General features: G+C 72.8%; 54 protein-coding genes, 1 tRNA gene, 1 pseudogene and 1 riboswitch (1 of these 57 running past the window's edge). Of the genes and pseudogenes, 24 read left to right on the top strand and 32 right to left on the bottom strand.

The window, feature by feature from the left end; genetic code table 11:
• The first annotated feature begins 61 nt into the window (after positions 1-61).
• The 6 genes from pdhA (at position 62) to V6U89_RS08380 (ending at position 9,553) form a co-directional block, all read left to right on the top strand.
• Positions 62-1,240 carry a pyruvate dehydrogenase (acetyl-transferring) E1 component subunit alpha gene (pdhA, locus tag V6U89_RS08405; RefSeq protein ID WP_334570137.1) on the top strand — a complete coding sequence of 393 codons (1,179 nt, stop codon included), beginning with the start codon at positions 62-64 and terminating at the stop codon, positions 1,238-1,240.
• Positions 1,240-2,229 carry an alpha-ketoacid dehydrogenase subunit beta gene (locus V6U89_RS08400; protein ID WP_334570136.1) on the top strand — a complete coding sequence of 330 codons (990 nt, stop codon included), beginning with the start codon at positions 1,240-1,242 and terminating at the stop codon, positions 2,227-2,229. The genes pdhA and V6U89_RS08400 overlap by 1 nt, the downstream gene beginning before the upstream one ends.
• Positions 2,230-2,234: 5 nt before the next feature.
• Positions 2,235-3,728, top strand: a complete 1,494-nt coding sequence (locus V6U89_RS08395) for a dihydrolipoamide acetyltransferase family protein (protein ID WP_334570154.1) — start codon at positions 2,235-2,237, stop codon at positions 3,726-3,728.
• Between the two features lie 218 nt (positions 3,729-3,946).
• Positions 3,947-4,084 carry a hypothetical protein gene (locus tag V6U89_RS08390; protein ID WP_172894132.1) on the top strand — a complete coding sequence of 46 codons (138 nt, stop codon included), beginning with the start codon at positions 3,947-3,949 and terminating at the stop codon, positions 4,082-4,084.
• A 349-nt stretch (positions 4,085-4,433) separates the two neighbouring features.
• Entirely contained in the window at positions 4,434-7,601 is a 3,168-nt protein-coding gene (locus V6U89_RS08385) for an LppU/SCO3897 family protein (protein ID WP_334570134.1), read from the top strand.
• A 119-nt stretch (positions 7,602-7,720) separates the two neighbouring features.
• Entirely contained in the window at positions 7,721-9,553 is a 1,833-nt protein-coding gene (locus V6U89_RS08380; protein ID WP_334570132.1) for an NHL domain-containing thioredoxin family protein, read from the top strand.
• Positions 9,554-9,572: 19 nt separating this feature from the next.
• Here V6U89_RS08380 and V6U89_RS08375 read toward each other — a convergent pair whose 3' ends face one another.
• From V6U89_RS08375 to V6U89_RS08365, 3 genes are read right to left on the bottom strand one after another with little or no spacing between them, the layout of a single operon-like run.
• On the bottom strand, positions 9,573-10,322 hold the full coding sequence (locus V6U89_RS08375; RefSeq protein WP_334570131.1) for a LamB/YcsF family protein: 750 nt from the start codon (positions 10,320-10,322) through the stop codon (positions 9,573-9,575).
• Positions 10,306-11,262 (bottom strand): biotin-dependent carboxyltransferase family protein, encoded by a 957-nt coding sequence (locus V6U89_RS08370; RefSeq protein WP_442933888.1) that lies wholly within the window; start codon positions 11,260-11,262, stop codon positions 10,306-10,308. Before V6U89_RS08370 ends, V6U89_RS08375 begins: the two co-directional genes overlap by 17 nt.
• Complete coding sequence (locus V6U89_RS08365; RefSeq protein ID WP_334570128.1) at positions 11,160-11,771, bottom strand: 5-oxoprolinase subunit B family protein; 612 nt, start codon at positions 11,769-11,771, stop codon at positions 11,160-11,162. Before V6U89_RS08365 ends, V6U89_RS08370 begins: the two co-directional genes overlap by 103 nt.
• Before the next feature lie 109 nt (positions 11,772-11,880).
• Here V6U89_RS08365 and trhA point away from each other — a divergent pair, with 109 nt between their 5' ends.
• Entirely contained in the window at positions 11,881-12,558 is a 678-nt protein-coding gene (trhA, locus tag V6U89_RS08360; RefSeq protein WP_334570127.1) for a PAQR family membrane homeostasis protein TrhA, read from the top strand.
• Positions 12,559-12,637: 79 nt separating this feature from the next.
• On the opposite strand, the gene V6U89_RS08355 is transcribed toward trhA, so the two are convergent.
• Positions 12,638-12,928 (bottom strand): DUF6458 family protein, encoded by a 291-nt coding sequence (locus V6U89_RS08355; protein WP_334570126.1) that lies wholly within the window; start codon positions 12,926-12,928, stop codon positions 12,638-12,640.
• 116 nt (positions 12,929-13,044) lie between these two features.
• Between V6U89_RS08355 and V6U89_RS08350 the strand changes: the two genes are divergently transcribed.
• Positions 13,045-13,584 carry a SixA phosphatase family protein gene (locus tag V6U89_RS08350; RefSeq protein ID WP_334570125.1) on the top strand — a complete coding sequence of 180 codons (540 nt, stop codon included), beginning with the start codon at positions 13,045-13,047 and terminating at the stop codon, positions 13,582-13,584.
• Between the two features lie 64 nt (positions 13,585-13,648).
• On the opposite strand, the gene V6U89_RS08345 is transcribed toward V6U89_RS08350, so the two are convergent.
• From V6U89_RS08345 to V6U89_RS08330, 4 genes and pseudogenes are all read right to left on the bottom strand, one after another.
• The gene (locus V6U89_RS08345; protein WP_088959553.1) at positions 13,649-13,918 is read right to left on the bottom strand and encodes a DUF6458 family protein; all 270 of its coding nucleotides are present in this window, start codon (positions 13,916-13,918) and stop codon (positions 13,649-13,651) included.
• 257 nt (positions 13,919-14,175) lie between these two features.
• Positions 14,176-15,882 (bottom strand): annotated as a pseudogene (locus V6U89_RS08340) (acyl-CoA dehydrogenase); the annotation flags it as partial.
• A 160-nt stretch (positions 15,883-16,042) separates the two neighbouring features.
• The gene (locus V6U89_RS08335) at positions 16,043-17,170 is read right to left on the bottom strand and encodes a PP2C family protein-serine/threonine phosphatase (protein WP_334570123.1); all 1,128 of its coding nucleotides are present in this window, start codon (positions 17,168-17,170) and stop codon (positions 16,043-16,045) included.
• A gap of 88 nt (positions 17,171-17,258) precedes the next feature.
• On the bottom strand, positions 17,259-17,891 hold the full coding sequence (locus tag V6U89_RS08330) for a septal ring lytic transglycosylase RlpA family protein (RefSeq protein ID WP_334570122.1): 633 nt from the start codon (positions 17,889-17,891) through the stop codon (positions 17,259-17,261).
• A 186-nt stretch (positions 17,892-18,077) separates the two neighbouring features.
• Here V6U89_RS08330 and V6U89_RS08325 point away from each other — a divergent pair, with 186 nt between their 5' ends.
• The 3 genes from V6U89_RS08325 to V6U89_RS08315 all read left to right on the top strand — a co-directional run bounded on the left by V6U89_RS08325 (position 18,078) and on the right by V6U89_RS08315 (position 20,196).
• The gene (locus V6U89_RS08325; RefSeq protein WP_334570121.1) at positions 18,078-18,629 is read left to right on the top strand and encodes a phosphoribosyltransferase; all 552 of its coding nucleotides are present in this window, start codon (positions 18,078-18,080) and stop codon (positions 18,627-18,629) included.
• A 33-nt stretch (positions 18,630-18,662) separates the two neighbouring features.
• A complete protein-coding gene (locus V6U89_RS08320; protein WP_334570120.1) occupies positions 18,663-19,694 on the top strand; it encodes a hypothetical protein in 1,032 nt (343 codons plus the stop codon).
• A 70-nt stretch (positions 19,695-19,764) separates the two neighbouring features.
• The gene (locus V6U89_RS08315; protein ID WP_334570119.1) at positions 19,765-20,196 is read left to right on the top strand and encodes an ASCH domain-containing protein; all 432 of its coding nucleotides are present in this window, start codon (positions 19,765-19,767) and stop codon (positions 20,194-20,196) included.
• A 199-nt stretch (positions 20,197-20,395) separates the two neighbouring features.
• Here V6U89_RS08315 and V6U89_RS08310 read toward each other — a convergent pair whose 3' ends face one another.
• Positions 20,396-21,277, bottom strand: a complete 882-nt coding sequence (locus V6U89_RS08310; RefSeq protein ID WP_334570117.1) for an LLM class flavin-dependent oxidoreductase — start codon at positions 21,275-21,277, stop codon at positions 20,396-20,398.
• Between the two features lie 93 nt (positions 21,278-21,370).
• Here V6U89_RS08310 and V6U89_RS08305 point away from each other — a divergent pair, with 93 nt between their 5' ends.
• Both V6U89_RS08305 and V6U89_RS08300 read left to right on the top strand, forming a co-directional pair.
• Positions 21,371-21,691: a PadR family transcriptional regulator gene (locus tag V6U89_RS08305; protein WP_179806071.1), complete on the top strand. Its 321-nt coding sequence runs from the start codon at positions 21,371-21,373 to the stop codon at positions 21,689-21,691.
• A gap of 89 nt (positions 21,692-21,780) precedes the next feature.
• Positions 21,781-22,884: a hypothetical protein gene (locus V6U89_RS08300; RefSeq protein WP_334570116.1), complete on the top strand. Its 1,104-nt coding sequence runs from the start codon at positions 21,781-21,783 to the stop codon at positions 22,882-22,884.
• Positions 22,885-22,892: 8 nt separating this feature from the next.
• Here V6U89_RS08300 and V6U89_RS08295 read toward each other — a convergent pair whose 3' ends face one another.
• On the bottom strand, positions 22,893-23,477 hold the full coding sequence (locus tag V6U89_RS08295) for an NUDIX hydrolase (RefSeq protein ID WP_334570115.1): 585 nt from the start codon (positions 23,475-23,477) through the stop codon (positions 22,893-22,895).
• Positions 23,474-24,361, bottom strand: a complete 888-nt coding sequence (locus V6U89_RS08290) for a LysR family transcriptional regulator (protein ID WP_334570114.1) — start codon at positions 24,359-24,361, stop codon at positions 23,474-23,476. The genes V6U89_RS08295 and V6U89_RS08290 overlap by 4 nt, the downstream gene beginning before the upstream one ends.
• Before the next feature lie 119 nt (positions 24,362-24,480).
• On the opposite strand from V6U89_RS08290, the gene V6U89_RS08285 reads away from it, so the two are divergent.
• Positions 24,481-24,843: a DUF1801 domain-containing protein gene (locus V6U89_RS08285; RefSeq protein WP_334570113.1), complete on the top strand. Its 363-nt coding sequence runs from the start codon at positions 24,481-24,483 to the stop codon at positions 24,841-24,843.
• The gene (locus V6U89_RS08280; RefSeq protein ID WP_334570112.1) at positions 24,840-25,226 is read left to right on the top strand and encodes a VOC family protein; all 387 of its coding nucleotides are present in this window, start codon (positions 24,840-24,842) and stop codon (positions 25,224-25,226) included. The genes V6U89_RS08285 and V6U89_RS08280 overlap by 4 nt, the downstream gene beginning before the upstream one ends.
• 20 nt (positions 25,227-25,246) lie before the next feature.
• Here the strand turns inward: V6U89_RS08280 and V6U89_RS08275 are convergent, their stop codons facing one another.
• Positions 25,247-25,627 (bottom strand): VOC family protein, encoded by a 381-nt coding sequence (locus V6U89_RS08275; protein ID WP_334570152.1) that lies wholly within the window; start codon positions 25,625-25,627, stop codon positions 25,247-25,249.
• A gap of 20 nt (positions 25,628-25,647) precedes the next feature.
• Positions 25,648-26,097 carry a VOC family protein gene (locus V6U89_RS08270; RefSeq protein ID WP_334570111.1) on the bottom strand — a complete coding sequence of 150 codons (450 nt, stop codon included), beginning with the start codon at positions 26,095-26,097 and terminating at the stop codon, positions 25,648-25,650.
• A gap of 25 nt (positions 26,098-26,122) precedes the next feature.
• Between V6U89_RS08270 and V6U89_RS08265 the strand changes: the two genes are divergently transcribed.
• Positions 26,123-26,899, top strand: a complete 777-nt coding sequence (locus tag V6U89_RS08265) for a nucleotidyltransferase domain-containing protein (RefSeq protein WP_334570110.1) — start codon at positions 26,123-26,125, stop codon at positions 26,897-26,899.
• A 44-nt stretch (positions 26,900-26,943) separates the two neighbouring features.
• On the opposite strand, the gene V6U89_RS08260 is transcribed toward V6U89_RS08265, so the two are convergent.
• From V6U89_RS08260 to V6U89_RS08250, 3 genes are all read right to left on the bottom strand, one after another.
• Positions 26,944-27,984: an FUSC family protein gene (locus tag V6U89_RS08260; RefSeq protein ID WP_334570109.1), complete on the bottom strand. Its 1,041-nt coding sequence runs from the start codon at positions 27,982-27,984 to the stop codon at positions 26,944-26,946.
• A 248-nt stretch (positions 27,985-28,232) separates the two neighbouring features.
• Positions 28,233-29,249 (bottom strand): CU044_5270 family protein, encoded by a 1,017-nt coding sequence (locus V6U89_RS08255; RefSeq protein WP_334570108.1) that lies wholly within the window; start codon positions 29,247-29,249, stop codon positions 28,233-28,235.
• Positions 29,249-29,803, bottom strand: a complete 555-nt coding sequence (locus V6U89_RS08250; protein WP_334570107.1) for an RNA polymerase sigma factor — start codon at positions 29,801-29,803, stop codon at positions 29,249-29,251. The genes V6U89_RS08255 and V6U89_RS08250 overlap by 1 nt, the downstream gene beginning before the upstream one ends.
• A gap of 328 nt (positions 29,804-30,131) precedes the next feature.
• On the opposite strand from V6U89_RS08250, the gene V6U89_RS08245 reads away from it, so the two are divergent.
• The gene (locus V6U89_RS08245; RefSeq protein ID WP_334570106.1) at positions 30,132-30,518 is read left to right on the top strand and encodes a dihydrofolate reductase family protein; all 387 of its coding nucleotides are present in this window, start codon (positions 30,132-30,134) and stop codon (positions 30,516-30,518) included.
• 351 nt (positions 30,519-30,869) lie between these two features.
• On the top strand, positions 30,870-31,238 hold the full coding sequence (locus V6U89_RS08240; RefSeq protein ID WP_334570104.1) for a GNAT family N-acetyltransferase: 369 nt from the start codon (positions 30,870-30,872) through the stop codon (positions 31,236-31,238).
• Between the two features lie 15 nt (positions 31,239-31,253).
• Here V6U89_RS08240 and V6U89_RS08235 read toward each other — a convergent pair whose 3' ends face one another.
• Both V6U89_RS08235 and V6U89_RS08230 read right to left on the bottom strand, forming a co-directional pair.
• Positions 31,254-31,688, bottom strand: a complete 435-nt coding sequence (locus tag V6U89_RS08235) for a VOC family protein (RefSeq protein WP_334570103.1) — start codon at positions 31,686-31,688, stop codon at positions 31,254-31,256.
• A 246-nt stretch (positions 31,689-31,934) separates the two neighbouring features.
• Positions 31,935-32,008 (bottom strand) — tRNA-Gly (locus tag V6U89_RS08230).
• Positions 32,009-32,245: 237 nt separating this feature from the next.
• Between V6U89_RS08230 and V6U89_RS08225 the strand changes: the two genes are divergently transcribed.
• Positions 32,246-33,232 carry a zinc metalloprotease gene (locus V6U89_RS08225; protein ID WP_238451619.1) on the top strand — a complete coding sequence of 329 codons (987 nt, stop codon included), beginning with the start codon at positions 32,246-32,248 and terminating at the stop codon, positions 33,230-33,232.
• A gap of 65 nt (positions 33,233-33,297) precedes the next feature.
• On the opposite strand, the gene V6U89_RS08220 is transcribed toward V6U89_RS08225, so the two are convergent.
• Positions 33,298-33,864, bottom strand: a complete 567-nt coding sequence (locus tag V6U89_RS08220) for a pyridoxamine 5'-phosphate oxidase family protein (RefSeq protein ID WP_334570102.1) — start codon at positions 33,862-33,864, stop codon at positions 33,298-33,300.
• A gap of 78 nt (positions 33,865-33,942) precedes the next feature.
• Between V6U89_RS08220 and dcd the strand changes: the two genes are divergently transcribed.
• A complete protein-coding gene (dcd, locus tag V6U89_RS08215; protein WP_334570100.1) occupies positions 33,943-34,521 on the top strand; it encodes a dCTP deaminase in 579 nt (192 codons plus the stop codon).
• A 42-nt stretch (positions 34,522-34,563) separates the two neighbouring features.
• On the opposite strand, the gene V6U89_RS08210 is transcribed toward dcd, so the two are convergent.
• From V6U89_RS08210 to V6U89_RS08185, 6 genes are all read right to left on the bottom strand, one after another.
• Positions 34,564-35,604, bottom strand: a complete 1,041-nt coding sequence (locus tag V6U89_RS08210; protein ID WP_334570099.1) for a C40 family peptidase — start codon at positions 35,602-35,604, stop codon at positions 34,564-34,566.
• Positions 35,605-35,616: 12 nt separating this feature from the next.
• Positions 35,617-35,753: riboswitch (cyclic di-AMP (ydaO/yuaA leader) on the bottom strand.
• 148 nt (positions 35,754-35,901) lie between these two features.
• Positions 35,902-36,918, bottom strand: a complete 1,017-nt coding sequence (locus V6U89_RS08205) for an NlpC/P60 family protein (protein WP_442933887.1) — start codon at positions 36,916-36,918, stop codon at positions 35,902-35,904.
• 163 nt (positions 36,919-37,081) lie between these two features.
• Positions 37,082-38,086, bottom strand: coding sequence for a hemolysin family protein (locus V6U89_RS08200; protein WP_334570095.1), 1,005 nt, complete (start codon positions 38,084-38,086; stop codon positions 37,082-37,084).
• Complete coding sequence (locus tag V6U89_RS08195; protein ID WP_334570151.1) at positions 38,079-39,386, bottom strand: hemolysin family protein; 1,308 nt, start codon at positions 39,384-39,386, stop codon at positions 38,079-38,081. Before V6U89_RS08195 ends, V6U89_RS08200 begins: the two co-directional genes overlap by 8 nt.
• A 169-nt stretch (positions 39,387-39,555) precedes the next feature.
• Positions 39,556-41,754 (bottom strand): (Fe-S)-binding protein, encoded by a 2,199-nt coding sequence (locus tag V6U89_RS08190; protein WP_334570094.1) that lies wholly within the window; start codon positions 41,752-41,754, stop codon positions 39,556-39,558.
• A gap of 285 nt (positions 41,755-42,039) precedes the next feature.
• Positions 42,040-42,303, bottom strand: a complete 264-nt coding sequence (locus V6U89_RS08185; RefSeq protein ID WP_334570093.1) for a cell division protein CrgA — start codon at positions 42,301-42,303, stop codon at positions 42,040-42,042.
• Positions 42,304-42,533: 230 nt separating this feature from the next.
• Between V6U89_RS08185 and V6U89_RS08180 the strand changes: the two genes are divergently transcribed.
• The 4 genes from V6U89_RS08180 to V6U89_RS08165 are packed head-to-tail and all read left to right on the top strand — an operon-like array spanning position 42,534 to position 46,144.
• Entirely contained in the window at positions 42,534-43,340 is an 807-nt protein-coding gene (locus tag V6U89_RS08180; protein WP_210777637.1) for a DUF881 domain-containing protein, read from the top strand.
• The gene (locus tag V6U89_RS08175) at positions 43,337-45,199 is read left to right on the top strand and encodes a class E sortase (protein WP_334570089.1); all 1,863 of its coding nucleotides are present in this window, start codon (positions 43,337-43,339) and stop codon (positions 45,197-45,199) included. The genes V6U89_RS08180 and V6U89_RS08175 overlap by 4 nt, the downstream gene beginning before the upstream one ends.
• Before the next feature lie 5 nt (positions 45,200-45,204).
• The gene (locus V6U89_RS08170) at positions 45,205-45,489 is read left to right on the top strand and encodes a hypothetical protein (protein ID WP_334570087.1); all 285 of its coding nucleotides are present in this window, start codon (positions 45,205-45,207) and stop codon (positions 45,487-45,489) included.
• A gap of 4 nt (positions 45,490-45,493) precedes the next feature.
• Positions 45,494-46,144 (top strand): aminodeoxychorismate/anthranilate synthase component II, encoded by a 651-nt coding sequence (locus V6U89_RS08165; RefSeq protein ID WP_334570085.1) that lies wholly within the window; start codon positions 45,494-45,496, stop codon positions 46,142-46,144.
• A 76-nt stretch (positions 46,145-46,220) separates the two neighbouring features.
• On the opposite strand, the gene pknB is transcribed toward V6U89_RS08165, so the two are convergent.
• The 7 genes in view from pknB to V6U89_RS08130 are tightly spaced (at most 31 nt apart) and all read right to left on the bottom strand, a layout consistent with a single transcriptional unit that may run on beyond the window.
• Entirely contained in the window at positions 46,221-48,017 is a 1,797-nt protein-coding gene (gene pknB, locus V6U89_RS08160) for a Stk1 family PASTA domain-containing Ser/Thr kinase (protein ID WP_334570083.1), read from the bottom strand.
• The gene (locus V6U89_RS08155; protein ID WP_334570081.1) at positions 48,014-49,441 is read right to left on the bottom strand and encodes a protein kinase domain-containing protein; all 1,428 of its coding nucleotides are present in this window, start codon (positions 49,439-49,441) and stop codon (positions 48,014-48,016) included. Before V6U89_RS08155 ends, pknB begins: the two co-directional genes overlap by 4 nt.
• Before the next feature lies 1 nt (position 49,442).
• Positions 49,443-50,948, bottom strand: a complete 1,506-nt coding sequence (locus V6U89_RS08150) for a peptidoglycan D,D-transpeptidase FtsI family protein (RefSeq protein WP_334570079.1) — start codon at positions 50,946-50,948, stop codon at positions 49,443-49,445.
• Complete coding sequence (locus V6U89_RS08145) at positions 50,945-52,435, bottom strand: FtsW/RodA/SpoVE family cell cycle protein (protein WP_334570077.1); 1,491 nt, start codon at positions 52,433-52,435, stop codon at positions 50,945-50,947. The genes V6U89_RS08150 and V6U89_RS08145 overlap by 4 nt, the downstream gene beginning before the upstream one ends.
• A 31-nt stretch (positions 52,436-52,466) precedes the next feature.
• A complete protein-coding gene (locus V6U89_RS08140; RefSeq protein ID WP_334570074.1) occupies positions 52,467-53,882 on the bottom strand; it encodes a PP2C family protein-serine/threonine phosphatase in 1,416 nt (471 codons plus the stop codon).
• Positions 53,879-54,364: an FHA domain-containing protein FhaB/FipA gene (locus V6U89_RS08135; RefSeq protein ID WP_074315675.1), complete on the bottom strand. Its 486-nt coding sequence runs from the start codon at positions 54,362-54,364 to the stop codon at positions 53,879-53,881. Before V6U89_RS08135 ends, V6U89_RS08140 begins: the two co-directional genes overlap by 4 nt.
• A gap of 6 nt (positions 54,365-54,370) precedes the next feature.
• On the bottom strand, positions 54,371-54,873 hold the 3' portion of the coding sequence (locus V6U89_RS08130; RefSeq protein WP_088959603.1) for an FhaA domain-containing protein. The gene runs 292 nt beyond the window's last position; 503 of the gene's 795 nt are visible here — the last part of the coding sequence; its start codon lies off the right edge, out of view — the gene reads right to left on this strand; the stop codon is at positions 54,371-54,373.

The raw sequence follows: 54,873 nt of genomic DNA, 5'->3' as shown, positions 1-54,873 counted from the left end.
CGTACGAGTTGCGCGGACGGGTCACCCCCGGCGCCGACGCAGACACGACAGGGAGAGACGGATGGCAAAGGGCGACCCCGGGGTCACCAGCCGCGGCCGGCGGGCCGCACCCCGGTCCAAGCGCACCGCTGCGGCGGGCGAGCCGGAACTCGTACAGCTGCTCACCCCCACCGGTGAGCGGATCGACAGCGCGATCGGCCCGGACGGGACCGAGTACCGCGTCGACTTCACCGACGAGGAGTACCGCGGGCTCTACCGCGACCTCGTGCTGGTCCGCAAGCTCGACGCCGAGGCCACCGCGCTGCAGCGCCAGGGCGAGCTGGGCCTCTGGGCCAGCCTGCTCGGCCAGGAGGCCGCTCAGGTCGGTTCGGGGCGCGCGCTGCGTACCCAGGACATGGCCTTCCCGACCTACCGGGAGCACGGCGTCCTCTACTGCCGGGGCATCGACCCGATCATGCCGCTCGGCCTGTTCCGCGGCGTCGACCAGGGCGGCTGGGACCCGAACGAGTTCAAGTTCAACATGTACACGATCGTGATCGGGGCGCAGACCCTGCACGCGACCGGGTACGCCATGGGTGTCGCCATGGACGGCAAGACCGGCACCGACGACGGCGAGGCGGTGATCGCCTACTTCGGCGACGGCGCCACCAGCCAGGGCGACGTCAACGAGGCGTTCGTCTGGGCCAGCGTCTTCAACGCGCCGCTGGTCTTCTTCTGCCAGAACAACCAGTACGCCATCTCCGAGCCGCTGGAGCGGCAGACCCGCGTCCCGCTCTACCAGCGCGCGGGTGGCTTCGGCTTCCCCGGCGTCCGGGTGGACGGCAACGACGTGCTCGCCTCGTACGCGGTGACCCGGCACGCGCTGGACAACGCCCGGCTCGGCCAGGGCCCCAGCCTGATCGAGGCGTACACCTACCGGATGGGGGCGCACACCACCTCCGACGACCCGACCCGCTACCGGATCGCCAGCGAGGTCGAGGCCTGGCAGGCCAAGGACCCGATCGCCCGGATGAAGGCGTTCCTGACCAACCAGCAGATCGCCGACGCGGACTTCTTCGCCTCGATCGACGAGCAGGCCCGCACCGAATCGGTGCACCTGCGCGAGCGGGTGCTCGCCATGCCCAACCCCGAGCCGGTGTCGATGTTCGACCACGTCTACCCCACCGGGTCCCCCGAGCTCGACGAGCAGCGGGCGCAGTTCAGCAAGTACATGGAGTCGTTCGAGGGGAGCGCCCACTGATGGCCACGGAGACGCTCACCCTCGGCAAGGCGCTCAACACCGGTCTGCGCAGGGCCCTGGAGAACGACCCGAAGGTCGTCATCATGGGCGAGGACGTCGGCAAGCTCGGCGGCGTCTTCCGGATCACCGACGGGCTCCAGAAGGACTTCGGCGACCAGCGGGTGATCGACACCCCGCTGGCCGAGTCCGGCATCATCGGCACCGCGGTCGGCCTCGCCATCCGCGGCTTCCGCCCGGTCTGCGAGATCCAGTTCGACGGCTTCGTCTACCCCGCGTACGACCAGATCGTGTCGCAGGTGGCGAAGATGCACTACCGCTCGCAGGGCAAGGTCCGGATCCCGATGGTCATCCGGATCCCCTACGGCGGCGGCATCGGCGCGGTCGAGCACCACTCCGAGTCGCCCGAGGCGTACTTCGCGCACACCGCCGGTCTGAAGGTCGTCACCTGCGCCAACCCGCAGGACGCGTACTCGATGATCCAGCAGGCGATCGCCTCGGACGACCCGATCGTCTTCCTGGAGCCCAAGCGGCGCTACTGGGAGAAGGGCCCGGTCGACCTGGACGCCCCGCTCGCCGACGCGTACCCGCTGCACTCCGCCCGGGTGGCGCGGGCCGGCACCGACGCCACCGTGCTGGCGTACGGCCCGATGGTGCGGACCTGCCTGGACGCGGCCACCGCCGCCGCCGAGGACGGCCGGCAGCTGGAGGTCATCGACCTGCGCACGCTCTCCCCGCTGGACCTGACCGCCGCGTACGAGTCGGTCCGGCGCACCGGCCGCTGCGTGGTCGTGCACGAGGCCCCGGGCAACCTGGGCCTCGGCTCGGAGATCGCCGCCCGGATCACCGAGGAGTGCTTCTACTCCCTGGAGTCCCCCGTGCTGCGCGTCACCGGCTTCGACACCCCCTACCCGGCCAGCCGGGTGGAGGAGGAGTACCTGCCCGACCTCGACCGGGTGCTCGACGCCGTCGACCGCACCTTCGGCTGGTGAGCGGCATGTCACGGATCAAGGAGTTCAACCTCCCCGACCTGGGCGAGGGCCTGACCGAGGGCGAGATCCTCGCCTGGCTGGTCAAGGTGGGCGACGTCATCGAGCTGAACCAGCCGATCGTCGAGGTGGAGACGGCCAAGGCGGCCGTCGAGATCCCGGCGAAGTGGGCCGGCCAGGTGCGGGCGATCTTCCACCCGGAGGGCACCACGGTCGAGGTCGGCACGCCGATCATCGCGATCGACACCGACCCGGGCGCCGGGCCGATCGAGGAGTCGACGACCGGTGCGCCGGCCTCCGCGCTGCCCACCCCGTCGGCGGCCTCGCTGGCCGCCGTCGAGGTGGCCCCGACCGAGGGCGCGGTCGAGCCGGGCCTGATCGGCGGTCCCGCCCCGGGTGGGCGTACCGCCGTGCTGGTCGGCTACGGCCCGCGCACCACGGCGGCCAAGCGCCGCCCGCGCAAGGGCGGGGTGCCGGCCCAGGCGTCGGCCGCTCCGGTCCAGGCCGCACCGGCTCCGGTGCCGCCCGCTCCGGCCGCACCCGCTCCGGTCGCTCCGGCCGCGCCGGTGTCGCCGGCGCCGGCCGTGAACGGCAACGGGCGGGCCGGCGGGCTGGTGCTGGCCAAGCCGCCGGTGCGCAAGCTGGCCAAGGACCTCGGCGTCGACCTCGCCACGCTGACCGGCTCGGGCCCGCTGGGCTCGATCACCCGGGAGGACGTACAGCGGGCGGCGAGCGGGACCCCGGCGGCGGCCGAGCCGCTGACGGTGGCGGCCCCGGCCACGGCGGCCGCGAGCTTCGGCGCGGACCGCGAGCAGCGCGTCCCGGTCAAGGGGGTACGCAAGCTCACCGCCGAGAACATGTCCCGCTCGGCGTTCACCGCCCCGCACGTGACGGAGTTCCTCACCGTCGACGTGACGCGGGCGATGAAGGCGCTGGACCGGCTGCGCGAGCGGCGGGAGTGGCGCGACGTGCGGGTCTCGCCGCTGCTGCTGGTCGCCAAGGCGGTGCTGCTGGCAGTCAAGCGGTACCCGATGGTCAACTCGACCTGGGCCGGCGACGAGATCGTGGTCAAGGACTACGTCAACCTGGGCATCGCGGCGGCCACCGAGCGCGGCCTGATCGTGCCGAACATCAAGGACGCCGGCCGGCTGTCGCTGCGCGAGCTGGCGGACGCGATGACCGACCTGGTGCAGACGGCCAAGGCGGGGAAGACCTCGCCGGCCGACATGTCGGGCGGCACGCTGACGATCACCAACGTGGGGGTCTTCGGCGTGGACACCGGTACGCCGATCCTGCCCCCGGGCGAGTCGGCGATCCTGGCCTTCGGCGCGGTCCGCGAGATGCCCTGGGTGCACAAGGGCAAGGTGAAGCCGCGCCAGGTCACCACGCTGGGCCTGTCGTTCGACCACCGGATCATCGACGGTGAGCTCGGCTCGAAGTTCCTCCGCGACATCGGGGACTTCCTGGCCGACCCCGAGGCGGCGCTGCTCGCCTGGACCTGACCGTCCACGACACCAGCAACGGCCGGTGTGCCCAGGGTGAACGCCCGGCACACCGGCCGTTGCCATTGCACGAAGAAAAGTTCGGCAATCGCCTCTGTGGCCTACGAATCGTAGGCAGGTGTCCCACCTCACCTAACAATCGATGGAAGTTGGCGGCGTCTTGCGCTTAAATAGAGACATCAAGGGGCTGACAACCGAATAGCCGGAGGAGAGACACCATGAGCATGATCGAGCGCATCCGCACCCGCCGCGACGCCACCCGCCGCGCCCGCGCGATCGAGCACGCGCTTCGTTCCGCCAACTCGCCCGCGGTGCGTGAGGAGATCCTCGCGATCGCCCAGCGCCACATGAGCTGACGCGGCACAGACTTTCCTCACCTCCTCCAGATCGATGACCCGCCCGGGGCACCCGGGCGGGTCATCGGCGTTCCCGGGGCGCTGAGACCGGGATTCCACCTCGACCGGACGCCCGGTACGGTGGGGCACGGTCGCCACCCGCCGACCCGGGACACCGATCGAGCCGGATGAGAGCCGATCGCCACGGCCCGGCGACGCGGAGTGACGGCCCGGTGCTCCCCGGACGCCCCGCGCGGTCACCGGATACGGTGCGGGGAGCCCGCACGGCCGATCCGCCGGCGACACCGGCGGCCCGCCGCCCGGTCCCGGACGGCATCGGCGGCCGACATGTGATGGAGGAGGCGCACCCATGACGTCCGAGGGCCAGCACCGCCCCGGCCAGGAGCCGGACCAGGTGCCGCCGGGCGCCGGTGGACCGGCGCCGTACGGCGACCGGCAGACGCAGCAGGACAACGGGTACGGCGACTCCGCCGCCCCGGACCTGGGCTGGGCGCCACCACCACCGGCCGGTCGACCGGATCAGGCCGCACCGACCTGGGCCGCCGCGCAGGACCAGCCCCCGGCCTGGGGCGCCGCGCAGGACCAGCCCCCGGCGTGGGGCGCCGCGCAGGTGCCGCAGCAGGGCGAGCCGGCGCAGCCCGGCCAGTGGGCCGCGCCCCAGCCCGCCTGGGCCGCCCAGCCCGATCAGCCCGCCGCCGCCTGGGCCGCCGCCTCCGTGCCCGGCCAGCCCGCCGGACCGGGCGAGCCGGCACAGCCCGCCTGGGCGCAGCCCGAGCAGGCCGCCCCGGCGTGGTCGCAGCCCGACTCCGGCGCCCGTGGCGCCGCCCGGGTGCCGCAGCCGAACGACGCCTGGCCCGCCTCCGCCGACCCGGCCGCCGGCGGCGGCTGGAACGCCGGCGCCGGGCAGCAGGACCAGGCCGCCAACGGCTGGGCCGCCGCGCCGCCGCACGACGAGTCGGCCCGCTCCGGCGGCTGGAACACCCCGGCCCACGACGACCCGGCCCGCTCCGGCGGCTGGAACGCCGGTACGCCGGGCCAGGACCAGGACGCTGCGGGCAACGGCGGCTGGAACGCCGGCGGGGCCGCGTCCCACGAGACGTCCACTTCGGGCGGTCGGCACGTCGGCGCCGGGCAGCACGAGCAGTCCACCGGCTGGAGCGGCGCAGCCGCGCCGCAGGAGCAGGCCGACGGCTGGGGTGGCGAGACCCAGCCGCCGCAGGACGACGCCGCCCGCTCCGGCGGGTGGAACGCGCCGTCCACCCAGGACGATGCGCCCCGCTCCGCCGGCCGCGCCTCCGTACCCGTGCCGCAGCAGCAGCAGCCGGAACAGGCCGTGCCCGCGTGGGCGCAGCCCGACACCGGCGTGCGCGGCGCCGCGCAGGTGCCGCAGCACGACAACCCGGCGGCCGACGGACGGTCCACCGAGGACGACCCGGCCCGCTCCGGCGGGTGGAACACCGCCCGCCCGCCGCAGGACGACCCGGCCCGCTCGGGCGGGTGGAACACCGGCGGCCAGGACGACGCCGCCCGCTCCGGCGGCTGGAACACCGCCGCCCCGGACAACGCCGCCGGTGCCGGCGGGTGGAACAACGCGCCCCAGGCGGACGAGCGGTCGCCGCAGGCGTGGGACGCCGCCGGCGCCCCGGCGCCGGCCCACTGGGAGGCCCGCGTGGAGCAGCAGGCCGCCGACGGTTGGGGCGGGGCCGCTCCGGCCCACGAGGAGCAGCGGCCTGGCGCCGACTGGCCCGCCGCGGAGGAGCCGGCCCGTGGTGCCGGTTCCTGGGGCGCGGCCGCCGTGCCCGGGCAGGACGACCGACCCGAGTCGGCCGGCTGGACGCCCCCGGAGCAGCCCGCCCGGGCGACCGCGTCCGTCGCGGTCCCCGGCGGCCCGCCGGCCTGGGGGGCGGACGCCGACAATTTGCCGCAGCGGGCCGGTGCCGACCGTCCGGCGGTGCCGGACGCCGAGCCGTGGGCGGCCGAGGAGGTCTGGGGCCGCGCCGAGGCCCCGCCCGCGCAGCGACCGGCCGGCGACGCCTGGGAGCCCCAGCGCGCCGACGAGGCCCCGATCTACCAGCCGGCGCCGGCACCCGGCATCTCGCCGGCCAACGCGGTGCCCCTGCCGCCGCAGGAGCAGCGGGTGCCGGGCGCCAGCCTGGCCGCCGCGCCGCCGGCCGACTACGTCCCGCCGGCCCAGTTCGGTCAGGCCGCCGACCAGTCCGCCGTCGAGCCGGCCGGGCGTGCGGACGCGCCGTCGGCGTACGAGCCGGAAGGGTCGGGCTGGGGTCCCGCCGAGGAGCCGCAGTCCCCGGCCGGGCCGGTGGTGCCCGGGCCGCGTACCTCGCCGGAGGCCGACGGTGCCGGTCGCGCCGCCGTGCCGGTCGCCGACGAGTCCGCCGCCGGGCGGGCGTCGGCGAGCGCGTCGGTGCCGCTGGCCAGCCGGGTGATGCCCCCGACCGACCAGGCCCTGCGGCCGGGCGCCACGGGTGCCCCGCAGCCCCGGGTGTACGGCCGGCCGGCCCGCCCGGAGTCGGTGGACGAGCCGGTCGAGGAGTACGACGGCCAGCAGGCCGAGCACCACTCCCCGCCCCGCTTCGGCGACCAGCAGCCGTTCGACGGCCAGCAGTCCTTCAACGGCCAGCAGCGGTACGAGGACCAGCAGCGGTACGAGGACCAGGATCGGCGGCGCTTCGACGAGCCGGAGCGGCCGTCCGGTCCGCCCGGCTTCGGCCCCGAGGCTCCCTCGTCCGCGCCGCCCACCTCGCCCGCCGCGCCGCCGGCGTTCCCGGGCGCCATCCCGGCCTTCGCGGACCCGGCCAGCAACAACCGGCCGATGAACGGGACTCGACCGCACGGCCCCGCCGACCGTCCGGCCGAGCCGTTCGGCGCCGGCCCGGCCGGCGGCGGTCCGGCCGCCGGTGCGGTCCCCGGTTACGGCCACCCGGCCCACGATCCGTCCCACGGTGGCGGCACCGCGCCGTTCCCGCAGGCGGGGGCGCAGTTCCCGCCGGCCGGGCCGCAGTTCCCGCCCGCGGGTCAGCAGTTCCCGCCCCCGGGTCAGCAGTTCGCGCCCGCCGGTCAGCCCTTCGGGCCGGGCAACCAGCCCGGGCCGGGTGCCTGGCACCAGGACCCGGAGCCCGAGCAGGGACGCTTCGACGCGTTCAAGCCGGACGCGGAGCCGAAGGTCGAGCAGCCGGCGCCGAAGGTCCGCAACGGCCGGGTGCTGGCCATGGTGCTGATCGCGGCGGTGCTGATCCTGGCCATCCCGCTCGGCCTGCTCAGCCTGCTTGGCAAGATCGGCAGCGAGGAGGAGCCCGCCACGTTCAACCCGGCAGTCGGCTCCTGCGTCAAGCAGTCCGGCAACGGCGCGAGCGCGGCGAACTGCGGCGAGCCGAACGCGTTCACCGTGGTCTCCAAGGTCGACGCGAAGGAGAAGTGCGCCGACCCGGCCCAGCCGCACGTGGTGCTGCCGGGCAGCGGCACCGACCGGGTGCTCTGCCTCAAGCCGGCCAGCAAGTAGCCCGTCCCGACGGCGGGGCCACGGCGATCCGTGGCCCCGCCGTCGTATCCGCTGTGGCGTGATCGACCACGCGCGGGGTCACGCCGTGTCGGCGGCCCGGCATCCGGCAGACTGAAGTCATGAGCGCACGCGTACGGGCTCCAGAGCTGCACGGTCGGGGCTGGCTGAACACCGGCGGGCGGGAGCTGAAGCTCGCCGACCTGCGCGGCCGGATCCTCCTGTTGGATTTCTGGACCTTCTGCTGTATCAACTGCCTGCACGTGCTCGACGAGCTGCGCCCGCTGGAGGAGAAGTACGCCGACGTGCTCGTCGTGATCGGCGTGCACTCGCCGAAGTTCGAGCACGAGAAGGACCCGGACGCGCTGGCCGCCGCCGTCGAGCGGTACGGGGTGCACCACCCGGTGCTGGACGACCCCGAGCTGGACATGTGGGACCAGTACGCGGCGAAGGCCTGGCCCACCCTGGCCGTGGTCGACCCCGAGGGGTACGTGGTGGCCACCATGGCCGGCGAGGGCCACGCCGAGGGGCTGACCCGACTGGTCGACGACCTGGTCGCCACCCACACGGCGAAGGGCACCCTGCACCGGGGCGACGGCCCGTACGTCCCGCCGGCGGAGCCGGAGACCACCCTGCGCTTCCCCGGCAAGGCGATGGTGCTCGACGGCGGCAACCTGCTGGTCTCGGACTCGGCCCGGCACTCCCTGGCCGAGCTGGCCCCCGACGGTGAGAGCCTGGTCCGGCGGATCGGCTCCGGCGAGCGGGGCCGGGCCGACGGGCCGGCCGACGTGGCCGGCTTCGCCGAGCCGCAGGGGCTCTGCCTGCTCCCCGCGCACGTCGCCGAGGTGGCCGGCTACGACCTGGTGGTCGCGGACACCGTCAACCACCTGCTGCGCGGCGTACGGCTGGCGACCGGCGAGGTGGTGACCGTCGCCGGCACCGGCCGGCAGTGGCGTTCCTCGGTCGACGACCACGCGCACGACGCGCTCTCGGTCGACCTCTCCTCCCCCTGGGACCTGGCCTGGTACGACGACAAGGTCGTCATCGCGATGGCCGGCATCCACCAGCTCTGGTGGTTCGACCCGATCCGCCGCACCGCCGGCATGTACGCCGGCACCACGGTGGAGGCGCTGCGGGACGGTCCGCTGCCGGACGTGTGGATGGCGCAGCCCTCCGGGCTCTCCGTCTCGGCCGACGGCACCCGGCTCTGGGTGGCCGACAGCGAGACCAGCGCGATCCGCTACGTCGAGAACGGCGTTATGGCCACTGCCGTGGGGCAGGGCCTCTTCGACTTCGGCCACGTGGACGGCCCGGCCGACCAGGCGCTGTTGCAGCACCCGCTCGGGGTGTGCGCGCTGCCGGACGGCTCGGTGCTGATCGCCGACACCTACAACGGCGCGGTGCGCCGCTTCGACCCGGCGACCGACCAGGTCGCCACGGTGGCCGACGGCCTGGCCGAGCCGAGCGACCTGGTGCTCACCGCCGACGGTGACGTGCTGGTGGTCGAGTCGTCCGCGCACCGGCTGACCCGACTGGCGCCGGGCGTGCTCACGGCGGCCGGGGCGAGCACGGTGAACGGCCCCCGGCACCAGGTGGAGCGCAAGCCGACCGACGTGGCGGCCGGCGAGCTGACCCTCGACGTGATCTTCACGCCCGCGCCCGGGCAGAAGCTGGACGAGACGTACGGCCCGTCGACCCGGGTGGTGGTCTCCGCCTCCCCGCCGGAGCTGCTGGTCGAGGGGGCGGGCACCAGCACCGACCTGTCCCGTCGGTTGGTGATCGACGGGTCGGTGGCCGGCGGGGTGCTCCAGGTGACCGCCCAGGCGGCCACCTGCGACAAGGACGTCGAGCACGCCGCCTGCCACCTGACCCGGCAGGACTGGGGCGTACCGGTGCGGGTGGTCGACGGCGGCGCGACCCGGCTGCCGCTGGTGCTGCGCGGCCTGGACGCCTGAGCGTCGACGCCCCCAGCCCTCAGACGAACGGCTTCGGGGTGACGCCCGCGTCGAGCAGCGCGGCCCGCACCAGGGCCGCCGAGGCGACCGCGCCCGGGGTGTCACCGTGCAGGCAGATCGAGCCGACCGCGCACGGGATGACGGTGCCGTCGACCGCGACGACGGTGCGCTCGGTGGCCATCCGTACGGCCCGGGCGGCCACCTCCTCCGGGTCGGTGACCAGCGCGCCGAGCGCGGTGCGCGGCACCAGCGCGCCGTTGGGCAGGTAGCCCCGGTCGGCGAAGCCCTCGGCGACCACCCGCAGGCCCGCCCCGACGGCGAGCTGGGCGAGCTTCGAGCCGGGGGCGCAGAGGATCGGCAACTGGTCGTCGTACCCGCTGACGGCGGCGACCAGGGCGGCGGCCTGCGACTCGTCGACGGCCGCCGCGTGGTAGAGCGCGCCGTGCGGCTTGAGGTAGCGGACCCGGGTGCGGAACAGCCGGCAGAACGCGTCCAGGGCGCCGAGCTGGTAGGTGACCTCGTCGCGCAGCTCGGTGAAGGCGTACTCGATGCGCCGGCGGCCGAAGCCGGCGAGGTCGCGGTAGCCGACCTGGGCGCCGATGGCCACGCCGCGATCGGCCGCCGCGGCGCAGACCCGCCGCATGGTCGACGGGTCACCGCCGTGGAAGCCGCAGGCGACGTTGGCCGAGGTGACCAGATCCAGCAGCGCGTCGTCGTCACCGAGCCGCCAGATGCCGAATCCCTCACCGAGGTCAGCGTTGAGGTCCATGGAACCTCACCGTAGTCCCTGGCCGGGCCTGCGCGAGTGCGGTCACGTCGTCCACCACGCCGATGACGGGGTACCCGCCGGTGGTGGGGTGGTCGGCCAGGAAGACCAGTGGCTGGCCGTCGGCCGGCACCTGCACCGCGCCGAGCACGATCCCCTCGCTGGGCAGTTCACCGGCCACCGCGCGGGGCAGCGGCGCGCCGGTCAGTCGCGCGCCGACCCGGTCGCCCACCGGACTGACCGTGTACGGGGTGTCGAGCAGCCGGGCGAGCGCGTCCGGGGTGAACCAGTCGGCCCGCGGCCCGGGGCGCAGGGTCAGCCGCAGCTCGCCGGTCGGGGGCCGGCCGACGGTCACGTCCACCGGTGGCGGCGGCCCGGGCCACGGGCCGAGCGGGAGGCGGTCGCCGTCGCGTACCGGGGGTGGGCCGAGGCCGGAGAGGGTGTCGGTGGCGCGGCTGCCGAGCACCGGCTCGACCGCGATCCCGCCGCTGACCGCGAGCCAGTTGCGCAGCCCGTCGCGGGCCGGCCCGATCCGCAGCACCGCGCCGGCCGGCACCGCGAGCGCCCGGCCCACGTCGCCCGGGCGCGGGCCGACCCGGACGTCGGCGTCGGCCCCGGTCACCGCGACCGTGACGGCGCGGGTCGGCCGCAGCTCACAGCCGGTCAGGGTGATCTCCAGGCCGGCGGTGGAGACCGGGTTCCCCACCAGGCGGTTGGCCAGCGCCAGCGCCGCCGGGTCGAGCGCCCCCGACCGGGGTACGCCGAGATGCGCGTACCCGGGACGGCCGAGGTCCTGGACGGTGGTGAGCGGGCCGGCCCGGCGTACCTCGATCACGTCGATCACGCGGCCACCAGCCGGACCCGGGTGCCCGGGGTGAGCCGGGCCGGCGGGTCGGCGTGCACGTCGAACAGGGTCAGCTCGGTGCGGCCGACCAGCAGCCACCCGCCCGGCGAGGCGGTCGGGTAGATCCCGGCGTACGGCCCGGCGAGCGCCACCGACCCGGCCGGCACCCGGGTACGCGGGCTGGGCAGCCGGGGCACCGCCCACTCCGACGGCAGCCCGGTCAGGTACGCGAACCCGGGCGCGAAGCCGCAGAACGCCACCCGGAACGCGGTCTCCCGCAGTCGTCGCACCACCTCGGGCACGGTCACGCCCCAGTGCCGGGCGACGACGGGCAGGTCCTCCCCGTCGTACCGGGTGGGAACCTCGACCTGGGCGGCGGCGGCCGGGGTGGCGACCGGCCGTGGGGTCCACCCGGCGATCCGCGCGGCGAGGGCCGCCGGGTCCGGTACGCCGTCGAGCAGGACGGTCGCCGCGGCCGGGACGATCTCGACGGCGGTCAGCTCACCGGCGGCGCGGCGGCGCCACAGCTCGGCGCGCCACGCCTCCACCTGGCCGGGGTCGTCGCAGTCGAGCAGGAGCGCGTGTCGGCCGACGGGTCGGATCCGCATCCCGCCATCCTCCCGGATCGATCCGACGACCACAGGCCCGCGCCCGCGCGACGCGGCGGTGACCAGACGCACTACCCGCAGGTAACCTACGGTGCCGTAACCTGTATCCGTGACCACCTCCGCACCGCTCCGGCTCAAGCCGGTCGACATCGGGAAGCCCCGGATGCGCGGCTGGCTGCACACGTACGCCTTCTTCGTCGCGCTCGTCTGCGGCATCGTCCTGTGCGCGATAGCGGCCACCCGCCCGGGCTGGGCACCCCTGCTCAGCTGCCTGATCTACAGCCTCACCGTCTGCGGGCTCTTCGGCACCAGCGCCCTCTACCACCGACGGGTGTGGTCGGAGCGCGGCTACCAGATCATGCGCCGGCTGGACCATTCGATGATCTTCGTGTTCATCGCCGGCACCTACACGCCGTTCTGCGCGCTGCTGCTCGACCGCCGGATGGCCACCATCATGCTCAGCGTGGTCTGGGGCGGTGCGCTGGCCGGCGTGGCGCTGAAGCTGATCTGGCCGCACGCGCCCCGCTGGGTGTCCGCGCCGCTCTACCTGGCGCTCGGCTGGGTCTCGGTGGCGATGCTGCCGCAGATCCTGCACGAGGGCGGGGTGACCGCGCTGGTCCTGCTCGCCGTCGGCGGCGCGATCTACAGCGTCGGCGCGGTCTTCTACGCCCTGCGCCGGCCCAACCCGTGGCCCACCGTCTTCGGCCACCACGAGTTCTTCCACGCCTGCACCCTGCTCGCGGCGCTCTGCCACCACATCGCCATCTACTTCGCGCTCTTCGCCTGAGCCCGGACGCCCGCCCGCCCGGCCGGACATGGTGCGGGGCCCCGCACCGTTGCGGGGCCCCGACGTCTGCGCGAGTGGATCAGGCCGGGTAACCGGGGCGGCGCACCTCGCGGTACTCCTCCCGCACCACCCGGTCGTCCTGCACCGGCACGACCCGGTCGGCCACCACGCGGTCCTCGCGCACCGGCGTGGCCACCACCGTGCGGCGGCGGGAGTTCCAGAAGTAGAGGGTGGTGAGCAGCCCGGCGACGCCGGCGAGCATCAGCACCCAGCCGACGACGTTCAGGTTGAGCCATCCCAGGTTCGCGTCAATGGCGAACGCGAAGATCGCGCCCAGCGCGATGAGGAAGATGCTGGCACCGATGCCCATGATGTCGCCTCCTTGGCATGTCCATTGGCGTATCCGACCGCCGCGGCCATCGGTGAGCGTGCGGCACACATCGACATACCCAGGCGCCCTGATCGCCAATCAGGCAAGCTGGGCGCATGACGGACGCCCACGCCGAGGAACGGACCCTGGTGCTGCTCCGGCACGCCAAGGCCGAACTACCCGCCGGGGACGCCCCGGACGTCGACCGCCGCCTGACCGCACGCGGGCACGCCGACTCGGCCGCCGCCGGAGCCTGGCTCGCCCGGCACGGCCTGCTGCCCGAGGTGGTGCTCTGTTCGCCGTCCCGGCGTACCCGGCAGACCTGGCACGACGTGGCGATGGGCATGACGGGGTCCCCGCCGGAAGGGGGACCGGCGGGGTCGTCACCCGTGGTGCGCTACGAGCCGACCGCGTACGAGGCGCAGCCGCAGGAGCTGCTCGACCTGGTCCGGGCGGCCGAGCCGACGGCCCGGACCGTCCTGCTGATCGCCCACAATCCCGGCATCTCGCTGCTCTCCGCGCTGCTCGACCCGGAACGGGCGGATCCCGAGGGGCTGCGGACCACCGACCTGGTGGTGCACCGGGCGGCGACGCCCTGGGCGGACCTGGCACCGGGCGGCGCGGCGATCGTGAACCGCCACACCGCCCGCGGCTGAGCCGACAGGTCTTCTCGGACCGCACCTCCGGGGCAGGCAGCGCGTGGAGCAGCGTGGGCGGCGGTCAGCTCGGTGGCGCGGTGGGCGGCGGCGGGTCGGGCGGCGGCGGCATCATCGCGGTCGGATGGGAGAGGCGGTTCTCCTCCACGATCAGCGTGCGTGCCCGCTTGCGCCGGTCCTGCCAGAACCAGAGCGTGGTGAGCAGTACGGCCAGCCCGGCCAGGATGAACACCCAGCCGACCGCGCGGAGGTCGATCCACCAGACGTTGGCCCGGATGGCGAAGGCCATGATCGCGCCCAGCGCGATGAGAAAGATTCCGCTACCAATGCCCATGTGCGCTGCACTCCCCCGTGCGGTGGCCCTTGGGCGTGCCCCTGACGTGGTCCGCGACGGTTACCCGTCAACCGGCCCGCCTACCAACCCCACCCCCGCCAATCCCACCCCCCGCCACCCCCTGAGCGCACTTTCAGAGAAAGCGTGGCTATCCGAGGCGGAATAGCCACTCCTTCTCCGAAAATGCACGGGTGGTGGGGATGGGGTTGGTGGGCCGCTGTGACTTCGGGGGGTGGCGTGACGACGGCGGCGGAGACCTCGCCGGCCAGGGCGCGCAGGGCCACGTCCGCCTGCTTCTGCAGCAGCCAGCCGACGACCAGGTCGCCGATGGCCAGCAGGAAGCGGCGGCTGCTCAGGCCGACCTTGTAGAGGCTGCGGGTGTCGCCGCCCTGCGCCTCGCCGAGCCAGCCGGTCATCACGCCGAGCATGGTCTGGATCTCGGCGAGCGCCTTGCCCAGCGCCTGCCGCTCCTCCTTGAGCTGACCGTTGCCGCCCTCGGTGGCGATGAACTCCTGGATCTCGCCGGCGACCGCCATCAGGGCCTTGCCGTTGTCCCGGACGATCTTCCGGAAGATCAGGTCGAGGCTCTGGATCGCGGTGGTGCCCTCGTACAGGGTGTCGATCTTGGCGTCGCGGACGTACTGCTCCAGCGGGTAGTCCTGGAGGAAGCCGGAGCCACCGAAGGTCTGCAGCGACTCGTGACCCAGCAGCTCGTACGCGCGCTCCGAGCCGACGCCCTTGACCAGCGGCAGGAGCAGGTCGTTGACCCGCTTGGCCAGCTTGATGGCCTTCTCGTCGCCGGCCGCCTCGGCGATGGCGACCTTGTCCTGCCAGCTGGCGGTGTAGCAGACCAGCGCGCGCAGGCCCTCGGCGTACGACTTCTGCAGCAGCAGCGAGCGGCGCACGTCCGGGTGGTGGGTGATGGTCACCCGCGGGGCGGTCTTGTCGGCCTGCTGGATCAGGTCGGCGCCCTGCACCCGGTTCTTGGCGTACTCCAGGGCGTTCAGGTAGCCGGTGGAGAGGGTGGCGATCGCCTTGGTGCCGACCATCATCCGGGCGTACTCGATGATCATGAACATCTGCCGGATGCCGTCGTGCTTCTCGCCCAGCAGCCAACCCTTCGCCGGCACGCCGTGCTCGCCGAAGGTCACCTCGCAGGTGTTGGAGACCTTCAGGCCCATCTTGTGCTCGACGTTGGTGGCGAAGACGCCGTTGCGCTCGCCCAGCTCGCCGGTGGCCTCGTCGAAGTGGTACTTCGGCACCACGAAGAGGGACAGGCCCTTGGTGCCCGGGCCGCCGACGCCCTCGACGCCGACGGGACGGGCCAGCACGTAGTGGACGATGTTGTCGCTCAGGTCGTGCTCACCCGAGGTGATGAAGCGCTTGACGCCCTCGATGTGCCAGGAGCCGTCGGGCTGCTGGATCGCGCGGGTCCGACCGGCGCCCACGTCCGAGCCGGCGTCCGGCTCGGTGAGCACCATGGTGGAGCCCCACTGCTTGTCGATGAAGAGCCGCGCCCACTTCTTCTGCTGCTCGGTGCCCTCGACGTGCAGCACGTGCGCGAAGGACGGACCGGAGGCGTACATCCAGATCGGGGCGTTGGAGCCGAGCACCAGCTCGGCGAGGGACCACCAGAGGGCGCGCGGGGCGTTGGTGCCGCCCAGGGCCTCCGGCAGGTCCAGCCGCCAGAACTCGGAGTCCATGAACGCCTGGTACGACTTCTTGAACGACTCCGGCAGCGGCGCGGTGTGCGTGGCCGGGTCGAAGCGCGGCGGGTTGCGGTCGCTGTCCGTGTAGCTGGCCGCGAGGTCCTCGCGGGCCAGGCGGTCGACCTCGGAGAGGAAGCTGCGGGCGGTGTCGACGTCCAGGTCCGAGTACGGCTCCTGGCCGAACGTCCGGTCCGCCCCGAAGACCTCGAACAGGTTGAACTCGAGGTCCCGAAGGTTGCTCTTGTAGTGGGTCATGCTCGCTGGCCCCGCTTCCGGACAGGTTACCGATCAGTAACCCCGACTGTATTACTCACCGGTAGCTGCGACAAGCCAATGGGGGAAGTGACGGCGATTACACACCTGCGGTTCAGCTCTCGTTCGGGCGTACGGCAGGACGGCGCGGGGGCGGGCAGGCTCACGCCTCCGCCGCGCCGACCTCCCAGCTCGGCACGGGTACGGTCGCCCCGGTGCGCGGGCCGGTGTACTCCATCAGGACCAGGGCGATGTCGTCGTCCAGCCGCCCGTGCACCCACTCCACGAGCGCGGTCTCCAGCGAGGCGAGACCGTCGCCGACCGTGCCGTGCCCGAGCAGCCGCCAGGCCCGGTCGGCGGTGGGGAAGAACTCACCGTCGCGCCGGGCCTCACCGAGCCCGTCGGTGAAGAGCAGCAGCCGGTCGCCGGGTTCCAGGCGTTCCACCCGGGGGCGCACCACCGGCATGAACCCCAGCGGCGGGGCGGGCGCCGGCGGCTCGAGCGGGATCACCGCGCCCCGGCGCAGCAGCAGCGGTGACGGGTGGCCGCAGTTGACGATGGTCAGCGTGCCGCCCCGCTCCTCCACCACGGCCGCCGTGACGAAGTCCTCGTCGCCCACGTTGCGGGCCACCGCCCGGTCCAGGTCGGCCACCACCGCGCGCAGGTCGGGCCGCTCGTACGCGACGTGCCGGTACGAGCCCAGCACGATGCTCGCCAGCCGGACCGCGTCCAGCCCCTTGCCCCGGACGTCCCCGATGATCATGCGGACGCCGTACGGGGTGTCGATGGCCTCGTAGAGGTCGCCGCCGATCTCGGCGGTGGCCGTCGAGGAGATGTACCGGGCGGCCACCGCGAGGGTGCCCACCTGCGGACCGAGCGGCCGCAGCACCGCCTGCTGGGCGACCGACGCCAGCTTCGACAACTCGGCGATCTGCTCGCCCTGCCGCTGCCGCAGCGCCGCCACCGCCGCCGCGATCCCGCTGGCGAAGGCGATCCCCGCGAGGTCGACGGCGGTGACCAGCGACGGGGTGGGTTCGGTCAGCACGAAGCTGGCCCCGAGCACCGCGGCGACCAGGCCGATCCCGAGCACCACCCGCCAGGAGGCGAACGCGGCGGCCAGGATGGGGGCGGCCATCATCAGCGCCACGTAGTGCGCCGCCCGGCCGTCGGCCAGCTCCACCGCCGAGATGATCGTGAGCAGGCCGAGGGCCGCGCCGACGCCGGCGCGGGATCCGGGACTCAGCGGGCCGCGGCCCGACTGGAAGGCATGCGTGCGTACGAGGGACAGCATGCCTGATGGACGTGGACCGGTGAATGAACCTGACCCCTCGATTGAGGGTGTTCCAACCGGCCGGACGGTCACGGCGAGCCGATCGCCGTCAGCCGAGGACCTCGTACTTCACCGTCAGCTCACCCAGGCTCACCGAAGCGATGCTCTCGAACGCGGCGCGGGACAGGTCGAGGCAGCGCCCCTCGATGAACGGGCCACGGTCGTTGATGCGGACGGTCACCGACTTGCCACTGTCCGGGTTGGTGACCCGGACCCGGGTGTTGAAGGGCAGCGTCTTGTGCGCGGCGGTCAGCGCGTCCGGGTTGAAGGTCTCGCCGTTGGCCGTCATCTGGCCCTCGTCGTAGAAGGACGCGCCGCACGAGCCGCTGTCCACCACGGTGCTCTTCGGGGCGGCCTTCTTCGTCGTCGCGCTCGGCTTCGGCGTGGCGGTGCGGGTCCTGGCCCGGGAGGCCGCCTGGGCGGACCGGGTGGCCTTCGGGCTGGCCGTGACGGTCGGCGACGGGCTGGCGGTGGGGGACCCGGTGACGCTCGGCGACACGGTGGCGCTGGGGCTGGCCGCGGCCGGCACGCTGTCGGCGACGACGGGGGCTGCCGCCTCGCCCGAGGTCAGCTGCACGGCGCCGACGGTGCCGCCGACGGCGAGCACGACACCCACGGCAGCGGTGGCGGCGATGCCGGCCGGCGAGGAGAACATGCGGGTACGGGAGTGCCTACCAGCCACCGGACCGGTCCTTTCGTCAGCTGAACAAACCGGGTCGGACCGTAACGAGAGAAGCACTTCCGACGTCAACGTGATCATGGTGGTATGCCCGGAATTGCAGGGATACGTGTAGCCGATCATCCGACGTCGCGGGGGCCGGACGGGCCAGCGCCGCGCGACGTGGCAGCGATGGGTGAGGATGGACGGATGGCCGATGAGCTGCGCCGGCGTCTGGTCGAGCTGTTCCGCTGGGTCGATCCGGGGCCGGGCAGCAGCCACCTGGTCAGCGACATCTCCGGCTGGTGGCGTGACCCGCAGGTGCTGGCCGGGCTCGGGCCGGCCCTGGCCGCACCGTTCCGGGACGCCCGGCCGACCGTGGTGGTGGCCCCGGCCGTCACCGGGCTGATGCTCGGCCCGCTGACCGCCACCGCCTTCGGGGTGGGCTTCGTGCCGGCCCACAAGCCGGGCGACGGGCGACTGCCGGCCGGGCCGCTGACCTGGTCCCGAAGCGACCCCGACTTCCGGGGCCGCCAGGTCGACCTGGCCGTGGTGGATCGGCGGCTCGGCCCGGACGACCGGGTGCTGGCGGTGGACGACTGGGTCGCCACCGGGGCGCAGCTGCGGGCGATCCGGGAGATCTGCGCCGTCCGGGGCGCCACCTGGCTCGGCGCCTCGGCCGTGGTGCGGGACTGCCCGCCCGAGGTGAGCCGCGAACTCCGCCTGCACGGGCTGCTCGACGCCGCCCAGCTGTCCGCTTGACCTGAAGCGCGCTTCAGGTCCGACGATCGGCCCATGGACCACGGCATCCTGGACGAGGCGTACCGACGGCTGCACCGCACCGGCCCCGAGTTCGAGGGCTGGCTCTCCAACCACGGACCGATGGCGGTCGAGGCGCTGGTCCGGCACGGCCACGACCGGAGCGTGCACCGCTGGCTGGACGACTACCTGCGCCGGCTCGACGACCTGCCGCGCGGCCAGCGGCCGATCGAGGACTGGCGGGGGGCCCTCGGTGACCCGAAACGCGCCGGCGACTGGCTCGCCCACTTCGACCGGGAACTGCGCGAGCGCCCCTGGCGCGAGGTGCTGGGCACCTGGTGGCCACGGCTGCTTCCGGGCATCGCGGCCGGCGCGACCCACGGCGTCATCCGGGTCGGCCACGCCGTCCGGGCACTGCGCGAGGGCGGCTCCAGCCCGGACCGGGTGGCCGAACTCGGCCAGGCCCTCGGCTACTGGGCGGCCCGCTGGCAGCCGGTGCCGGGCCTGCGCCTCGATGCGGGGTCCCGCCCCGACGGCCCGGACGTGGCCACCGCGCTGGCCTCGGTGCCCCGGATCGACGATCGCACCGGCGGCATCCGGCAACGGCTGGCGCGACTGTCGGGCGTACCCGGGTGGGACGGGGCGGTGGCGGCGCCGCGCCCGGCGCGGACGCCCGCCGACGCGGAGCGGGGGCTGGTCGCGCTGGTGCACCGGGCCGCGCTGGACTACCTGCGGTACGGCCACGAGAACCCGGTGATGCTGGTGCACGCGGTGACCGCACCCACGGCGGTGCTGCGGACCCTGCCGGCGCTCGATCCAGCGCTCTGGGCGCCGAGCCTCACCGCGGCGTGGTCGGCCACGGCGGCGGTGACCGCGGTGTACGCCCCTCCGCGCGGCACGGCGGTTCCGGCCGTCACGCCCGGCACCCCGGCGGAGGTCTTCGCCCGGGCCGCCCGGCACGGCGACGCGCACGTGGTCAAGCTGGCCGACGCCGTGCTCGACGCGCACGCGGCGACCGGCGACGAGCGGGTGCTCGCCGCCGCCGGCTACGCCGGCCAGCTGATCTGAACGGCCCTCACGGGAGCCGCCGGCGCCGATTCCCCACGGCGGGAAATCGGCGCTCGGTAACGTCGGCAGGATGTGGCCTCGGATCGGTGGACTGCGCACGCTCGCCCTCGGCACCCCGGGGCGGATGCGGACCAACCTCAACACCCTCGTGCTGGCCGGGGTGAAGACGGCGACCGCCGCCCTGCTCACCGAGTACGCCGAGGAGGGCGAGGAGCTGGAGCACGCCGGCGAACGGCTCGTCCTGGTGGACGACGCCGACGCCCTCGCCGGGATCGTCGAGGTCACCGGCGTCGAGGTGGTCCGCTTCGCCGACGTCCCGTGGAACTTCGCCCGCGCCGAGGGCGAGGGCGACCGCTCGATCGAGGAGTGGCGGGCGGGGCACGCCGCCTACTGGGCGCACGTCGGCACCCCGGTCACCGACGACACCGAGATCGCCTGCCTGCGCTTCCGGCTGGTCTCCGGCGGCGACGGCGGCGTCGCCACCGGAGACCTCAGCACCTGAGGTACGCGCCGACCAGCCCCTCAGCCGGCGGGCACCGGTGCGCGCCCCCATTGCTCCGGCTTCCAGCCGAGGGTCGGGGCGCCGACACCGCTGCGCGTCCTTTGCTCTGCTGCCCTGACGGCAACAGGAACAGCCAGTCACTGCTGCCTCCGCGGCAGCAGAGCAAAGGAGGCGAGGGGGTGCCCCTGGGCCGCCGGGGTCAGGCGGTGCGCAGCTCGGGTAGCAGGCGGGTGGCGACGTCCACCAGGACGGCCTCGTCGCCGGCGTACCAGCTGCTGGCCCGGGGCCAGTGCGTGATGACGTCGGTGAAGCCGAGCGCCGCGGCTCGGGCCACTTGCTCGGCGAAGAAGTCGGCGTTGCCCAGCGAGAAGGCCGGCGCCGAGTCCAGCGACAGGTAGCGGTCCACGGTGGCCGGGTCCCGACCGGCGGCGTCCAGCGTCTGGTCCAGTCGGGCGCAGAGCTGCCCCACCCCGTCCCACCAGCTCGTCAGGTCGTCGGCGCCGGTGCCGGTGGTGACCCAGCCCTGCCCGAAGCGGGCCACCAGCCGCATCGACCGGGGACCGTTCGCGGCCACCACGAACGGCACCCGGGGCTGCTGCACACAGCCCGGGTTGTTGCGGGCGTCCACCGCGGCGAACCAGTCGCCCCGCCAGGTGACGCCGTCCTCCCGCAGCACCAGGTCGAGCAGCTCGGTGAACTCGCCGAAGCGGTCCACCCGCTGCCGGGGCGGCAGGGTCTCGCCGCCCAGTACCGCCGAGTCGAACCCGATGCCGCCCGCCCCGAGCCCGAGCAGCACCCGGCCGGCGGACACGTCGTCGAGGGCGGTGACCTGCCGGGCGAAGGCCGCCGGGTGCCGGAAGTTCGGCGAGGCGACCAGGGTGCCGAGCCGGATCCGGGAGGTCACCGTCGCGGCGGCGGTCAGGGTGGCCATGGAGTCGAACCAGGGGCCGTCGACCAGGTCGCGCCAGCCCAGGTGGTCGTACGTCCAGGCGTGGTCGAAGCCCCACTCGTCCGCCTGGCGCCAGCGGCGCTGCGACTCCGACCAGCGCTGGTCGGGAAGGATCACGATGCCAATCCGCATGATCGCCAGGGTACGGCCCGACCCGGTCCGGGCCACCCGACACGGGTCTGTTCATACATCGATCATCTGTATATGATCCGGCGCATGGCGGCGATGCGTGAACCGACCTTCCTGATCCTCACCGCGCTCGCCGGCGGTCCCCGGCACGGCTACGGCATCGTCCAGGACGTCGCCGTCCTCTCCGAGCAGCGGGTGACCCTGCTCCCCGGCACCCTCTACACCGCGCTGGACCGGCTCACCGCCGAGGGCCTGGTGGAGCCCGACCGGGAGGAGACCGTGGACGGTCGGCGGCGCCGCTACTTCCGGCTCACCTCGGAGGGGCACGCCGCCCTCGGGGCCGAGGCCGGCCGGCTGCGGCAGCTCGCCACCGCCGCCGAGGCCCGGCTGCGCGCGTTCCGCCCCGGCACCGCCTGAAGCGCCACTCAACATCTCCATCTCCCGCCGGCCGGCGGGACCGCACCCCGCACCACCCGAGGCGAGACCGAGCCCCCGGAGGGAAGGCCATGGCATCGACCGGCGAAACGCTCGCGCGCCGCTACCGCCGCCTGCTGCGCTGCTATCCGCGCGCCTACCGCCGGGAGCGCGGCGACGAGCTGGTCGCCCTGCTGCTCGACACCGCACCGCCCGGACGGACCAGGCCCCGGCTGCGGGAGGCCGTCGACCTGATCCGGAACGGGATGCGCTGCCGGCTCGGCAGACCGGCCAGCAGCACGGTCGTCGCCTGGGCGGCGCTGGCCGCGGTCGTCTGCGGGCTCTTCAGCGCGGCACTGTCCGCCCGGGTCGCCTGGGAGACCGCCCGACCGCTGCCGGGCCGCGCCGAGACCGGTGCGGTCTTCCGGACCGTGCTGCCCGACCGCGAACCGGACGAGATCACCACCCCGTCGACGTTCTTCGGGTACTACACCCAGCCGCTGACCCTGCAGGCGCTGGACAACGTGCTCCTCGGCGACGGCGGGGAGTACCAGCAGACCGCCACCGGCGCGTGGGTCGCCGGCCCGCCGCCCGCCCCGGCCGAGCAGACGGTGGCGGTCGCCCAGCGTCGGCTCCGGGAAGCCGGCTGGCACCTCGGCCAGGTGACGGCGGAGACCTTCGACAACTGCACCGACAAGCTCTGTTCCTCCGTCGCGCCGGTCACCTGGACCACCGTCAGCGCCCGCCGGGGCGACACCCTCCTCACCGTCACGGTCAACTCGCGGCCGGAGCCCGAGTCCCCGTACCTGTCGATCGACCTGCGCCGCACCACGCCGCCGCTGGTCCTCCCGGCCGCGATCGGCGGCGGGCTGCTCGGCGCGTTGGCCGGCTGGCTGGTCTTCGGCTGGGCCAGCCGGCGCACGGAGGCCCCGCACCCGGCCGGGGCGGTGGTGAAGGTCCTCCTCGGGGTGACGCTGCTGCTGTGGTGGCTGCCGACCCTGTTCGCCGTGCCGTCGGTGGCCAGCCACCACGGCGCGGAACCGCACCCCCAGTGGCACCCGCTCTGGGAGTGGCTGGGCCAACCGACCTTCTCGCTGTTCTTCCTGGTCGGATCGGTGAGTGCGCTGCTCGCGATCGCCCTCGCGACCCTGCCCCGGCGGGACGCCGACCGGGTGCAGATCCTGGCCGGCGGCTGAGTCTCCGATCAGCCCGCCAGCTTGGTCATCATCCGGGGCAGGTGCGGGTCGAGGGTGGCCCGGTCCGCCGCGGCCACCTCGGCGGGCGTCCACCACCGGACGGCACGGAACTCCCCCGGGTCCGGCGTGACCGGCTGGTCCCGACGACCCGCCAGCACGTACCAGAGGCTCACGTCGACGTGCCGGTCCTCGGGCGGGCCGACCGTAGGCGTGACGGTGAGGAAGAGTGGGCGTTCACCGGGCTCCGGTGGGAAGACCGCCGGCACGCCCAGTTCCTCGACCACCTCCCGGCGTACGGTCTGCGCCGGATGTTCGCCGGGCTCCACGTGGCCGCCGGTGGGCAGCCACCGCCCCGCGTTGCGGTGGTCGACCAGCAGGACGCCGCCGTCGGTGGCGTCGCGCAGCAGGAAGTACGCGACGAGGTGCGGCGACGGGGTGCGGGGCTTCGCCCGCCGGAAGACGTCGTCGGTCGCCGCCAGCCAGTCGAGGCACTGCGCCCGGTGCGCCGCCTCCAGCTCGTCGAGGGGCGCGATCGACTCGACCAGCGCCCGGATCTCGTCCAGCACCCGCATGCCGGGCATCCTGCCGGTCACCCTCGGCGCACGGTGTCCGTCGCGGCGCGGACGAACTCGCGTACCCGCTCGGTGGTGTTGGTCTCCCGCCAGACCGGGCCCCGCCGGATGGGCGGCGCGTCGTGGAGCGGCACGTAGGCGACGTCCGGGCGCGGGTAGTACCGCCGGGTGTGCTCGCCGACCGGCAGCACGCCCCGGCCCATCGCGACCAGCGAGAGCATCTCCGAGAAGGTGTTGCCGACCGGTCCGGTCGGCACCGGACGCCCGGACGGCGTGCGGTCCGGGGTGCGGTCGCGTTTGAACTCCGCCGAGGTCGCCGCCGGGTACTGCACCACCGGGTGGTCCGCGAGGACCTCCAGGGAAACCGACTCCGCGCCGGCCAGCGGATGCCCGGCCGCCACCGCCAGCACCCGGCCCTCCGACAGCAGCGCCGGGCCGTTGGCCATGCCGTCGAACGGGTACGCGGCGATGAGCACGTCGATCGAGCCGTCCACCAGGCTGGACCGGGAGTTCGCCAGCTGGGCCTCGTGGACGTGCACCTCGCAGTCGGGGTGCCGCTCGCGGAACAGGTTGACCGCGCGGAGCAGCACCGGCGCGGTCCACTCGCCGAGGAAGGCGACCCGCAGCTCGCCGGTGACGCCGCGCCCGGCCTCGACGGCCCGCCGTACGGCGTCCTCCAGCCCGGCGACCAACGGTCGCAGGTCGTCGGCGAGCCGGTGGCCGATCGGGGTGAGGCGGACGACCCGGCTGGTGCGCTCGAAGAGCGGTGCGCCGATCCGCCGTTCCAGCTTCTTCACCACATGGCTGATCCGCCCGGTGGTGACCCGCAACCGCTCCGCGGTCCGCCCGAAGTGCAGCTCCTCGGCGAGGGTCAGGAAGGTCTCGACCTCGTGCCGCTCCAGCAACCCGGGCTCCCGTCGTTGAATCCGGTTCAACGATCGTAGTCCGATCGCCGCTTGGTCGCGTTCCCCGCTCCGACCAGGCTGGTGGCCAGCAGAGAAGTCGCTACGCCGAGGAGTGCGCAATGAGTACGACCACCGTCACCGAATACCTCGCCGGGCTCGACGAGCCACTGCGGGAGATCGCCGCGCGGCTGCGGCCGGTCATCGAGGCGGCGCTGCCCGGCGCCGCCGGCGTCGTCTGGCACGGGCACCCGGTCTGGGGTCGCGGGGACCGGCCGGGACGGGACCCGGTCTGCCTGGTCAAGGCGTACCCGTCGTACCTGACCTTCGGACTCTGGCACGGCCAGCAGGTCGACGACCCGTCCGGCCGGCTGCTGCCGGGCGCCCGGTCGATGGCGTCGGTGAAGCTGCGGGCCGCCGACGAGGTCGACCCGGCCCTGTTCGGCGACTGGCTGTGCCAGGCGTACGCGCGGGAGGCGGCGTGACCACCGTACGGGTGACCGGCTTCGACCATCTGGTGCTCACCGTCGCCGACGTCGAGCGCGCGCTGGCGTTCTACTGCGGACCGCTCGGCCTGGCCCCGGTACGCGTCGACGAGTGGCGGGCCGGCAAGGTGCCCTTCCCCTCGGTGCGCGTCGACGCCGGGACGATCATCGACCTGGTCCACGGTCGGCGGGGCTCGGCGAACGTCGACCACTTCTGCCTGGTGGTCGCGCCGCTCGACTGGCACGAGGTGATCGCCGCCGGTGCTTTCGACGTGGTGGAGGGGCCGGTGGGCCGGTTCGGCGCCCGCGGCTCGGCCACCTCGCTGTACGTCCGCGATCCGGACGGCAACGTCGTCGAGCTGCGCTGGTACCCGCGCGATTGATCAACGCCGGTGGCCTCGCCTCAGCGGTGCTGGACGATCTGGATCGGGTTGCCGTCCGGGTTGGCGGTCCAGGCGATCAGGAGGCGGTCGAGCCAGGGGCGCGGCGCGGCGAGGGCGGGCGCGCCGTCGGCGGTGAGCCGGGCCCAGGCGGCGGCCGTGTCGTCGGTCCAGAGGATCACGGCGACCCGCTGCCCGTCGGGCACCGGATCGAGGCCATGGTCGTCCCGGGTGGACCTGACCGATGCGATACCGATCCGGTAGCCGTCGAGGGTCAGGTCGACGTGGATCGGCTCGCCGTCGGTCGGCACCCGAAAGGTCTCGGTGAAGCCCAGCCGCGTGTAGAACGCCACGGCGCGCGGGACGTCGGCGCTGAAGAGGACGACCTGCGGGGTGCGGAACATGGACACCTGCCCTCCTGCGACTAGCCGACGAAGATGCAGAACGGGTGACCGGCCGGATCGGCGTAGACGCGGAGCGGCTCGTCGGGGTCGTCGCTGCGGTCGTACAGCAGCCGACCGCCGAGGCGCAGGACGCGCTCGTGCTGCACCCGCAACTCCTCGACCGACGCCACGGTCAGGTCGAGGTGCAGCTGCTGCGGCACCCGGTGCTCCGGCCAGGTCGTCTCCGGCAGCTGGTCGATCTGCTGGAAGGCCAACTGGGGACCGCCGTCGGGGTTCCTCAGCACGAGCCAGTCGCGACCGCGCTCATCCACCTCCCCCGCTTCCGGCGGCTCGTCACCAGGCCGGTAGACGAGGCCCAACAGCGAGCGGTAGAACTCCGCGAGGGACCTGGCGTCAGTGCAGTCGAGCACCACCGAACACAGCCTGGGCACGCTTTCCGGGCCGACCATGTCGATCACCTCCGCCGCCATTCTGCCGGTTGCTACGGTCACTCACGTGGTCGAGGAGCTGACGCGCAGATATCTCCGAGCGGTCGATCAGGCACTCCCCGGCTACGTGCGACACCTCTACGTCGTCGGGTCCGCCGCACTCGGTGCCTGGCAGCCCGGCGCCAGCGACGTCGACACGGTGATCATGACATCGCGTCCGGCGACCGCCGAGGACCTCGCCCGGCTCGCGAGGATCCACGCCGACCTGCCCCGGTCACCCCATTTCGACGGGGTCTATCTCGAGCCCACGCTGGCGCGGTCCTGGCCGACCGACCGGCGGTCCGTACCGTTCGTGGTCAACGGCGAGTTCACCACCGGCCGGCCCTGCGGCGAGCTCACCCCGGTGCTGTGGCTGACCTTGCAGCGGTACGGCATCCCGGTCCGCGGCCCGGCCGTCGCTGAGCTGGGGGTACGGGTCGATCCCGAGCAGTTGCGCCGCTACAACCTCGACAACCTGCGGGACTACTGGCAGGCGGCGGCGGCGACCTTCCCGTCCGCGCTGGCCGACGTGGCCCCCGACGCGGTCATGGACGCCGAGACGGTGAGCTGGTTCCTCCTCGGACCCACGCGGTTGCACCACACGCTGGCCAACGGGGACATCATCTCGAAGGCCGCAGCCGGCGATTACCTGGCGCGGTTGTTCCCCGAGTACGCCGATCTCGCGCACCGAGCGGTCCGCTGGCGTGCGGGCGAGGCGGAACAGTTCACCGCCGCAGACCTCACCGCCGCCGGCGACAGTGTCAACGCGGTGGCCGACGACGCCTGGCGTCGCTTCGGGCCCTGATCCGCCTCCGCCGTGCGCAGAGTGCCGCCCCGAGGCGTCTCGTCTCAACCGTGCCTTCTCAGACCCGCCTGCTCGTTGGCCCCGGCCTCGGGCAGCCCGGACGCCTGCAGCAGCTCGCTGACGGCGACGCGCAGCTGTGCCACGACGGCGTTCCCGGAGAACTCCAGACCTTCGGCGTACGCCTCGTCGGCTTCCTCGATCGCCTGCCGTGCTCGGGCCCGCGTCGGCTCCGGCTCCCGTCCGGCGAGGAAGTCACGATGCAGCAGCCTGAGCGCCTCGCCGAGGTGCTCGATCGCGGCTGGAAGGCTGGCCGGCACCGACTCGCCTTCGCGGATGGTCGCCACGATCCACCGCATCATCTCGCGGCCGCTGGTGTAGACGTTGTCGAAGTGTTCGACAGCGTACTGATACCGGCGGATCACGCCCAACCGTCGCCTGCGCCAGGGTGAGAGGATGGCGACCTCTTGCGCCGCGGCAATCATCTCGGCCGTCTGTTGTCTCCGCGCCTTGCCTGCGGTGAAGGCGCGGAGGGCTTCATCGGCCCGCGTGAGGTCACGGCCGGCCAGCGCCTGCGCCGCGGCGGTGAGTTGACCGGCGAAGAGATCCGCCGTGGGACCGGCCGCGCGGCGCACGACACGCAGCGGGTTGAGCGGCAGAATCAGCAGTGCCACGGCGAGTGCGGCAACGCCACCGACCAGAGCGCTCGTCGTTCTCGGCACCGCCAGATCCGGTCCCGCCGTCACCAGTCCCAGCAGCACGGCGGTGCTTCCTGCCTGCGCCATGGCGGCGCCGCCGCCCCGGAACAGGACCGCCACCGAGATGGCCAGCGCCACGACCAGACCGGTTCGCGCCGGCCCTGTTCCGGTGAGCCGGATCAGCCAGTGCCCGACGAACGCCCCCACCACCACGCCGGCGATGAGTTCAACCGATCGTCTGACCCGTTTGCCGATGGCTCCCGCTATCACGGCGGGCGCGAACAACGGCTGCGCGTTGTCCAGGACACTGTCCGCGACGAACCACGCCAGGCCGGCCGCCAGGCCGGCCTGCACCGCCACGACCAGGTACGTGCGAAGCCGGTCGTACATCTCGCGGCCGCCTCGGCGCACAGTTTCCCGAGGCGTACCCCGAACCGGGCCCCGCACATCCCACCTCCGCGAACCCGTCGGCTCTCCGACATCGTCGTACGTCGGCGGACGTCGGGTGGCGAAGATCGGCATTCTGTCGCGTCGTCGACGCGGGACCCACCACTTCCGAGGTGCATGGCCCGCCCCCACGGTCGAGGTGAAACATGGACCGGGGCCACCCCGTAGCAGCGGCCCCGGCACCGGTCTTCTCAGTTGGGTCGATCGGTCCAGGCAGCGCCGAGGAGCACCTGGTACGCGCTGATCCGTACCGGCGAGAGGGTCAGCCGCTCGTGCGCGAGCAGTTCCCCGGTGTCGGGGTCGAAGATCAGCAGGGACTGCGCGTTGTGGTCGCGGTCGTCGAAGGTGATGGCCACCCCCTTCCGGCCGGCCCGATCGGTCACCTGTCCGCGCCACCGGAACCCCGGCACGTCGGCGAGGACCCGCAGGATCTCGGCGCGCGTCCGGCGCGGGACGACGTACCGCCCGTACACCGTGCTCACCTCCTTGCTGACCGCGCCGGCCCCGAACCTGACCTTGAGCAGTTCCGTCAACGGGGCCCGTTCCGACGGCAGCGGCGCGAGATCCATCGGTGGCAGCGGCACCCGGGCGGGGCCGGAAGCGCCGGTTGCCGCAGCCTTGGGCTTCAGGTTGCGCTGCCAGTAGTCCCGGGACTCCCGGTCCGGGTACTGCGGCTCAAGTTGGATCGTGACCTGCTCACCGGTCCCGTCGGCGGCCTGCCAGACCCTGGTCTCGTCCGCGAAGGCGACCTGGTGGCGACCGTCGGCAGACGTCATCACCGGGTCGCCCCACGTCTTCGTGTGGTGGTACATGTACCGGCCGGTGCGGTTGTCGTACTCCGCGTCGACGAGCCGGTTCGCCAACGCGCGCAGCTGGCTCCCAGCATCCCGGGCGGCAGAGCCGTACGCCACCGGCACGAGCACCGGTCCCGGATCCGCCCCGGGTGGACTGGCGATCTCCGAGGTGTCCGGGCGGGACGCACCGAACGTCTGGGTGATTGCCGCGGCGCCGATCGCGACGGCCAGCGTCCCGGCCGTCAGAACCAGTCTGCGGGTCGGGCGTGCCCGACGGCGATGGGCGACCGGCTCGGCGATTGCCTCTGCGCGGTTGATCAGGTCGTGTGCCGACAGCCGGGGCGGTGCGATGGTGCTGTGCCGGGCCGGGTCAATCGGTTTGAGGAGGGTGCGCGTTCGCTCTTCTCCGAACATCACAGAGCCTTTCGAGGACTAGCCAGCACCGGCTGCTGCGCCGGTGACCCGGATCGGTACGACATCGCGTCGTTGAGACGTCTACGAGCGCGGTGCAAGCGCACTGCGGCGGTGGTGCGGGTACAGCCGAGGACCTGGGCGGCCTCGGAAACCGTCAACTCCTCCCAGCCGACCAACCGGAGGATTTCCTGATCGAGGTCGGCGAGGGTGGTCAGCGCGGCCTGGATATCGGCTACGCCCACGGTCGCGTCGGCACCGGACGATCCCGGCTCCTGCAGAAGACCGGCGTCGGTGATCGGTAGTACGTCCGGCGCGGCTCTCCGCGCTCGCCATTCGTTCGCAAGCAGGCGCCGAGCCACCCCGTACAGCCAGGGCAGGCTGCGGTCCGGAACCTCGCGGCGGCGCCGCCAGGCGATGACGAACACCTCCTGGGCGAGTTCAGCCGCCGCGTTCAGATCGGCAAGCCGACGCTGGCCGTACCTGACGACCTGTCCGTACTCGGCGGCGTAGACCGTGGTGAACCAATCCTCATCGCGTTCTCCCGGTGGACCCATCCAAAACTCCCGCCTTGTTGACGACCTCTCACCCTGGCTTGTGTCGCCACCGGTCCGATGATTACCGCGAACAACCCACCATTCCGCACGCACCGAACAACTCCCGCAAAGCAACAGCTCCGCCGGACCGGCCTTCGCCGCCCGGCCCGGGTGCCCCGTGCGCCCCGCTGCTGGGGCGGCAGTTCGGCGACGATCGCCGCGGTCTCGCGCGCGAGGGCGGGTTCGGGTGGACGGCCCCTAGCGAGGAGCTGTTTCGTTTCCACCTCGCGCAGGTACGCGAGCTCGGCGGCAATCTGTTGGGTCGCAGGCTTTACGAGACCATGCTGGTGTGGGAGACGGATCCGTCGATGCGCGACACCGAGCTCGGGCCGCGTTCGCCGACGTCTGGTGCGCTCTCCCGAAGGTCGTCTTCAGCCGCATCCTCCACAGCGTTCAGGGCAATGCCCGGCTCGCCGTGGCGTCGGTGGCCGAGGAGGTCGCTGCGGCGCTCGACGTGACTGACAGGGACGTCTCGATCGGCGGCGCCGGCCTGGCTGCGGCGGCGATCAGCCTCGGCCTCGTCGACGAGCTGCGGATGTTCCGCTACCCGGTCGTCGTCGGTGGCGGCACGCCCTTCCTGCCGCCGGTCACCGAAGACGTTCGGCTGGACCTGGTCGAGACCAGGACGTTCGGCTCGCGCGTGATCTTCGAGCGCTTACGGCCGCGCCCGCGATGAGTCGGACTGACACCACCGTGTCATCAGCGCCTCCCCGGACCGGATATTCGCTGCGCTGACCGACTCCGACGCCCTTGCCGTGTGGCTACCGCCCGACGGATGACCGGTTCGAGCACTTCGAGCTGCGGGTCTGGACGGCGTGCCGCTGGCCGGCGTTACGGGCCCCACGCACCGCAACGCGCGTCCGTCAGCTGATGTACGGCAGCGGGCGCGCGGAACGCGGCATGTGGGCGTGTCCCAAGGGGTTCCCGCGATCGGCCTTCTCCCAGGTGGCGTAATCGGCTTGTGCGGAGTGTCGAGGGTTGCTGAGGATTTCCTTTCGACGGCGACGTCATCGGCGTCACGGCCTTTTTGACGGCTACGGCCGCCAACGGGGACCAGCGCCCTTTCGGGCACTACCGGATCACCCGGACCGCCGACGGGAAGGCCATCGGTGGAATCGGTTTCAAGGGTCAGCCGGACGGCGGATGTGTCGAGGTCGGCTACGGCCTTGCCCCATCAGCCCGTGGTCACGGCTATGCAGTGGAGGCACTCGTCGCCCTGCTGAACGTCGCGGCCGATCACGGGCTGTCCCGAGTTGTCGCCGACACCACCGAGGACAACATCGCTTCCCAGCGGACCCTCGAACGTGCCGGGTTCCGCCACACAGGCACCAACGGTGACCTGTACCTGTACGAGGTACTCCTCGACACCCCTTCGCGACCGGCTCAGACGCGGTAGCCCGACCGCGGCCACTCAGTCGAGACAGAACTCGTTGCCCTCGACGTCCTGCATCACGAGGCACGACTCGTTGTCGCCATCGGCAGGCAGTAGTCGCACGCGTACCGCGCCGAGCGCGACCAGTCGTGCGCATTCGGCCTCAAGTGCGGCCAACCGCTCTTCACCCACGAGCCCGGTGCCGACCCGCACGTCAAGGTGCAGCCGATTCTTGACGACCTTGCCCTCGGGAACGCGCTGGAAGAACAGTCGCGGGCCCACCCCTGAGGGATCGATGCAGGCGAACGCTGCGCCCTGATGCTCCGGCGGCAGCGCGCGATCGAAGTCGTCCCAGGTAGCAAACCCCTCCGGTGGTGGCGGTACGACGTACCCCAACACCTCGCACCAGAAACGAGCGACACGCTCAGGTTCTGCGCAGTCGAAAGTGACTTGGATCTGCCTGACCGACGCCATCGGGCCACCATAGAGGCGGGGTCTTTCGTCGTCTCCACGGGCCCACCCCTGGCAATGAGGGGGATCCGTGCACCCGATGATCTACCAACACACCGCCCGCGAGCGAGACGAGCACATCGCCGACGCGCTCAGCTCCCAGATCAAGCAGAGCCAGGATCGGGCGCGTAGCGGGCACGACAAGCGCAGGAAGCGATAGCGACGACTGAGGCCCCAGCCAGGAACCGGTCCTGAGCTGGGGCCTTACGTTGGAGCGGGTGACGGGAATCGAACCCGCACTGTCAGCTTGGGAAGCTGATGTTCTGCCATTGAACTACACCCGCAGGCGGCACCACTGTACCTGAGGTGACCGCCGCCGTGCACCCAGGTACCCCCCGGGCACGCCGGCGCCCCCGCCACCGTGACCGATCTTGGACTCAACGCATTCACGTAGAGCTAAAAGTTTCACAGCGGCAACATATGACCGTTCTCAAATCTGTCGATCGGTTGTAACGTCACCCCCACGTTCTCGACCACGGTGTGACATACCCCCTGTCACGCCGCCAGAAAGAGGTGGGCCCATGGGACTCCGTCCCAACCTGCTGACCCGGCGTGCCGCCGGTGTCGCGTCGACGACCCTCGCGCTGCTGCTCAGCACCGCCGCGGTAGGCGTCGTCCCCGCTGCTTCCGCCTTCTCGGCCGCCCCGAGCGAGGCCTGCGCCGAGCCCGCCGACGTCCACTCGGACGCTCGGATCAAGAAGGGCGGGATCGCCAAGCACGAACCCAACGAGCTGACCGCCAAGCAGGTCCGCGAGCGCGAGGCCGACCTGGCCACCGCGCTGCGCGAGCGGGCGAGCTTCCGGGCCGGCGCCCAGGCCGCCGCTCCGCTGGCCAGCGTCACCATCCCGGTCGTCGTGCACGTGATCCAGCGCGACAGCACCCGGGCCGGCGGCAACATCCCGGACTCGATGATCACCTCGCAGATCAGCGTGCTGAACCAGGCCTACGCCGGTGCCACCGGCGGCGCGGCCACGGCCTTCGGCTTCCAGCTGACGAAGATCAACCGGGTGACCAACCCGGCGTGGTACCCGATCGTGCAGGGCTCGTCGGCCGAGCGGTCGATGAAGACCTCCCTGCGCGAGGGCGGCAAGAACACGCTCAACATCTACCTGGGCGAGCTGAGCGACGACCTGCTCGGCTGGGCGACCTTCCCGCAGCGGAAGCTGAACAGCATGGACGGCGTGGTCGTGCTGAGCGAGTCGCTGCCGGGCGGTACCGCCGCCAACTACAACCAGGGCGACACCGGCACCCACGAGGTCGGCCACTGGCTGAACCTCTACCACACCTTCCAGGGTGGATGCTCCGGCTCGGGTGACAGCGTCAGCGACACCCCGGCCGAGGCCTCGCCGGCGTTCCAGTGCCCGACCGGGCGGGACACCTGCACCACGGCCGGCCTGGACCCGATCACCAACTTCATGGACTACACGTACGACTCGTGCATGTACCAGTTCACCCCTGGTCAGGCGAGCCGCATGCTGACCGCGTGGAACGCGTACCGCGCGGCGTAACACCCCCAGCAGACGCCGATGCCGGCTCCGTCGCTCCGACGGGGCCGGCATCGGCGTCTCGGCGGTCAGGCGGCGGGGCGGCGGGTGTCGAAACCGTGGCGGCCGCGGCGGGCCGGCCGCCGATCGGGTACGCCGGTGGCGTCGCCGCTGCGGCGGGCGGCGACCGGATCGAGCCAGACCTGGACGGCGGAGGACCCGTGGCCCTCGCCGGGCTGGCCGAGCCCGCCCTGGTCGCGGCGGGTCAGCATCGCCACGTCGACGCTGAACTCGAAGAGTCGCCAGTCGACCTGCGGCGCCGCCCGGCCGAGGCGAGCCACCCGGGCGACCCGGGCCGGGTCGGTGACCGGTTGCGCGCGACCGGCGACGTACGCCTCGTCGTCGGTCTCCTCCGGCGGGAACGAGTGCAACGCGTATCGCCCGTCGCGTTCGAGGTCGCGCCGCTTGGGCGAGTCGACGACGAAGCAGAACAGCCCCTCGTCGGTGATCACGGGGCAGACCGGGTGCACCCGGGGCCCACCGTCGGCGCGAACGGTGGCCAGGTAGCCGAAGCCCGGCCCGTACTGCTGCATGAGAAGGCGGATCCCGTCGGCGAGTCGGGGCTCGTCAGCGGCGAATTCGGACCAGGAAGCCATACGGACATCCTATCGAACATGTGTACGAACGCGTAGTCCGACACGCAGGTCACCCGGTCCGCTCGATATGGTGTGCCGATGCTGCTCTCCGACCGCGACCTGGTCTCCGAGATCAAGGCGGGCACGCTCGCGCTGGAGCCCTTCGAGCCCACGCTGGTACAGCCGTCCAGCATCGACGTGCGGCTCGACAAGCTCTTCCGCGTCTTCAACAACCACCTGTACACGCACATCGACCCGGCCATGCAGCAGGACGAGCTCACCTCGATGGTCGAGGTGCCGGAGGGCGAGCCGTTCGTGCTGCACCCTGGCGAGTTCGTGCTCGCCTCCACGCTGGAGGTCATCTCGCTGGGCGACCAGCTCGCCGGCCGACTGGAGGGCAAGTCCAGCCTGGGCCGGCTCGGCCTGCTCACCCACTCGACCGCCGGCTTCATCGACCCGGGCTTCTCCGGGCACGTGACGCTGGAGCTGTCGAACGTGGCGAACCTGCCGATCACGCTCTGGCCCGGGATGAAGATCGGCCAGCTCTGCATCTTCCGGCTCTCGTCCCCGGCCGAGCACCCGTACGGCTCCGCCGTCTACGGGTCGCGCTACCAGGGCCAGCGCGGGCCGACCCCGAGCCGTTCCTGGCAGAACTGGCGCACCTGGCCCACCCGCTGACGCCGGGCCGGGCCCCCGGCACCCCGGGAGCCCGGCGCGCACTCAGTCCGGCCGGCCGTAGCTGTTGACCGGCCCGTCGTCGACCCGCTTCATCTTGATTGGCTGGCCCGCCTGGGAGGCGTGCACCACCCAGCCGCCGCCGACGTACATGCCGACGTGGTGCAGGTCGGCGTAGTAGAAGACCAGGTCGCCCGGGCGCAGGTCGGCCCGGCTCACCCGGGCGGTCACCTGGCGCTGCTGGCGGGCGTTGTGCGGCAGCGAGACACCGGCCTTCGCCCACGCCGCGAGCATCAGCCCGGAGCAGTCGTACGAGTTGGGACCCTCGGCACCCCAGACGTACGGCTTGCCGATCTGCGCGCAGGCGAACTTGACGGCCGTGCCGGCCGGGCCGCCGGGATAGCCGGCCGGGCACGGGGCCGGGCGCAGCGCACCCCCGCCACCGTTGCCGTACACCTTGAGCCGCAGTTTCTGCAGCCGATCGATCTCGGCGTTGATCTGCTTCTTCTTCGCGGCGAGCTGGGCCTCGGTACGGGTCAGCTGAGCGACCATCTCGTCCAGCGGCGCCTTCTCCGCGGCCAGCTTGTCCCGCAGCTCCTTGACGGTCCGCACGTCGCGCTGCTGGCGCTGGGCGAACCGGTCGAGCATTTCGAGCTGGTCGACCAGTTCGGCGGGGGAGCTGCTGCCGAACAGGGCGTTGACGGCGGAGACGTTCTCCCCCTTGTACGCCTCGGCGGCGAGCCCGGTGACCTGGTTCATCGCGAGGTCGACCTGGAGTTGCAGCGGATCGATGCGCTTGGCCAGCGCGTCGGCCTGCCGGCGCTTGGCGGCCAGGTCCTGACGGGTGGCGTTGTGCTGCTCGATGATCGGTTCGAGCCTGTTCCAGTCCTGGTCGATCTGCCGCTCGATCTCGGCGACCGAGGGTTCGGCGTGGGCCGCCGTGGCAGCGCCGGTCAGTACGACGGCGGCACCGGCGAGGGCGGCAAGGACGGTGGTGAAGCGGGACCAGCGTGGGCGCGGCGCAGCCGTCAGCCGGGCGACCTGGGTCGACCCGTACGACGGTGGCCGCGGGGCATGGTGTGCCACCGGGCTCCGGGCTCCTTCTTCCGCGACCGCCTACCGGGTTAGCTGACGGGTTCGGGCGGGAAGGGAGCGCCCTACCGCAGTGGCTGCGGATTCACCCCGGCTTACCTGGGTCCCCGGCTCGCCCGCGGGCGACTCGGCGGTGCCGGCCACTGCCGCCCGGGTTGGACGGACCTGTCGCGGCCGACGAAGGACCAGAGTAGAGAGGACCGTTATCGATCCGCAACCCGCCATGCCGTGCCGGGTCCCGGATACGCGGAACCCCCGGTCGGTCGACCGGGGGTTCGCGGCGAGCTCGGGTCAGTTCGGTCGCCGGAAGCCGGCGACCGGCATGTAGTCGACGCTGGTGACCTGGACCGGTTTGCCGGTCCGTGGCGCGTGGACCATCAGCCCACTGCCCAGATAGAGACCCACATGGTGCAGGTCGCTGTAGAAGAAGACCAGATCACCGGGGCGCGCCTCGGAGCGCGGGATGGCCTTGCCCTCGTTCCACTGGGCGCCGGTGTGGTGGGTCAGGTAGATGCCGGCGGCCTTGTAGGCGTACTGGGTGAGGCCGGAGCAGTCGAACGAGTCCGGCCCGTCGGCACCCCAGACGTACGGGTCGCCTACCTGCTGGCAGGCCACCCGGATGGCGGTCTGCGCGGCGGAACTCACCACGCCCTTGACGGTCGGGCAGCCGGCCACCTTGACGACGGTCTTCGGCATCGACGCCTGGAGCCGCTTGATCTCGGAGTTGATCTGCGCCTTCTTGGCGGCCAGCTCCTTCTCCTGCTTGACCTCCGCGGCGATCAGCGCATCGAGCTTCTGCTTCTCGCCGTCGTACTTCTGCCGGGCGTCGATGACGACCTGGAGCTCCTTGCGCTCCTGCGCGGCGAGGCGGTCGAGGATGGTCAGCTGCTCGGTCAGGGTGCCCGGCTTGGCGCTGACCAGCAGCGCGCCGATGTCCTGCGAGGGGCCCGTCATGTAGTACCGGGAGGCGAGGTCGCCCACCCGGTTCATCGCCAGCTCGGTCTGCAGGGCCAGCGGCTGGATCTTCTTCTCCAGCTCCGCCGACTTCTTGCGGTTGACCTTGAGGTGCGCGCGGACCTTGTTGTACTGCTCGATGGTCGGCTCGAGCTGTTCCCACTGCTTGTCGATCGCCGCCTCGATCTCCTCCGGCGTGGGCGCGGCGTGCGCCGGCACGGCGAACATCCCGGCGCCGACGACCACGGCGGCGACCAATGTGAGCAGACGGCGGGCGACCCGGCGCAGGCCGGCGGGGTGAGTGGGCGGACGACCCTGGGCGTGACGATGAGGGGGCATGGTTGCCACCGGCACCGACTCCTTAGCGACCGACCGCCGGGCGCCTCGCTGAGGGGAAGACGGAGGCAGACGACCCACAGCGGTCGGTGCCCCACATTAGGGAACCGTCCGTACGAATTCAAGGTGGCTCATTGCAGCATCACGCCTGCGCAACCAGTTGCACACAAAGGGTGTTCGCTCATTTTCCAACGACCGCTGTCAATACGTCGTCCAATGTCACCACGCCGAGGGGCCGGCGGCCGTCGCTGACCAGCACCATGTGCCGCCGCTCGCGCCGCATCGCCAGCAGCAGGTCGGCCAGCGTACGGTCCGGCGGCACCACCGCCAGCGGCCGGTAGACGTCGGCGGGCACCGGGGCCCGGCGGGACGCCCCGGCGTACCCGAGGACGTCCTTGACGTGCACGAAGCCGAGCACCCGGCGGGTCGACCGCTGCACCACCGGGAAGCGGGACCGGCCGGTCCGGGTGGCCAGCACCTCCAGCGACGCCGGTGAGACGTCCTCGGCCACCGTGGTCACGGTCGACCACGGTTGCAGGGCGTCCGCGGCGGTCCGCCGGTGCAGGGCCAGCGCCCCGGTGATGCGGGCGTGCTCCTCCGCGTCCAGCAGACCCTCGGTGCGCGCCTGGGACACCAGCCCGGCGAGTTCCTCGGCGGTGAACACCGTCTTCACCGCCTCGGTCGCCTCCACCCGCCACAGCCACAGCACCTGGCGGGCCGCCCACTTCATCGCGACCAGCAGCGGCTTGGTCGCCACGCAGAACGCCAGCATGGCCGGCCCGAGCCAGAGCGCGGACGGCTCCGGCCCGGCCAGGGTGATGTTCTTCGGCACCATCTCGCCGACCACGGTGTGCAGGAAGACCACCACCGCGAGGGCGATCAGGAACGACAGCGGGTGGACCGCCGAGGCCGGCAGCCCCAGCGCGTGGAACGCCGGTTCGATCAGATGGGCCAGGGCGGGCTCGGCGATCGCCCCGAGCCCCAGCGAGCAGACCGTGATGCCGAGCTGCGCCCCGGCGATCATCAGCGGGATCTGGTTCATCGCCGACAGCGCCCAGCGGGCCCGCCGGGAGGTCGCCGCGAGCGGTTCGACCACGGTACGGCGGGACGCGATCAGCGCGAACTCGCTGCCCACGAAGAACGCGTTGCCGAGCAGCAACGCCAGGGCGACCAGCAGCTCAGTCATCGCCGTCCGGCTCCTCCGGGCGCACGACGCGGACCTGCTCGATCCGGTGCCGCTCCACCTCGACCACGGTGAACTCGTACCCGGACTCCTCGACGGTCTCGCCGGGCACCGGGATGTGGCCCAGCCGCGCCATCAGGAACCCGGCCAGCGTCTCGTACGGGCCCTCGGGCAGCCGGAAGCCGGTCTGCTCGGCCAGCTCGTCCTCGCGGAGCACCCCGTCGAGCAGGACGGTCCGTTCGCCGCCGGGGACGGTCAGCTCGGCCGCGCCGGCGTCGTCCACCGCGTCCGGGTCGAACTCGTCGGCGATCTCGCCGACCAGCTCCTCGACCAGGTCCTCGATGGTGACCACGCCGTCGGTGCCGCCGTACTCGTCGACCACGATGGCCAGGTCGGCGCCGGCGTCCTTCAGCGCGGCCAGCACGCCGTCGAGGTCCAGGCTCTCCGGCACGTACACCGGTTCGCGGGCGACCGCCGCCACGGTGGTGGAGTCGCGGCGGGCCAGCGGCACCCCGAGCGCGTCCGGTACGCCGGCGACGCCGGTGACCAGGTCGAGGGTCTCCTCGTACACCGGGAAGCGGGTCCGTCCGGTCTGCCGGGACGCCTCCAGCAGCTCGGCCACGGTGGCGGTGGCCCGCAACGCGACCACGTCGACCCGGGGGGTCATCGCCTCGGCGGCGCGCTTGTCGCCGAAGCGGATGGTGCGGCGCAGCAGCATGGCGATGTCCGGCGGCAGCGCGCCGGCCCGGGCCGAGATGGCCGCCAGCAGCCCCAGCTCCTCCGGGGAGCGGGCGCTGGCCAGCTCCTCCTGCGGCTCCACGCCCAGCGCCCGGACCAGCCGGTTCGCCGACCCGTTCAACGCCCGGATCAGCCAGCCGAAGGTCCGCGAGAAGCGGTGCATCGGGCCGGCCGTGGCCAGGGCGGCGGGCATCGGCCGGGCCAGCGCGAGGTTCTTCGGCACCAGCTCGCCGAAGAGCATCGAGAGCAGGGTGGCCAGCGCCAGGGCGAGCAACGGGCCGAACCGTTCCGCCCCGCCCACCGGCCGCAGCACCGGGGCGAAGAGCCGGGCCAGCGCCGGCTCGGCGAGGTAGCCGGTGAGCAGCGCGGTGAGCGTGATGCCGAGCTGCGCTCCGGAGAGCTGGAAGGAGAGTGCCCGCAGCGCCCGGCGTACCGTCGCCGCCGCGCCGTCCCCGGCGTCGGCGCGCCGGTCGATCTCCGCCCGGTCGACGGTGACCAGGGCGAATTCGGCCGCGACGAAGAACGCGTTGCCGGCGGTCAGCAGGACGAAGCCGACCAGGGGCAACAGCGTGCCGAGCAACAGGCCGTCGATGAGCGCGATTGTTCCATGGCCGCTCGCGGCGCACGACTTCACCCGAGGCGGCCCTGGTGGCCCGCGTCTCCTGCGCACGACGACGGCGGTGGCACCGCGTGGGTGCCACCGCCGTCGGGTGTCCGGTGGTCCGGGTTACGCCTCAGCCGGCGACCGGCTCGGTCTCCTTGTCGCCCTGGGTCTGCTCGGGCTTGACCGAGCGGAGCAGCACGCTGGCCACGTCGATGACCTCGACCTGCTCGCCGGCGCCCTTGCCGTTGACCCCGTCGTTGAGCATCGTCGAGCAGAACGGGCAGCCGACGGCGACCGTGCGAGCCCCGGTGGCCATGGCTTCCTCGACCCGGTCCACGTTGATCCGCTTGCCGATCTTCTCTTCCATCCACATCCGGGCGCCGCCGGCACCGCAGCAGAAGGAGCGCTCGCTGTTGCGCGGCATCTCGGTGAGCTCGCCGGCGATCGCGTCGCCCAGCACCTCACGCGGCGCGGCGAAGACCCGGTTGTGCCGGCCCAGGTAGCAGGGGTCGTGGTAGGTGACCCCGCCGTCCACCGGCTGCACCGGGGTCAGCTTGCCGGTCGAGACCAGGTGCGCCAGGAGCTGGGTGTGGTGCACGACCTCGAACTCGCCGCCGAGCTGGCCGTACTCGTTGCCCAGCGTGTTGAAGCAGTGCGGGCAGGTGGCCACGATCTTGCGCTTGGCCTTCTCCCGGCCCTCGAACGCCTCGTTCAGGGTCTCGACGTTCTGCTGGGCGAGCATCTGGAAGACGAACTCGTTGCCGATCCGGCGGGCCGGGTCACCGGAGCAGGTCTCGCCCTCGCCGAGGATGGCGAAGGAGACGCCGGCCTCGTTGAGCAGCGTGGCGACCGCGCGGGTGGTCTTCTTGGCCCGGTCCTCGAACGCGCCGGCGCAGCCGACCCAGAACAGGTACTCGAAGTCGTCCACCTCGCCGACCCGCGGCACCTCGAAGTCGAGGCCCTTGGTCCAGTCCTCGCGGGTGTTCTGCGGGGCGCCCCACGGGTTGCCCTTGTTCTCCAGGTTGCGGAGCATGACGCCGGCCTCGGACGGGAAGCTCGACTCGATCAGCACCTGGTAGCGCCGCATGTCGACGATGTGGTCGACGTGCTCGATGTCGACCGGGCACTGCTCGACGCAGGCGCCGCAGGTGGTGCACGACCAGAGCACGTCGGGGTCGATGACGCCGCCCTCCTCGGCGGTGCCGATCAGCGGCTTGTCGGCCTCGGCCAGCGCCAGCACGTCGACGTGGGCGAGCTGCGCGGCGGTGGCCTTCTCCTCGCCGGTGAGGTCCTTGCCGCCGCCGGCCAGCAGGTACGGCGCCTTGGCGTACGCGTGGTCGCGCAGGCTGAGCACGAGCAGCTTCGGCGACAGCGGCTTGCCGGTGTTCCAGGCGGGGCACTGCGACTGGCAGCGGCCGCACTCGGTGCAGGTGCTGAAGTCCAGCAGGCCCTTCCAGGTGAACTGCTCGACCTGGGCGACGCCGAACTGGTCCTTCTCCGGGTCGGCCTCCTCGAAGTCGAGCGGCTTGCCCTCGCTCATCATCGGCCGCAGCGCGCCGAGGCCGGAGCCGGCGGGCTTGGCCGGCTCCCGCTTGAAGAAGATGTTGGGGAACGCCAGGAAGCGGTGCCAGGCGACACCCATGGTCACGTTCAGCGAGATGACGATCAGCCAGGTCATCGAGATAGCGATCTTGATGAGCGCGGCGACGCTGGCGCCGTCGTTCCAGTCGGGCAGCACCGCCCCGACCGCGTGGCTGACCGGGGTGGCCCAGACCGGGTACTCGAAGTGGTCGGTGGCGACCTTGAAGCCCCGGATCAGGAACCCGAAGATCAGGACCAGCAGCACGATCCACTCGACGAAGTAGCCCTGCCACATCGTGGAGCCGGTGAAGCGGGAGCGCCCGCCCGGCCGGGTGGGGCGGTTGCGCAGCCGGATCGCCATCAGCACCAGGATGCCGACCAGGCCCAGCACGCCGATGACCTCGGTGGCCAGGCCGAAAACCGTCCAGTGCCCGATGACCGGCAGCCCGCCGGTCGGGGTGACCACCTCGAAGTACGCCTCGAGCACAAGCAGCGACAGCACGATGAAGCCGACCATCACGAACCAGTGCGCGGCGCCCACCACGCTCCACTTCAGCATGCGGGTGTGACCGGCGGTCTCCACCAGCATGGTCCTGGTGCGGGCGCCCTTGTCGGTGAACCGCTCCGGGGCGGGTTGCCCGAGCCGGATGACGGCCGTCATCTTCATGACCGCGCGCACCGCAAGCCACACCGCCACGGCGGTGATGGCGGCCGCGAGGATCGTGGTGACGATCTGGACGCTGCCCATCGAGTTGGCCTCCCGGTCTGCTGCCTGTCGAGCGGCTCGGCGACCGGGAGGCCGGTGTCAGGGCGTCACCGGCGTCGCGCCGCTGCCACCTGATCGACCGGGCCGGTCGATGACCTCGCTCCGCTCGGTCATGCAGTGCAGCCTACGCGCAAGGTTACCCAGCGGTAACGTGAGTCTTCTCGCACCCGGCCACGCCGCCCTGCGCACACCATAGGGTGCCCGGCGCCGGAGCGCCGGGCAGGGTTCCGCGAAGGTGACGTGGCACCGCCTCGACAGAGGGCGGGGTCAGCGCCAGCGGGAGAGCAGGATCAGCGAGCCGACCATCGCGCCGAAGCCGACGGCCAGGTTCCAGTAGCCCCAGGTGGCGACCGGGTACTCCTGCTCGGAGAGGTAGTAGACCACCAGCCAGCCGATGCCACCGACGATCAGCGCGACCGCGGTAGCCGGCAGCCACACCGGGCTAGGCTTGCGCGTCGCCGCCGTGCTCGTCGGACGCACGTCCGTCGGCGGCGTGTACACCTTCTTCTTGCGGACCTGAGACTTGGGCACGACGCTCTCCAGAGGGGGTGACGACCTCGTCCGGCCTGACAACCGGGCGCGGGGGCGACGGTCCATGGCCAATAATGTTCGACAGCTAGCGTAGTCCGGACGGCCCGCCCAAGCCACGAATGGGGTCAGGCCGGTGCGCGGAGTGACCGGAAAGAGGGAAACGCCCCGGCGCACCCGCGCCCGTCGGCGTCGTGGCGGGCACCAACCAGACGAGGCGGAGGGAACGCTCGGTGGAGTACACATCCGGCGCGGCGTCCTGGCAGAAGGCCATGCGGCGCGCGGTCGCCGCGCTCCTGCCACGGCGTCCGCGGCAGCGGCGACCGGGCTGGTCGATCGGGGTGCCGCTGATCGCCGCCGCAGCCGGACTGCTCTTCACCACCACCGCCACCACCGCCGGCGGCACCGCCCTGCGGGAGGACCGGCGACCCCAGCTGACCCAGTTGATCGAGGACCGGCGCGAGCAGGTGGCGGCCAGCGAGTTGCGGGCCGCCCGGCTGCGCGCCGAGGTCGAGAGCCAGACCGCCGCGCTGGCCGACACCGACGGACCGGTGAAGGAGCAGCGCGACCGGGCCGGCCGCAGCCTGGAGGCCGCCGGGTTCACCGCGCTGTCCGGGCCGGGCGTGACCGTCGAGCTGAACGACGCGCCCCGCCGCAACGAGCAGACCCTGCCCAAGGACGCGACCAACGACGACCTGGTCGTCCACCAGGGCGATGTGCAGGCGGTGGTGAACGCGCTCTGGGCCGGCGGCGCGGAGGCCATGTCAATCATGAACGTCCGCGTGCTGTCCACCAGCGCGGTACGCTGCGTGGGTAACACCCTGCTGCTGCACGGCCGGGTGTACTCCCCACCGTTCAAGATCGTAGCAATCGGCGATCCCGCTGCCCTCCAGCAGGCCCTCGCCGGCTCTGAGGGAGTCGGGTTGTTCAAGCAGGCGGTCGAGCACTACCAGCTGGGCTACAAGGAGACCGTCTCCTCGGTGACCGTGCCGGCCTTCGAGGACTCCACCGCGCTGCGATCGGCGACGGTGCCCCGATGAGTCCCGACGGCAGGGACCCGCGCCACCGCGACCGGAGCGACGAGGAGACCGCGGTCATCCCCACGGTCGACGGCTCGACCCCGCCGTCCCGCCGCAACAGCTGGCCCGACCCGGTGCTGCCGCCGCGCTCGTCCGCGAACCGGCCTCCGACCCCGCCCGGCCCGGCGCCCCGATCGGCCCCCACCGACCCGACGACCGATCACGCGCCCGCCGATCCGGGGCGCGCCCGGCCGCCCGTCGACCCGACACCCGAGCGCGCGGCGGCCCACCCGTTCTCCGGTGCCGCGGCGCCGGCCCGCCCGACCGACGGCCCGCCCCGCCCCGCGCCGCCCGCGTGGCCCGGCAACGCCCCGGTCCGCCCGGCCGCTCCCGCCGCTCACCCACCGTCGACCCCGGCCGCCGTGCCGCCGGCCGCGCCGACGATCCCCCGGTCACCCGCGCCGTCGGAGCGCCCGGCCGCGCCCGCCCCGGCGGCCACCGCCGACCACCAGCCCAGATCCGGGGTACGGCCGGAACCCGGCACCGAGGCGCCGACCGCCTTCCTGCCGATCGTCGCCGCCCGTCCCACGGACCGTCCGGCGAGCGCACCCGAGGCCCGACGTACCAGGCAGGCCGCCGCCGGCCCCGGGGACCCGTACCCGTCCGGCGGGGCCCGTCCCGGCGTACCCGCGCCGGAGGCCGGCCCAGGCGGGCCCGGCCTGCCCCCCGCGACCGCGCCGGAAGGTGGCCTGCCCCGCGCGGCCGCTCCCGAGGGTGGACTGCCCCGGGCGACCGCTCCGGAGGGTGGACTGCCCCGGGCGACCGCTCCCGAGGGTGGACCCGCGGGCGTGGCCGCTTCCGGCGGTCGGACGGACGCCTGGGGTACCGCTGGCGGCCCGGACAGCGGACCGACCGGCGCCTACCGGGCCGGTGGCACACCGGACCGGTTCGCCGACCCGTCGGCCACGGCGATCATCCCGGCGGTGACCGGACGCCCCGCCCCCGCCCAGCCGGCGCTGGACTCGACGGCGCTGATGGGCGCGGTGCCTCCGGTGCCCGAGCGCGACGGCCCGGCCGAGGACAAGCCCGCCGAGCCACCGCAGCCCCGGCGCGGCGAGCGGGTGGTCCAGCTCCGCCCGCACCAGACCGACGAGGGCTACAAGAGCGTCTACTCGGAGCTGACCCGGCCGTCCCTGGCGTCCCGGTTGCGCTCCGGCGTCCGGGTCACCGGCGAGGTGCTGATCACCTTCGGTCTGGTGGTGCTGCTCTTCGCCGGGTACGAGATCTGGGGCAAGTCGGCCATCGTCGACGCCCACCAGGGCGACCTGAGCAGCCAACTGGCGCAGGAGTGGGGACCGAGCGGCGACCCCACCGTCGCGCCGTCCGCCGGTCCGACGCCCAAGCCCAAGCCCCCGGTGGAGGGCAAGCCGATCGCCGGCCTCTACATCCCCAAGCTCGACAAGAACTGGGTCGTGGTGGAGGGCGTCACGCAGAAGGACATCCGGTACGCCCCGGGCCACTACCCGAAGAGCGCGATGCCCGGCCAGGTGGGCAACTTCTCCGTCGCCGGGCACCGCAACCGGGCCACCTTCTGGCGGCTGGACGAGCTCGACGACGGCGACGCGATCGTCGTCGAGACCAAGACCGACTGGTACGTCTACAAGGTGATCAAGAGTCGGATCGTCCGTCCCGACCAGGTGGAGGTCGTCGCGCCGGCGCCGATCAAGCTGGGGCCGGGCGAGAAGCCGAAGAGGCTGCTCACCCTGACCACCTGCAACCCGAAGTTCGACAACTACCAGCGCCTGATCATCCACGCGGAGCTGGACGACGCGGCCAGCATTCCCAAGTCCGAGGGCCGCCCGGCGGCGCTGGGGGGCTGACGACGATGTACGCCTGGATCTGGCGCAAGCTGCCCTTCGGCTTGGCCGGCAGGATCACCGGTTCGCTGTTGCTCGCCGCCGCGACCGTGGCCCTGCTCTGGTACGTGGTCTTTCCCTGGGCCGAGCCGCTGGTGACCCCCTTCGACGACGTACAGGTCACCCAGGACACCGGCGTGCCGGGCGATCCCGGCGACCCCGGCGTCGAGCAGAACGCCCCGTCCGGCGACGAGCACGAGCTGCCGTACGACACCGACCAGAACAACACCCCGCCCCCCTCCCCGGACGAGTGAGCCCATGCGTGTCCTGGTCATCGACAACTACGACTCGTTCGTCTTCAACCTGGTGCAGTACCTCGGCCAGCTCGGCGTCGACTGCGAGGTCCGCCGCAACGACGAGATCGACGTCGCCGAGGTCGGCCGGCTCGACCCGGCCGGGGTGCTGCTCTCGCCCGGCCCGGGCAGCCCGGACCGGGCCGGCATCTGCCTCGACGTGATCAAGGAGTACGCCGGCAAGCTGCCCATCTTCGGCGTCTGCCTCGGCCACCAGGCCATCGGTGAGGCGTTCGGCGCCACCGTGACCCGGGCCCCCGAGCTGCTGCACGGCAAGACCTCGGAGGTACGTCACCACTCGGTCGGCGTGCTGGCCGGGCTGCCGGACCCGTTCACCGCCACCCGCTACCACTCGCTCGCCGTGCTCCCCGAGACGCTCCCGGACGAGCTGGAGGTCACCGGCTGGACCGGGTCCGGCGTCGTGATGGCGATGCGGCACCGGACGCTGCCGCTCGAGGGCGTCCAGTTCCACCCGGAGTCGGTGCTGACCGAGGGCGGCCACCTGATGCTGGCGAACTGGCTGGCCGCCTGCGGCCACCCGGAGGCGCTGGACCGCGCTCCGGAGCTGGCCGCCGAGGTGGACGCGCGGCGGCGGGCCGCCTTCGCCAACACCTGAGCGCATCCCGGCCCCAGCCGGAAGGCCCGGTCCCCCTCCTGCAGGGGACCGGGCCTTCGTCAGGGCTGCGTCCAGCTCACCGGGCGGGGGCACCGCCCGGGGGCGGCGGGAACAGGCCGCCACCGCTGCCGGTGGTCGGGGTCGGGCTGCTCGGAGTCGCGGTGGGCGGACTCGGCTCCTGGGTGGGCTCGGGGATGGACACCTCGATGGTGACCGTCTTGCCCTTGGCCAGGTTGGTTCCCGGACCCGGGTTCTGGCCGGTGACCTTGCCGGCCTCCGCCGCGGGCACCTCGTCGCCGTCGCGTACCCGTACCTCGTAGCCGGCGCTCTTCAGCTCGGCCCGGGCCTCTTCCTCGGTGAGGCCGATGACCCGAGGCACGTCCCCCACGTTGCCCTTCGAGACGGTAACCGTGATCGTGGCGCCCTCGGCGACCTTTGAACCAGACGGCGGGTTCACCTTGATCACGTCGTTCTTCTCGCGAGGGCTGTCCACCGTCTCCTGCACAACGGTGAAGCCCTGGCCCTCCAAGGTCGCCTTGACGCTCTCATAGGTGCCACCCACCAGACCGGCCGGGACCGTCTTGGTGGCCGGACCGCCGCAGATTCTGACGGTCACCTGACGGTTCTCCTCCAGGCTGCTGCCGGCGGCCGGGGTCTGCTCGGCAACCGTGCCCTTCTTGCAGTTGGGGCCGAAGAACTCGTCGCCGAGGCCCGGCACCAGGCCCGCGTTGCGGATCTCGGTGAACGCGGTGGCCTGGTCCTTGCCCGCGAGGTTCGGCACCTGGACCTTCTCCGGGCCGCCGTTGTTGAGCAGCAGCGCCGCCACCAGGGCGATCACCGCCAGCACGCCGACCGCGGCGAACGCGGCGATCACCCAGGCCGAGCTCTTGCGCCGACCCGGGTCACCGACCCGCGCCGGGGCCTGCTGCCGGGTCTGCCCGCCCGCGACCTGCGTCGGGTACCCGCCGGCGGCCGGGGCGAGGTGCGCCGTCTCGTCCTGCGGCATGACCGGGGTGGCCAGCACCGGCCGGCCGGCGGCGGCCCGGAGCAGGTCCGCCCGCATCTCGCCGGCGCTCTGGTAGCGGTTGAGCGGGTTCTTCGACAGCGCCTTGAGCACGATCGCGTCGACCGCCGGGTTGACGTCCGGGTTGATGTCGCTCGGCGTCGGCGGGGCCTCCCGTACGTGCTGGTAGGCCACGCTCACCGGGCTGTCCCCGACGAACGGCGGGTGCCCGCAGACCAGCTCGAAGAGCACACAGCCGGCGGCGTAGACGTCCGAGCGGGCGTCCACGGACTCGCCGCGCGCCTGCTCCGGGGAGAGGTACTGCGCGGTGCCGATGACGGCGCTGGTCTGGGTCATCGTGGTCGCGCCGCTGGCCAACGCACGGGCGATGCCGAAGTCCATCACCTTGACCTGGCCGGTCTGGGTGAGCATCACGTTGCCCGGCTTGATGTCCCGGTGGATGATCCCGTGCCGGTGGCTGAACTCCAGCGCCGCGCACATGTCGGCGCAGATCTCCAGCGCCCGGCGCGGCTGGAGCCGGCCCTCGACGCCGAGGACCTCCTTCAGCGTGCGGCCGTTGACGAACTCCATCACGATGAACGGGAGCGTCTCGCCGGTCGGCGCGGTCTCCTCGCCGGTGTCGTAGACGGCGACGATCGCCGGGTGGTTCAGCGAGGCGGCGTTCTGCGCCTCCCGACGGAACCGCATCTGGAAGGTGGCGTCCCGGGCCAGGTCGGTGCGGAGCATCTTGATCGCGACGTCGCGGCCCAGCCGGAGGTCACGACCACGGTGAACCTCCGCCATGCCGCCGTAGCCGAGCAGCTCGCCGACCTGATACCTGCCACCGAGCAGGCGGGCCTGCGCTGTCATCGCGTTCGTCGTCCTTCGCTCGTCGTCGTCTCGCCGCCACCCGGTCGAAGCCGTTCCATCCGACGGTACGGCTTCTGGGCCAGATCGTCGCGTCCGTACGCGCTGACCGCGCCGGACGTCACGCTCAGCGGGCCGGCTGCGCCGGGGTCACCGGTCAGCGCGCCCTGCCGCGCCCTGTAGGAAATCACGCCGGAGCAGACCAGGACCAGTACAGCCAGCAGGATGGCCACGGTCACCATCCCTGACCTGGAACGACGCGGCGGAACAGCAGCCGGGACCGGCTGTCGGGCGTACCCGACGGGGCGGTCGGACCGGGTGGGAGCCGGTGACGCGACCCCGCGCGGCGGCGCAGGCTGCGCGACCGGCGGCCGGGACTGCGGCCCGGCCGGGGCCGGCGAGCGCTGGGCCGCAGCGGGCGGCTGAGGCTGCCGGGCGGCGACCGGTGGGCGGGCCTGTCCGGCGGCCGGTGGGCGGTGCTGCTGGGCCAGCGCGGGCGGCCGATGCTGCTGGGGGCCGGCCGGCACCTGGGCGCGGGCCACCGGGGCGGCCGGGGAAGCGGGCGCCCCCGAGACCGGGCCGGCGTGCCCACCGGACCGGGCCTGCTGGGAGAGCGCGAGCTTCGCCTGCCGGGCCACCGAGGCCAGCGCGGCGGCGCTGGGCCAGCGGGCCGCCGGATCCTTCGCCAGGGCCCGCTCGACGATCGCCCGGACCTGCGGCGGGATGTCGCCGGGCAGCGGCCGGGGCGTCTCCCGGACGTGCTTCATCGCGATCTCGAGCGGGTTGTCCCCGTCGAACGGACGCCGGCCGGCGAGGCACTGGTACGCCACCACGCCGAGCGCGTACACGTCGGAGGCGGGGGTGGCGACCGCGCCGGTGGCCTGCTCCGGGGAGATGTAGGAGGCGGTGCCGAGCACCGAGCCGGCGGCCGTGAGCTGCCCGACCAGGTCGGAGCGGGCGATGCCGAAGTCGGTCAGCACCAGCGTCCCGTTCGGCCGGACCAGCAGGTTGCCCGGCTTCACGTCCCGGTGCACGATGCCCTTCTCGTGGGCGGCGTGCAGCGCGTCGGCCGCCTGAGCGACCAGTGCCATCGTCCGGGCCGGGGTGAGCCGGCCGACCCGGCTCAGCGTCGCCGACAGCGCGTCACCCTCGACGTACTCCATGATCAGGAAGGCGATCTGCTGGTCGCTGCCGAAGTCGTAGACGTCGACCACGCCCGGGTGGTTGATGGTGGCCATGGTCCGCGCCTCGCCCCGGAACCGCTCGGCGAAACCGGGATCGTCCAGCAGCGCCGGGAGCAGGCTCTTCACCGCCACCGTACGGCCCAGCACCTGGTCGGTGCCGCGCCAGACATCGCCCATGCCACCGCTGGCGATCCGCTCGTCGAGGCGGTAGCGGTTGCCGAGCTGGACCCCGGGGTGCAGCATGTCAGCGGCCCCCGGAGTCGGCGATGGCCGCCTGCATGATCCGGCCACCGATCCGGGCCGCCTCGGCGCTGCCGCCGCTGCCCGCCTCCTCCAGCACCACGCAGACCGCGGAGACCGGGGTGCCGTTCTTGTCGAGGGCGAACCCGATGAACCAGCCGTGGTCGGGCGTCTGCGGGCCGGACTGGGCGGTGCCGGTCTTGCCGCCGACCGTGTAGCCGTCGATCTGCGCCTTGTTGCCGGTGCCGTCCTCGACCACGGCGACCATCATCTCCCGCAGGTCGGCGGCGACCGTGCCGTCGACGGGCTGGCGCAGCTCGCGCGGCTTGGCGGTGTAGTAGCTGGTGGTGCGGTCCGGCGCGAGCAGCTGCTTGACCAGGTACGGCCGCATCTGGCTGCCGCCGTTGGCGACCGTGCCGGCGATCAGCGCGCCCTGTAACGGGGTCATCTTGACGTCGCGCTGCCCGATGGAGGACTGGGCCAGCGCGGCCGGGTCGGTGCCGCCGCCGGGGGCCTCCATCGCGCCGGTCCGGCTCGGCGCGACGGTGAGGCCGTCCTCGCCGAGCTGGCCGACGGTGAGGTCGTCCTGCTCGAAGCCGAACTGGCGGGCCTTCTCCTTGACGGTGTCCGCGCCGAGCTTCACGCCGAGCTGGGCGAAGCCCGTGTTGCACGACTCCCGGACCGCCTCGATCAGGCTGACCTGTGGCTCGGGGCAGATCGACGGGGCGGCGTTGCGGATCGGGGAGCCCGACGTGGGCGGGGTCCAGCTCGCCCCGGCCGGGATCTGGGTGTTCTTGCCGACCCCGTTCTCCAGGGCTGCGGCGGCGACGACGATCTTGAAGGTGGAGCCGGGGGGCAGCGTCTCGGAGAGCGCCCGGTTCTTCAGCGGACCGTCCGGGTCCTGCTCCAGCCGGTTGTACGCCGCGGAGGCCTGGTTCGTGTCGTGGTCGGCCAGCGGGTTCGGGTCGAAGCTGGGCATCGAGACGAGCGCCTGCACCGCCCCGGTACGCGGGTCGATGGCGATCGCCGCGCCCTTCTTCACCCCGTTGTTGTTGTTGCGCAACTGCTCGTACGCGGTGTCCTGGGCACGCTTGGAGAGGGTGAGCAGCACGTTGCCGCCACCCGTCTCGTCGCCGGTGAACATGTCCTTGATCCGGTTGGCGATCAGCGCGTCGCTGGTGCCGGCCAGGAATTCGTTCTCCACCCGCTCGATGCCGGTGTCCGCGAGGTTGACCGGCTTGTAGCCGAGCACGTGCGCGTACTTCCCCCCGCCCGGGTAGGTGCGCAGGAACTTCAGCTTGCCGCTGGTCTCCTTGCTGGTGGCGACGGCGGTGCCGCCGGCCTCGATGTTGCCGCGTCGGCGCTCGTACTCGGCCACCTGGACCCGGCCGTTGTAGTCGCTGTTGCGGTATTCATCGGCCTTGTAGGCCTGGATCCAGTTCAGATTCGCGAAGAGCAGACCGAACAGGATCATGACGACGACGCCGACGCGGCGCAGGGGTGCGTTCACGGCCGGATCACCTCCGTGGGAGCACCGTGCAGCTGCTCCGGCGCGCCGCCACCGGGTCGGGCCGCCGGGCCGGCGCCCTGGGCCACCGGGCGGCGGGCCGCGTCGGAGATCCGCAGCAGCACCGCGATGAGCAGCCAGTTGGCCATCAGCGAGGAACCACCGGCGGAGAGGAACGGCGTGGTCTGCCCGGTCAGCGGGATGAGCTTGCTGATCCCGCCGACGATCACGAAGACCTGGAGTCCGAGGGTGAAGGCGAGACCGCCGGCCACCAGCTTGCCGAACGAGTCCCGGACGGCGAGCCCGGCCCGCAGCCCCCGCTCGACGATCAGCAGGTAGGTCACCAGCAGCGCGGTGAGTCCGAACAGGCCGATCTCCTCGCCGATGCCGGCGAAGATGAAGTCGTTCTGCACCTCGGGGATCTCCAGCGGCTCGCCGGCACCCGGGCCGGTGCCGAAGAGACCGCCGCTGCCCAGGCCGAGCAGGCCCTGCACCAGTTGGTAGCCCCGGTCGTACGGCTCCGCGAACGGGTCCAGCCAGATCTCCGCCCGGGTGTAGAAGTTGGCGAACGGGCCGCCGACGGTGCCACCCAGGACGTACGCGAGGTAGGCGCCGCCGAAGAAGAGGACCAGACCGATCAGCAGCCAGCTGACCCGTTCGGTGGCGATGTAGAGCGTCACCACGAACATGCCGAAGTACAGCAGCGAGGTGCCGAGGTCCTTCTCGAAGACCAGGACCAGGAGGCTGATCAGCCACACCACGACCACCGGGCCGAGATCCCGGCCGCGGGGGAAGTCGATGCCGAGGATCCGGCGGCTGGCCAGCGAGAGCACCTCGCGCTTGCGGACCAGGTAGTAGGCGAAGAAGACCAGCAGGGCCAGCTTCGCGAACTCACCGGGCTGGATGGAGAAGCCGCCGACCCGGATCCAGAGCTTGGCACCGTTGATCTCGGAGAACCGGCCGGGCAGCACCGCCGGGATCATCACCAGCACGATGCCGGCCAGACCCAGGGTGTACGCGTACCGGGAGACCGAGCGGTGGTCGCGCATCAGGACGAGCAGCCCGGCGGCGAGGACCACCGCGGCGAGCGTCCAGGCCAGCTGGCGACCGCCGGTGCCGGCGAAGACGGCCAGCGTCTCCCGCTCGACCGGCGCCGCCTTGCCCAGGTCGAGCCGGCGCAGGAAGCCGACCCCGATCCCGTTGAGCAGGGCGACCGCCGGCAGCAGGGCCGGATCGGCGAAGGGCGCCAGCCACCGGATGACCACGTGCATGCCGAGGAAGACGGCGCCCAGCGCCGCCGCCGGGACCCAGAAGTCCGGGGTGACCGTGTCGAGCATGTTCGCCTCGACGATCGCCCCGTACGCCGCCACCAGCACCATGGCCAGCAGCAGCAGGGAGAGTTCCGCGTTGCGCCGGGACCGGGCCAGGCGCACGCCGGGCTGCTCGCCCGTGGTGGCGGGCGAGGCTGCCGGGGTGGCGGCTGCGGTCACGAAATCGATTCCTCGGGCTCTCAGCCGACGTTCACTCGGTCGACCGGCAGCCCGCCGGATCCACGACCGGCGGTACCGGGTCGGAGGCCGGGGCGTCGGGCGTGGTGGTCGGCGCGGGAGTGACGGTGCCGGCCGGACGGCCGCCGGCGGTCGGGGTGGGCGGGGCCGGGCTGCCGGTCGGCGGGACCGGGGAGGCGCTCGCCGCCACGGTCGGGCTCGGCGGGCAGAGCGGCTTGAGGTTGGGGTTGGCCGGGTCGTCGACGGTCAGCTCGGTCAGCCGGCGTACCGCGTCGGGCTCGCTCTTGGCCTGGATGCCCTGCTTGACCTGCTCCTGCGCGGCGAGGGTGAGGTCGTCCAGCTTGGCCTGGCTGGTCGAGTGCACGCTGGAGAGGTCGAGCCCGGCGACCTGGCCGGGGACGCCGCGGAAGACCGCGAGCTGCCCCTGCTCGGTCGCCCCGACGTAGTACTGCCGCTGGGTGTAGCTCCAGCCGGCGAAGAGACCGCCGCCCAGGATCACCAGCAGCGCCAGCAGCATCGCCACGGTACGCAGCGGCCGGCGGCGCCGCTCGGGCTCGTCGTCCCGGTTGGCGGCCGGGTCCTCCGGCACCGGGGGACGCGGGGCGGAGAGCGCCGAGGCGCGGGCGGCCGGGGTGGAGACGTCGGCCGAGGTGGCCATGCCCCGGTCCCGGGACGCGGCACCACCGACGATCGGGCTCGCCTCGACGATGTCCTGGTCGGTGGCGTCCGCGATGATCACGGTGATGTTGTCCGGGCCGCCGCCGCGCAGCGCCAGCTGCACCAGCCGCTCGACGCACTGCTGCGGGTCGGTGTACTCCCGCATGGTGTCGGCGATGGTGTCCGCGCTGACCACGCCGGAGAGCCCGTCGCTGCAGATCAGGTAACGGTCACCGGGCAGCACCTGGCGGACGCTGTACTCCGGGTCGATGTCGCGACCGTCCAGGGCGCGGGTGAGCAACGAGCGCTGGGGGTGGCTGCTCGCCTCCTCCGCGCTGATCCGGCCCTCGTCGACGAGCATCTGGACGTAGGTGTCGTCCTTGGTGATCTGCGCGAACTCACCGTTGCGCAGGAGATAGGCCCGCGAGTCACCGATGTGGACCATTCCGAGCTTGCTGCCGGAGAAGAGGGTCGCGGTGAGCGTGGTGCCCATCCCCTCCAGCTGCGGATTGGCGTCCACGGTGTCGCGGAGCTGCTGGTTGGCGGTGCCCACGGCCGAGCGCAGCGCGTCGACGAGGGCGTCCCCTGGGACGTCCTCGTCGAGCGGCGCCATGGCACCGATGACGATGTTGCTGGCGACGTCACCGGCGGCCATGCCGCCCATGCCGTCGGCGACGGCGAGGAGCCGCGGCCCGGCGTAGACGGAATCCTGGTTTCCGTCTCGGATCAGACCGCGGTCGCTGTGGGCCGCATAGCGCAGGGTCAGAGTCATGGCCGTAATTCGAGAGAAGTGCGGCCGATCCGGATCGGCACGCCGAGGGGGACGGGGGTTGGTCCGGTGACCTTAGCGCGATCCAGGTAGGTGCCGTTAGTCGAGCCGAGGTCCTCGACGAACCACTGCCCGTCGCGGGGCACGAGCCGGGCGTGCCGCGCGGAGGCGTAGTCGTCGGTGATGACGAGGGTGGAGTCCTCGGCCCGTCCGATGGTGATCTGGGCTTCGCCGAGGGTGATCCGGGTGCCGGCGAGCTGGCCGGCGGTGACCACCAACTGGTGCGCGGCCCTGCCCCGCTTCACCTTCGCCGGCTTCGCCGCCTGCCCGGTGGAGGCGCCCACCGCGCGCGGCGCGGCCACCAGCCGGCCCGACCGGGCTCCTGCGAAGAGGTCACGGCGGATCACGCCGACCACCGTGAACACGAAGATCCACAGCAGGATGAGGAACCCGAACCGGGCGACGGTGATGACGAGCTCCGGCAAGGCGGGTCAGCCGTCCACGCGGAAGGTCAGGGTGGTCGTGCCGAGCTGGATCATGTCGCCGGGGTTGAGGGCGACCGCGGAGACGCGCTGGCCGTTGACCATCGTGCCGTTGGTCGACCCGAGGTCGGTCAGCACGACCTGGCCGCCGTCGAAGTCCAGCCGGGCGTGTCGCCGGGAGATCCCGACGTCCGGCAGGCGCAGGTTGGCCTGGTCGCCGCGACCGATCACCGTCGACCCCATCTGGAGCGGGTAGGTGCGGCCGTCGCCCGAGACCAGCCGGACGTTGCGGGCGCCGCCGCCGTGTCCCGGCGGCGGGCCGTAGCCGCCGCCCTGGTCGTACGCGGGGTACGCCGGCGGGCCGGCGTCGTAGCCACCGGGCGCGGAGACCGGGGCGACCTCGCCACCGGTGTAGACCTCGGCGGTGACCCGGAACATGCCGGTGTCCAGTCCCTCGCCGCGTTCGATCTCGACGATCACGTCGCCGTAGACCGTCCACGCCTGCTCGCCGA

This window comes from Micromonospora sp. CPCC 206171, from assembly GCF_036906755.1.
GTDB classification, from domain to species: domain Bacteria; phylum Actinomycetota; class Actinomycetes; order Mycobacteriales; family Micromonosporaceae; genus Micromonospora; species Micromonospora purpureochromogenes.
This window is presented reverse-complemented; position numbering and strand designations above follow the sequence as displayed.

What these genes read in the sequence shown, in the direction of transcription:
- V6U89_RS08315 (WP_334570119.1), top strand. Translation starts at nt 19,765, where the DNA reads ATGTGGCCTCGGATCGGTGGACTGCGCACGCTCGCCCTCGGCACCCCG.
- V6U89_RS08175 (WP_334570089.1), top strand. Translation starts at nt 43,337, where the DNA reads ATGAGTCCCGACGGCAGGGACCCGCGCCACCGCGACCGGAGCGACGAG.
- V6U89_RS08250 (WP_334570107.1), bottom strand. Translation starts at nt 29,803, where the DNA reads ATGGGTCCACCGGGAGAACGCGATGAGGATTGGTTCACCACGGTCTAC.
- V6U89_RS08270 (WP_334570111.1), bottom strand. Translation starts at nt 26,097, where the DNA reads ATGGCGGCGGAGGTGATCGACATGGTCGGCCCGGAAAGCGTGCCCAGG.
- V6U89_RS08165 (WP_334570085.1), top strand. Translation starts at nt 45,494, where the DNA reads ATGCGTGTCCTGGTCATCGACAACTACGACTCGTTCGTCTTCAACCTG.
- V6U89_RS08225 (WP_238451619.1), top strand. Translation starts at nt 32,246, where the DNA reads ATGGGACTCCGTCCCAACCTGCTGACCCGGCGTGCCGCCGGTGTCGCG.
- dcd (WP_334570100.1), top strand. Translation starts at nt 33,943, where the DNA reads ATGCTGCTCTCCGACCGCGACCTGGTCTCCGAGATCAAGGCGGGCACG.
- V6U89_RS08300 (WP_334570116.1), top strand. Translation starts at nt 21,781, where the DNA reads ATGGCATCGACCGGCGAAACGCTCGCGCGCCGCTACCGCCGCCTGCTG.
- V6U89_RS08275 (WP_334570152.1), bottom strand. Translation starts at nt 25,627, where the DNA reads ATGTTCCGCACCCCGCAGGTCGTCCTCTTCAGCGCCGACGTCCCGCGC.
- pknB (WP_334570083.1), bottom strand. Translation starts at nt 48,017, where the DNA reads ATGACAGCGCAGGCCCGCCTGCTCGGTGGCAGGTATCAGGTCGGCGAG.
- V6U89_RS08190 (WP_334570094.1), bottom strand. Translation starts at nt 41,754, where the DNA reads ATGGGCAGCGTCCAGATCGTCACCACGATCCTCGCGGCCGCCATCACC.
- V6U89_RS08385 (WP_334570134.1), top strand. Translation starts at nt 4,434, where the DNA reads ATGACGTCCGAGGGCCAGCACCGCCCCGGCCAGGAGCCGGACCAGGTG.
- V6U89_RS08345 (WP_088959553.1), bottom strand. Translation starts at nt 13,918, where the DNA reads ATGGGCATTGGTAGCGGAATCTTTCTCATCGCGCTGGGCGCGATCATG.
- V6U89_RS08320 (WP_334570120.1), top strand. Translation starts at nt 18,663, where the DNA reads ATGGACCACGGCATCCTGGACGAGGCGTACCGACGGCTGCACCGCACC.
- V6U89_RS08310 (WP_334570117.1), bottom strand. Translation starts at nt 21,277, where the DNA reads ATGCGGATTGGCATCGTGATCCTTCCCGACCAGCGCTGGTCGGAGTCG.
- V6U89_RS08305 (WP_179806071.1), top strand. Translation starts at nt 21,371, where the DNA reads ATGCGTGAACCGACCTTCCTGATCCTCACCGCGCTCGCCGGCGGTCCC.
- pdhA (WP_334570137.1), top strand. Translation starts at nt 62, where the DNA reads ATGGCAAAGGGCGACCCCGGGGTCACCAGCCGCGGCCGGCGGGCCGCA.
- V6U89_RS08365 (WP_334570128.1), bottom strand. Translation starts at nt 11,771, where the DNA reads ATGCGGATCCGACCCGTCGGCCGACACGCGCTCCTGCTCGACTGCGAC.
- V6U89_RS08260 (WP_334570109.1), bottom strand. Translation starts at nt 27,984, where the DNA reads ATGTACGACCGGCTTCGCACGTACCTGGTCGTGGCGGTGCAGGCCGGC.
- V6U89_RS08390 (WP_172894132.1), top strand. Translation starts at nt 3,947, where the DNA reads ATGAGCATGATCGAGCGCATCCGCACCCGCCGCGACGCCACCCGCCGC.
- V6U89_RS08255 (WP_334570108.1), bottom strand. Translation starts at nt 29,249, where the DNA reads ATGTTCGGAGAAGAGCGAACGCGCACCCTCCTCAAACCGATTGACCCG.
- V6U89_RS08220 (WP_334570102.1), bottom strand. Translation starts at nt 33,864, where the DNA reads ATGGCTTCCTGGTCCGAATTCGCCGCTGACGAGCCCCGACTCGCCGAC.
- V6U89_RS08395 (WP_334570154.1), top strand. Translation starts at nt 2,235, where the DNA reads ATGTCACGGATCAAGGAGTTCAACCTCCCCGACCTGGGCGAGGGCCTG.
- V6U89_RS08140 (WP_334570074.1), bottom strand. Translation starts at nt 53,882, where the DNA reads ATGACTCTGACCCTGCGCTATGCGGCCCACAGCGACCGCGGTCTGATC.
- V6U89_RS08335 (WP_334570123.1), bottom strand. Translation starts at nt 17,170, where the DNA reads ATGCTGTCCCTCGTACGCACGCATGCCTTCCAGTCGGGCCGCGGCCCG.
- V6U89_RS08155 (WP_334570081.1), bottom strand. Translation starts at nt 49,441, where the DNA reads ATGCTGCACCCCGGGGTCCAGCTCGGCAACCGCTACCGCCTCGACGAG.
- V6U89_RS08325 (WP_334570121.1), top strand. Translation starts at nt 18,078, where the DNA reads ATGGCCGATGAGCTGCGCCGGCGTCTGGTCGAGCTGTTCCGCTGGGTC.
- V6U89_RS08400 (WP_334570136.1), top strand. Translation starts at nt 1,240, where the DNA reads ATGGCCACGGAGACGCTCACCCTCGGCAAGGCGCTCAACACCGGTCTG.
- V6U89_RS08380 (WP_334570132.1), top strand. Translation starts at nt 7,721, where the DNA reads ATGAGCGCACGCGTACGGGCTCCAGAGCTGCACGGTCGGGGCTGGCTG.
- V6U89_RS08350 (WP_334570125.1), top strand. Translation starts at nt 13,045, where the DNA reads ATGACGGACGCCCACGCCGAGGAACGGACCCTGGTGCTGCTCCGGCAC.
- V6U89_RS08355 (WP_334570126.1), bottom strand. Translation starts at nt 12,928, where the DNA reads ATGGGCATCGGTGCCAGCATCTTCCTCATCGCGCTGGGCGCGATCTTC.
- V6U89_RS08375 (WP_334570131.1), bottom strand. Translation starts at nt 10,322, where the DNA reads ATGGACCTCAACGCTGACCTCGGTGAGGGATTCGGCATCTGGCGGCTC.
- V6U89_RS08170 (WP_334570087.1), top strand. Translation starts at nt 45,205, where the DNA reads ATGTACGCCTGGATCTGGCGCAAGCTGCCCTTCGGCTTGGCCGGCAGG.
- V6U89_RS08235 (WP_334570103.1), bottom strand. Translation starts at nt 31,688, where the DNA reads ATGGCGTCGGTCAGGCAGATCCAAGTCACTTTCGACTGCGCAGAACCT.
- V6U89_RS08200 (WP_334570095.1), bottom strand. Translation starts at nt 38,086, where the DNA reads ATGACTGAGCTGCTGGTCGCCCTGGCGTTGCTGCTCGGCAACGCGTTC.
- V6U89_RS08285 (WP_334570113.1), top strand. Translation starts at nt 24,481, where the DNA reads ATGAGTACGACCACCGTCACCGAATACCTCGCCGGGCTCGACGAGCCA.